The following is a 57,671-nucleotide window of genomic DNA, read 5'->3' as shown; positions in this document are numbered from 1 at the left end:
CAGACCCATCGCCATGTCACCAGCGACGACGAACACACCAGACCCTCTCACAGCCGGGGCGTCGTCACGGGAGAAACAACGATGCGAACGACCTTCACCATTTTCGGCGCCGCGCTGATCGCCGCCATCACCATCCAGGCCGCCGCCGCGAACGACCGCCATCGTGTCCGCAAGGCGCAACCCGCGCCGATCACCCACCCGGTGCGCGACTCCAACGCCGCCATCTGGCCGGCGCAGCCGACCGCGCCGGACTGGTCGCGCTACGCCAACGGCGCCATGTCGGCCCCGGCGGGACACTGATGCTCGCGGCATAGCGCGCAACTGCACGGCTCCGATACAGCCGGGCCGTCGCCCTTCGAGGGATGACGGTGATGGAGGGGATCGCGTCTGGTTCGTGCTCGCGATGGACACGCCTTCGCCTTCTCGCGGCGCGTTTCGCCCGAGCTTTGCTTCGTCGCTTCACCCTCTTCAATCAAGGGCGCAGGGAAGACCGGGTGCCGGCCTGGCACCCACGGTCCGCTGCGCGAAAAGCTTGACGGCTTATGCCGTGCTCTCCCGGGAGCCGAGTTCCTTCTGGCCTCCCTCGCCCCCAGCGAAAGTCGCCGACACCGCGCCGGTTGACGCGAATGCCGCCTCCGCAAGAGCTTGACCGTAGCAACGACCGCCAGGACCACACGTCTATATTTTGGTATTCGGTGAAACACGCCGAAACTACAAAAACCCTTTAAAACAAGCTCTTTTCGCCCAGCCTGTTTCGGGATGCTTCGGCGGGTTTCGTCAAATCTAGGGCCCGGCCCTAGGGCGTCCAGTGTCTGCACGACGAACTGAAAGCCCCAAAGCCGAGCCCTTTGGTCCCAAGCCTTTAGGAGCCGAAACCACATGGATACTATCACCACCACCGAACCCGCTGGCAAGCGCGCACGCAAGGGCAGCGTCGTCCTGACCGATCGCCTCTGCGAAAAGAGGGTCGCTAAACGTGTCAAAATCTACGACCGCAAATGCCCGGGCTTCTACGTCAGCATTATCCCGGCCGGCGTCGCGACCTTTTTCTTCAAGTTCACCGACCGGGCCACTGGCAAGCAACGGTCCAAATGGCTTGGCGTCTACAATCCCGAGACCTTCGCCGTCGAGCAGGCCCGCACCGAGGTCTATGCCCTGAAAACCCGGATCGGCAACGGCGAGAATATCGTCGAGAGCCTGCGGCAGCAGAAGGCGCACCGGGCAAAACAGGGCAAGACCGTCGACGAGATCATCGAGGAGCGGATCGAGTGGATGAAGACGCCGGTCAAGAAGCCGGACGGCGAGATGCGGCCCCGGCTGGAGAGTTGGGAGAGCACCGCGAGCCATCTACGGCGCTTCCTCGGCGCGCGCCTCGGCACCAAGCTCGCCTGCGAGGTCACCAAGCACGACATCGCCACGCTGTCGAACGACATCGTCGCCGGGAAGTTCGGCGTCCCGTCGATCAGCAATGCCCGGCACATGAGGAAGGCGGCCTCGGCGCTGTTCCGCTGGTGCGCGGAAGCAGGCCGGGACTATGTCAGCGCCAGCCCCTGCATCAACCTGCCGCCGCTCGACGCCGAGCATCCGCGCACCCGCGTGCTACCGAGGACGAGATCAGGATTTTCTGGCACGGCCTCGATGATGACGAACTGCTGGCGTCATGGGATCGCCGGACGCGGCTGGCGCTGAAGTTCGAGCTTGTGACCATGTTGCGGTCGAGCGAACTGCTCGGCGCGCACCGCGACGAGTTGTTCGATCTCGACGGCCTGATGCCGCGCTTTGACGTGCCGCTGAAGCGGGTCAAGAAGCGGCGCGTCATCAAGCAGCCGCTATCCGATCTCGCGGTCGCGATCATCAAGGAAGCCTTGAGGGGATCAAATAAGCAATTTGTCTTCGCCTCCCCCCTCGGCGACCAGCCCCTGCATCGGAAGGCGATGGCGGACGCGCTGCGCGGCGACAAGCGCAATGGCAAGGTGAGGACGCCCGGCATCTGCCAATCGCTCGGGCTCAAGCCGTTCACGCCGCATGATCTGCGGCGGACGGCGGCGACGCTTGCCGGTGATCTCGGCTTTGACGATGCGTGGATCGCGAAGTGCCTCGATCATGCCGCGAGCAAGAAGCAGGAGCAGGTCGTGCCCACCGTCACCGGCAAGGTCTACAACCACTCCAAGCGGATGAAGGAGAAGCGCGCGGTGCTCGACGGCGTCGCGGCGGAGCTTCGTCGGATTATCGGCGAGCCTGCACCAACCAAGCAACCGGAAAGCGGACTGCGGCTCGTCGCCTGATCTTTCAGCCCGATCGCATCACTGAGGGAGCCGCGCAAAATGGCCGCAGATTGCTCTGCGGCCCACCGGCATGAAGTATTTTTCCGTACTTGAGATTGCCAGCCCCGGTGCGATCCACGTCATAGCGTATATTGGGTTGCGATGTGATCCGGGCGTCTACGGTACGTCGAAGATCGCATGCCTGCGCTGCCCGGTAGTTCGCGCTCCTCGCCGACCGAACGGAAGCAAGGCGGGGCTGGCCTAGCCATCGTCTGCACCGGGTTCGCCCGGACGCCGGAATTTACCAACTCTTCTCGCTAATCGTGCCGATCATTGCGCCGGCTGTGAACGATGGAGGGTTCCTCCCATGCTCAAAGACGGCGCCTATGCAGCGTGGTTCAAGACCCCGCTGGGCAACGGAACTGGTATCGCCCATGTCGCCGACGGGCAAATCTGGGGTTGTGATAGCATCATGACCTACAGCGGCTCTTGCCAAATCGACGGCGATCGGTTCACCGCGATCGTCGCGCTCAAGAGACACACCGAAGGACATGCCACGGTGTTCGGCGCAGATGACCTTACGCTTCGGCTTGAGGGATCGTGCCCCGGCAAGATAGCTCGTTATGTTGGAAGGGCGGATCAGGTGCCGGGAGTGCTGCTTGAGGGAACGCTGATTTACAGCGAACAACAATCGCCTGCGCCAGAGGCGAATGCGCCGATACCAAAATTCGACCCCGCGAAGCTCCCGAAATTGCCGAAGCGCTGCCGCTGATTCCGCCGGCAACAGTCTTGGCCATGACGACGAACCGAACCCACAACATTGCGCGGTCGATTGCGATGCCCGCAAAAATACGGATGCATTAACTTGTCATTAACCATGCAACGATAACGTCCGACACTGGGCAGGGGCAACGGGGGGTTGCCCATGAGTAAACGTTTCCGACGCCGCTCCGGGCTGCCATCGACGGTCTTGGCGAGCGCGCTTCTGATCGCAGTGGCGAACCTAGCGCCGCAACCTGCCCGTGCGGCAACCGCGACGGGTCAGTTCAACGTCACGATCACGATTCAATCGAATTGCGTCGTGCAGTCAGCAACCGACCTTGCCTTCGGTTCGCAGGGCGTCCTCACTGCGAACGTCGATGCCCAAAGCACCATCTCCGTTCAGTGCACGGACACGACGCCCTACACCGTCGGCATCAGTGCCGGAAACGGCGCGGCGGCGACGATTGCGGCGCGCAAGATGACCGGGACCGCGGCAGCGACGGTCACCTATTCGGTCTACCGTGATGCTGCGCGCAGCTTGGTCTGGGGCACCACCATCGGCACGGACACGCTAGCCGGTACCGGAAACGGCAATCCTCAACCGATCACTGTTTACGGTCGCGTCCCGCCCCAAGTGACACCGGCGGCCGGCGGATACAGCGATACGCTGACGGTCACCGTAACCTACTAACGAAAGCAACCTATGCCCACACCGCTTACCCGCTTGTGCGGGATCGCCTTCGCTTGCCTGTGGGCTGCCCCAGTGGAGGCAGCGTCGCTGCGCGTGGCGCCGACAACTCTCGACTTGCCGGCGCCCGACAGCGCGGCGACCCTCAATCTGCGCAACGAGGACAATCGTCCGATCAACGTGCAGATGCGGGTGTTTCGCTGGACTCAGAGCGGCAGTGCAGATCGCCTTGAGTCGACCGCCGACGTCGTGGCCAGCCCGCCAAGCCAGACGCTGGCGCCGAATGCCGATTACGTCGTCCGCGTCGTGCGTGTCGGCAAGCAACCTGTCGTAGACGAGGAGAGCTACCGTGTCGTGATCGACGAGCTTCCCGATCCCGCACGACGGCGACCAGGCGTCGTCAATCTCGCACTGCGCTATTCGGTGCCGGTCTTCTTTCGTGCCCCGGACGTGCGACAGGCGCAGGTGTCCTGGACCATCGGACGAAGTGGCAACGCGCTCGCGGTGACTGCGAGGAATACTGGTCAGCAGCGGCTCAAGATCGCCGACCTCAAGGTGACGGACGGCGCAGGGCAGAGTGTGCCGCTCGGCAAAGGGCTTGTCGGCTATGTGCTGGGCAACGCGACCATGCAATGGTCATTTCCCGCCCATGGCACCAACCTGTCGGGCCGTGCCGTAACTCTCTCCGCTCAGAGCGATGCCGGGCAGATCAATGCGACGGCTGCGGTTCAGGCCGGGCGTTGAGGCGGCCGTTCTGCTGGTTGGATTCTCCGGATCGCTGGCGTGTGCACGGGCGCAAGGACTGATGGATATTCCAAGTCCGACGGACACAAAAGCCGTGACGACGGAACGCAGCCTCCAGCTCAACGTCATGATCAACGAGAGCCCCGTCAATCTCATCGGATCGTTTCAGCTGCGACCCGATGGTTCGCTGGCGGCGACACCTCAAGAGCTGCGTGAAATCGGGCTGATTCCTATCGACAATGCAATTGGCACAGACGGTCTCATTCGCCTCGATCGCTTGCCTGGTGTGAGCTATCGGGTCGATGAAGCAAACCAGATGGTCCGGATCACTGCGCCCGATGCGGCACGGGCTCCGCACATCATCGATGTGCGGCCGCAGACGGGCGGATATGTCGCACCGCAGAGAAGCTATGGTGGAGTGCTGAACTACACGCTCTTTGCCAGCTCCGACGGGGCGTTCTGGCGTTATCTGAGGAGCTTTCAGGGATTGTCCGGAGCCTTCGACGGCCGGGTGTTTAGCCCGTATGGGACCTTCAGCCAGTCCGCGATTGCGAGCACGGCTTCGCCAGAGCTTGGTGGTTTGACTCGCCTCGATTCCAGCTGGGCGTATTCAGATACGGAGAGCCTGATCACATACCGTGGAGGCGATACGATCTCGGGTGGTTTGTCGTGGACGCGGTCGGTGCGGCTGGGCGGCGTGCAAGTGCAGACCAATTTCGCGCTTCGTCCCGATCTCGTGACCCTGCCGATACCGGCCCTGTCCGGCAGCGCGGCGGTACCCTCTACCCTCGACGTCTATACGCAGAATGTGAAGACCTATACCGGCTCGGTGCCGGCGGGCCCGTTCCAAGTCACCAATCTCCCGATTGCCACCGGCGCAGGGACGGCAAGCGTGGTGTTGAACGATGCGCTCGGCCGACAGATCGTCACGACGCTGCCGTTTTACGTATCGAGCCAACTTCTCAAGGAAGGCCTCTATGATTTCTCGGCCGAGCTCGGCTTCGCGCGCCGGTTCTACGGGATCGAGTCGAACAACTACGATGCTCGTCCGGTGGGCTCGGCCAGCCTGCGCTACGGCTTGACCAATTGGCTTACACTCGAAGGCCACGCCGAGGGCGGCGCCGGCCTTAGCAATGGAGGCGTCGGCGCGGCGTTTTCGCTTGGGGCCCTTGGCGCGGCCTCGCTTGCCGTCGCCGGCAGTCAGGTGGGCGACCGGGCTGGTGGTCTGTTCAATGCCTCGCTTGAGATGAGCTTCTGGGGCGCGTCGCTCTATGTCCGCACGCAACGGACGTTTGGAAATTACGACGATATCGCGTCGGTGACCGCGCCGATCCTTGATCCGAAATTCGGTAACTCTTCTTTCTTCAGCGCCCTGGTACCGAAGGCTCTGGACCAAGTCACCTTCAGCATGCCGCTGCCGTTCGAGCGCTCGAATCTCAATCTCAGCTATACGCAGCTCGAAAGCGCCTTGGGAGACCGCAACCGTATCGTTGGACTGTCATTCAGCCGCAACTTCTTTCGCGACAGCACGATCTTTGCCACCGCGTTCAAGGATATCGATGACCACAGGAGTTTCGGCGTTTTCGCCGGAATTTCGGTGCCATTCGGAAATGACGTCACGGTATCGACCGGCGTTCAGAGCGGTCCGACCGGAACTTCGGTGGTGACCGACGCGATGAAGTCCGAGAGGCTTGAAACGGGAAGCTACGGGGCGCGCGTGCGTGACGCCGAGGGCTCTACTCCCAATCGTTCCGCGACGGCGAGCTATCGCGCATCATTCGGGCGCGTCGAAGCCGGCGTGCAGCAATATGGCAGCAATACTCGTGCGACGGCGCAGATCGATGGTTCTATCGCCTTTGCCGGCGGGGGCGTCTTTTTTGGCAACCGCATTGATGATGCGTTTGCGGTGGTGAACGCTGGCGCTCCCAACGTTGCGGTGCAGTACGAGAACCGGCCGGTCGGAGTGACCGACAGCCGTGGTCTGCTCCTGGTCCCCTATTTGAACTCCTACCAGAAGAACAAGATCTCGATCGATCCGAGGAACTTGCCCGTTGATGCCGATGTGCCGCGCACCCGTGAAGTGGTGGTGCCGGCCGACCGAAGCGGAGTGGTGGTCAATTTTGGGATATCGGAAACGCCGAAGGCGGCTCTCGTCACGTTCACCGACGGCAAAGGTAAGCCCCTCGCGGTAGGGGCGCAGGGCCATCTCGAGAGCGGCAAGCAAACGTTCGTCATCGGTTACGACGGGCAAGGTTATGTCCAGGGCTTGACCGATCAGAACATCGCCGCGATTGACCTTCCGGACGGCGGTTCGTGCCGCGCTGCGTTCGGCTACGCGCCGAAGCCCGGTGAACAGGTTGCGATCAAGGATGTGGTTTGCGAATGAGACGAACCGCCCCCCCGCGATGGCTGATTGCTGCATGTCTGGCGGTCGCTCCGTCAGCCGCCAAAGCGCTCACCTGCAGTTACAGCGTATCGAACACAAGCTTCGGCTCGGTCGATACTCTGTCCGGCGCCGCCGTCGATACGACCGCAACGGTCGGCATCAACTGCAGCGGCTTGCCTTTGGAGGTCGTTCGGCTCTGCCCCAACCTAGGAGCCGGCACTGGTGGTGCGACGGCGTCGGCGCGTCAGACGCTAAGCGGTGCAAACAAGCTCAACTATCAGCTTTTTCAGGACTCTGCTCGAACGACGGTGTGGGGTTCAGATTTTTGGTCCTTCTCGTCGCGACCGCCGAGCCTCATCCTGAACTTGAACGCACTTGGAAACGGATCGCTCACGCCCACCGTCTACGCCCGCGCGCTCGGTGGGCAATCGACTGCTCCCACGGGGTCCTACCTGTCATCATTCTCCGGGACGGACGCTCAGTTGCGCTACGCAACCTGTCCTCTTGGAGTCTGTCCTGTCTGCAGCGCATCGTTGGCGGGGTCCACCAATGCAAGCTTCACGACCAATGCAGCCGTGCTGGACAACTGTCTGGTCTCAGCCCAGAACATCAATTTCGGCACAATCGGTGTTTTGAACACGAACGCCGACGCAACAGGCCAACTCGCTGTCACCTGCACGCCGACGACAAGCTACACGATTGCCCTCAACGGCGGCACTACAGGTTCCGCACCCGCGAGCCGGAAGATGTCGAAGGGATCAGAAACGGTGACCTACGGCCTCTACAAGGACGCTGCGCGATCTCAGGTATGGGGGGATTCCGGGACGCCCGGAAGCACCGTTCCGGGGACCGGGACTGGACTCGCACAAAACCTGACAGTGTACGGTCGTGTTCCCCCGCAAGCCACACCGTCTCCCGGCGTTTACTCGGACACTGTGGTCGTGACGGTGACGTACTAGATTTGGATTTGGCGCGATTGCAGGCGGTGCATGTGGCACCTCTCTTGGTTCATCGTGCCGTCGGCCGTTTCATGGATTTGAAAACGGCTTCGATCCGTTCGATGCTCTTCCGCGTATCGGGATGATCGAGGTCGATGCTCCGCAACTCATCCAGCAGTGTGAGTACCAAATCATGGCATTGGCATAATCAGGCGCATCCGCGCGCGCACGACGTGGACAAGCATCGGCGGATCATCGGCGAGCCGGCAGAGACCGAACACGACCGACGAGGAGCGCGACGTCTGGATGCGCGCGCCGTGGGATGAGGCGAAGGCATTGCAGCGACCGTTGTCTGATGAAGCATTGAGGACCGTCGCACGGGGCGAGGATAAGGAAGACAAGGCCGTCGCGTGACCGATAGCAGCTGGCAGCCGCGCTCTCGACGACCCGATCCAGTTACACGACGGCCGAGCGCTGGTCACGTTGCATGACGCGGCAACCTACATCACTGCACTACCGAAAAAGGAGGCCGCAGAGCCGGAATGGTAGGCCGCGATTGCGGCGTTGATGTTGGTGGTCGAACTGAGAGGCCCGACGATGTTTGCCCGGATCGGCGTCATGAAAGCATTGAACCGGGGACACGTTCGGGAGTTAACCTATCTCGCAAGGAACCCCGCTGGGGACGCCGCAAGCCGGCGCGAGATCTATGAAAACGGTCTGGATTTACGTTGATACAAAGAAACAGGTCGGCGACCGTGACCATCTCAGGGTGTTTGCGAACTCGGACCTTGCCGATGAGTAGTTCGTGGTGAACGATCCCGAAGGCGTCGTCTTTGAGTGCGAGGTCATAGGCGTTGCAGACGACGAAACCGGGTCAGGACGTCAACGGCATCGCTAGGGACCGAGCGCTCTGCGAGCCTCTTCATTGCTCGTAACCACGGCCTGTCGTTCGCATATTAGCTGTAGGTGTCGATAGTCCGGAACCGTTCGATAGTCTGGTGCCATTGGGCACAAAAGCATGACCTGGCCGATCGTTCCCTCCCGGATTTCAACTTAGGACACTGAGGGTTAAATACGGACAGTACCCGCCCGCCGGCGTTCACGAGCCCAATTCGGGAATGGGCGCGGCTAGGTACTTTGGGAGGGACAGAGGCCCCCGGGGACGCGCGACCGCGCTATTTTAGGATACTTGCGATTTGCGGTTTCCGATTTTGTTCCGTCGGCTTATCTAAGGAATTCTGCCAAGTAGGCGATGCAATGACCAAGCTGGACCAAGCATGGTGAGCATGGCGGGCGCTTTCGAGGACTGAGAAGGCGCGGTTTCTCGTGCTGTTCCGCGAACACTATGCCCGGCAGCGCGCGGCGGTGCGGAAGAATGGCCATGTCGCTCAAGGCGCAAGGGTGTCGAGCCTCACGGACTTGACGCTGACCTAGGCAGACCTCCAACGGGCTCGGCTGTAAACGGCCGCTGGTGCGTTTGCCGCGCCGGGGCTACTCCGGGCCGGGCCGCTTGCGTAAATCGCGGTAAATCCGGTTTACCGGGCCGGGAAACCGCAAGGACTTCTGCACGAGAGGACGCGGGCGCTCATTACCCCAGCCGATTTTGTTTTCTTGACCCCCGCGTCTCGACGCCACCAGCGCAGCAGTGTCCGGTTTGCCCCCAACAGCCGCCGCGACGACGAAGGCGGAGAGAGTCCGGGTTGGGCACAAAAGCCGCCTGCCGATGTTGCATGGAGCAAACCCGCATAACCGCTCGCAATCTCAGCGAGCCGCCGGAGCATACGTGAGCGAACGAAATCGTGGTGGCGATCGTATCGGTTGAACGAGTGACCCTACAGGTCCTTGATGCGGTCCCGGGTTTCCGGACGGGTGTTCAAGTACGCCACCAAGACAGAACGCCTTTGTCCGGATGACACTATTGTGGCCTAATAGTATCGTGGCCTAATAGTCCCACTGCGCGCCGATGCCGGTTTCCGTGCCGCCGTCGGCGCCGGTCGCGCCCTGGATGCGGATATTCTTGGTGATGTCGACGTCGATCGTGGCCTTGCTGGAGCCCGGCGAGGTTCCCTGTCGCACACCGACGTAAACCCGGTCGTTCAGGCGCTTGGCCGCTCCGACCTGGCCTCCGCGCCCATCCGTGCCCACGTCCAGGCTGTCGACCCCGAGCGAGCGGCGCATATTCTCCGTCGCGCCGGGGCCGCCGCCGGAGAACTGGGCGATCGTCTGGGCCACCTGCACGGCTTGGCCGGCGGAGAGGCTGCCGGCGGATTTGTTGAACATCAGGCGCGCCAGGATCTCGTCCTGCGGCAGTTCCGGCGATGAAGCAAAGCTGATCTGCGGTTGCGAAGCGACCCCGGAAACCAGGATCTTCGTCGTGACATCGGTGCTCTTCGTCTCGGCGACGAAGTCGAGGGTCGGGTCGGTGGTGCCGTTCAATGTCACCTTGCCGCGGGTGAAGTCGAGCCGGCGGCCCAGCACGTCGAAGCGGCCGCGCCGCATCTCGAAGGCGCCCACGGTGACCGGCGCGACGCTCGTGCCTTTGAGCGTCATGTTGCCGCCCAGCTCGGATTCCATCCCCATGCCGCGCACGAACACGTTGTTCGGGGCGCTGATGGCGAGGTCAAGATCGGCCACGATGGCCGCGTTGGCAGCCTTGCGGCGGCCGTCATTCGCAGCAGGCTTGCTCTCGTTGCGCTTGGCGCCGTTCTTGCTTGGTCCGGCATTCATGTGACGCACATCAAGCTTGTCGGCACCGCCGGGCAGCTTGTCCGGAATGTTGATGTCCAAACTCTTCACGTCAAAACGGCCGGTGAGGCGCGGCCGGCTCGCGAAGGCGCCCGACATCGCAAGCTGGCCGTCGGCAACGAGACGCATCAACTCGCTGGAGACCAGCCCGGCGTTCTGCAGCGTGATCTCCATATTGCCCGGAAAGCTGCGGGCAGGATCGATCCCGACATTGCCCTTTACCGCGACGCTGCCACCATTGCGCGTACGGGCGGCGAACGACGCCGTCACCGAACGGCCGGCCGCCGTGATCACGCCTTCTATCCCGTCCAGCGTGACACCATTCGCCGTGTCCTCGAAACGCGCCCCGGAGATGCGCACGGTGCCGTCCGGTTGCGGATCGGCGGGCGTGCCCTTGAGCTGCGCGTCGATGGTCGCGGTGCCGGAGGCGCGGGCGCCGGAGGTAGCGAGCATGGCATTGGCGATGCCGAGCGCGACGCTGCCTTTCACATTCACCTCCATTGCTCCCGCACCCAAGGGCACTGAGCCCGTGAGGGCGACGCCCGACAATGACGGTCCGGAGGCGCGAATATCGAGCCCCACGCGGCCGGAGGCCAGCAACCCCTTGGCCTTTACATCCAGCGGCCCGATGCCGGAGCGCGCCAGATCCGGCATGCCGGCTCGAGAAACGGCGAGGTCGTAATGGCCGCTTGGCGTGCCGACCGGGCCGGAGAGCTTTGCCGTGCCGCTGAGCGTGCCCGATAGATCGAGCCTGGAATCGGCGAACCCGGCGAGAGCGAGCGGCAGGTTGCGCAGGTCCACATCGAGATCAATTGTCTCGCCGGCTTTGCCGCGCACAACGGCGCTCCCGCCGTCGGTGGTGAGGGCGAGACGGTCGACGGCGAGCGCTCCCTCCGCGAGCGTAAAGGTCGCCGGCGCTGACAAGGAAAGTTTGGTGTGGCCCTTGGTGGCGCGGAAGGCGTCGAGCCGCAGCACGCTTGCCTCTGCGCTCGGAGCGAGCCGCGCAGTCGCGGCGAGCACCGTGCCCTGCGCATTGGTTTCGAGCTTCAGGATGGTCCCGCCGTCGCCCGTCCCATTGGCGAGAAGTGTCATCTTGTCGACGCGCAGACGGTCTGCCCGGAGGCCGGAAATTTCCACCTTGCCGTCGAGCGCCGGGGTGCCGGCAGGATCGACGATGGAGAAATTGATGCGGGCGGCATCGAGTGCCGTGCCCGCTGCGAGCGCCTTGTCCGCCATGGCGTCGATGCGGATGTGCTGCCTGCCATCCGCGACCGTGAACGCGAGATTCGCCTTCACGGCGCCACCGAGCTCCGTCAAGGCGACGGCAGAGAGATCGGCGAGATTGCGCGCGGCAACGGCAACCTGCCCATCGAGCAGTCCGGCGGGGCTGATGTTCAGGCCGCCTTTGGCCACCAGGGAGCCGATGGCAAGATCGACATCGCGCAGCGCGCGCGAGCCGTCGGCGCTGGTGACGAGGCTGGCGACGCCGGTTGCAGGCTTGCCGCCAATCCGCCCTTCAAGCCTCGCCTTGACAACAGGATGGCCCGTGAGATCCCGCGCATCGACATGGAGCGCAAGACCCTCGACCGGCTGGCCGGTGGCGCGGCCCTCGGGCACCGCAAAGCGGGCCTTCACCAGGAGCGCGTCGAGGGTGCCGGCGAATGCCGCTTCCGCCTCGGCGCGGCCCTCGAGGCGGCGATCGACCCGCTTGAGGTTAGGCACGACCGCGCGGGCGACAAGGTCGGCGGAGTTGTGGTCGATGCGCCCGTTCACGTTCAGATTCAGTCCAGCGGCGTCCAGCTTCAGGTCATCCACCGCGACCACTCCGTCAGCGTCGCAGGCAACAGCGCCCGCGAGCGTTGCGCCACTACCCAGCAGGCCATCCAGGGCGGGGATGCCGGTGGCGACGTCCTTGGACATGCCGTTGATCCGCACGCGAAGGGCGCGCGGAGCGCCACCCTGGTGGAGATCGGCATCGAGCATCACGGTGCCCTGGAGCGGTCGACCGGCAAGCGGGGACAGAGCGGCGAGGTCGAGCCGGGTCAGCCGCAGTGCGCCCTCAACGGCGTCTGCCGTGGCCCGGCCGTCGAAGCGCAGATCGAGTGGCATGAGCTTCACGCTCGCATTCGCGAGCGATGGCACACCGCCCGCCGGCACGGCGCCGGAAAGGGAGAAGGTGCCTTTTTCGCCGAGCGCCTTGTTCGTCTCGGCATCGCGGCCGCGAAGTCCCTCGGCGTTTCCATCTGCCTTCCAGGCAAGGCCGCCTTTGCGGTCAGGGACGGTTTGGGCGCGAACATCGAGATCGCGCGCGCCGTATCCGGCTGCGCCGAACTCCCTTGCGGCCAAGGTCACGGCCAGGGCGGGAGCGGCAAAGGCGCCGCGGAGCGTGCCTTCGAGATGCAAGCTGCTCCAGGCGGGGTCGCGGAGAAGCGTCGCGAAGCGCGCCGCGTCCCCTCCCGTCACGTTGAAGGCAAGATCGGCCGTGTCAGCCGAACGGTCGACGAAGCCGATGACGCGGGCAGCGAAGCCGGTAGTGCGCGCGGTGAGCGTCTCGATCCCGACCCGCATGTTGTCGTCGATGAGCGCGGTGGCGGTGATCTCGGACACGCCTTCGAAGAGAGGCGCAAGCTTCGCGGGCAGCAGATGCTGCACGTCGGCATTGATGCCAAGCGCTACCCGGTGGCGGCTCTCGTGACGCCGGATGTCGGCCGTCCCGCCGATCTGCGCGACAGCACCGGCGGTAAAGTTGAGCGTGCCGTGCCAGCTATCGAGCGCACCGCTGCCCTTTAACTCGGCCTGAACCGCAGGAAGTCCGTCCAACTTCGCTCGGCCCGCCAGCAAGCCGCCCTCGGGTTCGTGCGCCTCGACGTCGATGTCGAGCGTCTGCGTCTCGGGGACAAAGCCGAGCGTGCCTTTCACGACGCCGTCAGCATCGTGGCGGTCGAGCGCGAAGGAGAGCGAAAAGCCCCGCGCAGGCTCCATGAGTCGAGCCGAGGCGGTGAAGCCGAGTTTCGCCGCCTGTCCAGCCACCGGCTCCGCGATGTTGATCTCGCCCACCGCGAGGCGGTCGAGCACCAGGCGCAGCGGCAGGCCCACACCGCCGCTGCTGCCGCCGGCGCTCTCGGCCACCGGCGCGGGCGGCAGATCCGGCTTGCGTGCGAGGATAACCTTGGCCGCTTCCAGCGTTTCCACCGCCAGCGTGCCGCCGACGAACGCGAAGGGATGCCAGACGAGGTGGACGCCCTCGATCCGCGCGAATTCGCCGTGCGGGTCCGCGAGCATCACAGTGCCAACGCTCATGCTGGTGGGGATGACGCCCTCGATATCCGAGACGGTGACGGTGAGCCCACCTCCGGAGGCGAGAGTGCCGCCAAGGGAAGCCAGCATCCTCTTGCCGGGGCCGGTCTGAATCGCGGCGAAGACGAGGGTAAGCAGACCCATCAGCGCCGCCGCGGTGAAAACGAGCCAGCGCAGACCGCGGCTTTTGCGGCGAGGGGTGCGCATCAGAAAGATTGCCCCAGGCTGACATAGATGCCGTACCTGGAATCCCCCACTCGCGGGTTGAGGGGAACCGCGAAATCGAGACGAATCGGCCCGAGCGCAGTGTAATAGCGAAGGCCGATGCCGGCCGAATAACGCAGGCCGTCGAAGTCCGGAGTCTCGGAGGCAAAGGCCGCGCCCATGTCGAAGAATGGCACGATGCCGATCGTATCGGTGATCTTCAACCGCATCTCGGTCGAGGCCGTGATGAAGCTCATGCCGCCAATGATGTCGCCCCGTGCATTGCGGGGGCTTGCCGACTGATAGCCGAAGCCGCGCAGCGAGCCGCCGCCGCCGACATAGAAGCGGCGCTGGGGCGGGATGTTGAAGAGGTCCGCGCCGACGATGCTGCCCGCCGCCACCTTGCCGGCAAGGATGTAGCGATTGTCCTCGTCGAAAGCATGATAGGCGGAGAAGGAGCCCTTCATCATGACCGGCCCGGCGCCGCTGGTGCCGAGATAGGCGAACGGCTCGACCGTGCCATTGAAGCGGATGCCCCGCGAAGGATCGAGGAGGTTATCGGTGGTATCGTAAGCCACGTCCACCGGGATGCCGGCGACGAAATAGTTGTGGATGCCGCTCCAGTCCTCCACGCGCGACTGTTCGAGATCGAGGCTGATCTGCGCGGTAAGCCGATCATTGAAGCGGTGGCGTACGCCGCCGAGGAAAGTGACGGCGTCGCTCACATAGGCGTTGGTGACCTCGCGCAGCACCGCTGCTTGGGCGACGAGATCGTCGGCCGGAGTAAAGATGCCGGGCTTCACGAAGGTGGCGGCGGCCTTGAAGCCGAACGGATCGGCATCGGGCACTGCGTCCGGCCTATGGCCAAACCAGGAGGCCTGGGCATCGAGCCGCAGCGTTTCGCCGCCACCGAATAGATTGCGGTGGCCCCAATAGCCGTTCACCACCGAGCCGTCGGTGGTGGAATATCTGGCGCCGGCGCCGGCATAGCGCGGGTCGCGCTCGGTCACGTCCACGTCGATCGGCAAGTGCCCATTGGCGTCGAGCTTGTCCGCTTCGCGCAGACGCACGCTCGCGATGCCTTCGTATTCGGTGAGGCGCTTGCGCAGCTTGGCGAGTCGCGCGGGAGAATAGGGTTCGCCGGGGCGGATGCCTATGCGCTCCTCGATGAAGCCGGGCTTCAGCCGCTGCGCGCCGGAGACTGTGAAGGCGCCGAATGTCGCTGAAGGCCCCTCCTCCACCAGGACCGTTACGTCGAGGGTTTTAGTGGCATGATCCGCCACCACATCCTTGGCAACGATTCGGGCGAAGGGTTTGCCGCGGTCGCGCATGGTGTTGACGATGACGCGCTCCGCAACGGCGATGTCGGCGGAGCGGGCCACCTCGCCGGTCACGAGGGACATCTGCTTTGGCCGTGGCGCGCCGGGCAATGGCTGGCGGTGCGCGGCCTCGAGTACTTGTACGTTGCCGAATTTGAACACTGGCCCCGGCTCCACCAGCACCGTGACCGGCACCGGGCCAGCGTGACGCGCAGCGTTCACTGCGTCGAGCGCCGCCGGGTCCTCAGGCGAGCGCCCCGCCACCTTGATCGTCACCGTGGCGGCATAGCGTCCCTCGGCGTAGAGCGCGGCGACGACGCGGTCCCGGTCGGCGAAGGCGCGCCGAATGAGGCCCGCGGCACCGGCCGGCGCCTGGCTCTTCAGATTATCCAGATTGGACGCGCTGGTGATCGCTGAACGGACGGCGCGTTCTTCGCCCGCGATTTCGAAAGTGACGGTGTAGGAAGTTGCGTCGGGAGCGGACGCATCGGTAGGGGTCTTGTTCGGATTGAACCAGGCAGCGGCCTGGTCGAAGAAACTCGGCTCACCTGCATACGCATCGAAGGCAAAGAGTTCACCGGTGACGGCCGCGCAGATGCAAACCCTCCTCAGGGCTCCAAAGGTGACCAGTGATGATAGCTGCGCATGTCGCACTCAGCCTCGTCAGCATTGCTTGTCGATACTGTTACACAAAAGAATAGAGTCGATGGATCACGTCGAAAGTTTGTCGTCGTCGAGAGTTCCACTAATTCCGCCAATCCGATCTCGTTTCGCTATCGGCGTTGTAACCCGCCGGTGGAAAATCAAGGACGGGCCCGCCGCCCGCTTATGCAGCATCGACGATATCGATGGCTGCACAAAACCTGATCAATATGGTCGTGGTCTTTTGCCCGTCTCAGGCACGGTTCTGCTGGGGCCCCTAGCCGCCATGCGTTTTTGAGGCCGGCAGCATGCGCGTAGTGGCGCTAAGGAGCTCCGACGTCCGCTTTTGCGCTGATCATGCATGGCTTCATTGCAACATCTGCGGTGCGAGAACGTGACGGCGTGCTTGCGGTGGTTGGACGGCCCAATACGATAATGCGGCAGTCGAGGATGTGTGATGCTACTTCGTCTTCCACCACTCGCAGCTCATCGCTTCTTCGAAGCGGCCGGCAGGCTTCAGAGTTTCAAACCTGCCGCGATGAACTGAATGTGACGCCGAGCGGTAAGCCACGGGATTGTCGGATTAGAGCATTCCTTTTGTGCCAGTATTTAGGGCCCGCCCGATCCGGGTGGGCCTTTTTGTTGATCGGCCAATATCACGCAAGCCATTGGATTTATTTCGTTTTATCCGTTCTTGGGATCGCGAAAAAAGACCTTGCAGCCAGGACCACACGGTTTTGCCGTACGCACGGCCCGCCATTTCGCCACAGGGTTCTCCGGCGGTGTTCACCAGACCGGACAACTGTTGGCGAGACGAACCTTTCAGCGCCGCTCGTCCGCACGTGGTTTTGGGCTCACAGGGACTACCCGCCCTGCCCGCACCTCTCATGCCGACGCTGCCGCGTCCACCGCAAGCCCGGCTCGCGAAACGTGACGACGTACGATCGCCCCTCAAGGTCGAGCCGGGATGGACCGACACATACGCCGTTTCCGAATTTCGGTAAAGCGGAATATTTTTGATGGGTGACATTGACAAGCGGGGCGAAACAGCGCGGACGTCGGCGTGGCTGTACCCTGAAACGGCAAAGGGCACTGCAAAACATTGCCCCTTTGCGAAATCCGGGGAAGTTTCCGCAGATCTGACCGCTGCCCCGAGCAAGTCGGGCCCGGCGAAAGCGCCGCCTAATACGGCGTATAATAGTAGCGCTGGCCGTAATAGGGACCACCGCCGTAATAGCCCGGGCCACCGTAGTAAGGACGCGGACCGTAATAGTAGTTGTTCTCGTAGTAGTCGCGGCGGCGCTGCTCGGCGATGACCCCCCCGATGATGCCCGCCGCAGCGCCCATAACGGCGAGGCCCGCAGCGTTCGAGCCGCGACGATAGTAGCGGTGGCGACGGGCAGCGCTGAAGTCAGTCACAGAGGATGCATTTGAGCTCCTGGCAACCGGACTTGCCGGCTTAGTCGATGCCGCGCTCGAGGGCGACCCGCAGACCACAACCAAGGCAAGGCTTGCGAACGCGGCCAGCACCGTGCTGCAGGCAACTTTCGAATTCACGGGTCTATCCCTCATCTCAACTCCTCTGTTCTCGCCCAAAAAGAGATATGCAAATGATAGGTAATGCACAAACCATTGAAAAGTTTCATGATCGCGGCAATCTGGCACGTTTAGAACGATTGTGAACCGAGCGGTCAGATCCAGTTTGAACGATGCAATCTGAGCGGTTAATGAACAGGCGCACCGTTCTTTCGGTCGCCGTAAGCGTCTTACGTGAACCAACGCATCAACCGACGCCGTCGGAATCGATGCCATTTTTCCGGGTTCAACGTGACTGACGCGTCCTTTCCTCAAGAGAAATCAGATGATTGCGGTTCGCAAACTACCGGCGCGCTATGCGCCGATCGTGATGCCATTTGTGCTGTCCATCCTCATGACGGCCGTGGTGTCCGTCATTTCGACGCTTCGAAGCCTCGGCGCAACGCCGGCGTTCCTTGCGACATGGCCAGGCGCCTGGGGGTTGTCCTGGGGTTGTCATGGCTCATCGCCTTTCCGACGCTACTCGTGGTGCTGCCGATGGTCCACCGGGTCGTAGCCTGTCTCGTCGCGTCCCCCTCTCAACTAGGCCAATAGCGAGTGCCGACGGCGGTGCCACCACGGCCGCCGCCCTGCTCGGCGCGATGCCGGCGCCGGCGCTCGGCGGCACCATCGCGGCCGCGCTACTCCGGCCTAGGACAACGCTCCGAGCACGCCGCGCGTGGCCTTGTCGATCTCCTCGACATAACGGCGGCGGGCAAAGGTCTCGGTTAGGAAGCCTACAACCTTGCGACTGTCGGTGGAATCGACCACCGCCAGCATCTCGGCTTCCGCCTCGTCGAATACCGCCATCGCCGACTTCACGTTCATCTCCGGAATGAGCACGATGTCGGTGAGGCGCGCAAGCTCGATGACCTGAATCTCGTCGGCGATGGTGTCGAGGTCGCTGGAGAACAGGTCGGGCAGCATGACGAGACCGACATACTCGTCGGCATTGTTGACGATGACGATTCCGGGTCGCGATCCGAGCGCGAATTCGCGGCGGACCGCGGCGATCGTCGTGGTCGAAGGCACCTTGCCGACATCCGAGCGCATCAGCCGTTCGACAGTCAGGCTGCGCAGCCAGCCGACGTCGTTGGCGCTGCGGATGGTCTCGCCGCGCAGATGCAGGCGCCAGGTCGAGAACGAATGGCCGAACATGAAGCGCACGCAGATCGAGGTGACGATGCAGCCGGCCAGCACCACCGCGGTGACGTCGACGTTGCGGGTCATCTCGAGCACGAGGAACGACATGGTCAGCGGGCCGCCGACGATGGCGACGCCGAGCGTCGCCATACCCGTCAGCATCGCGACCAGCGGATCGATCACGAAATCCGGGCTGATGAGCAAAAGCACTGCGGCAAAAAACTTTCCGATCAGGCTGCCGACGAACAACGAGGCAAAGAACAGACCGCCGCGGAAACCCGAGGCGAGCGAGATCAGGCATGCCGTCACCTTCAGAGCGATGATGATTGCGATCAGGCCGACCGTCATGTCGTGAAACAGATCGAGTACCATGGCGCCGTGGCCCGCTGCGAGGACCTGCGGCGTGACGATGGCAAAACCACCGACGATGAGGCCGCCGATCGCCGGGCGCAGCCAGACCGGCAGCCAGGCGAACAGGCGCTCGAACGTCGAAGATGACCGCATCACAGCGATGCCGACGCCGCTGGTGACAAGTGCAAGGCCGATCAGCGCCAGATATTGTTCGACACCGACAGCGCTGACCTTCGGTACTTCGAGGGAGTATGGCGCGCCGCCGAGCCATTGCGCGGTCAGCGCGCCGGCGAGCGAGGCCGCCAGGATCGGCGCCGCGCTGCCGACCGAATAGACGCCGACGATCAGCTCGCAGGCGTAGAAGGCACCGGTGATCGGCGCACCGAACGCGGCTGCGATCGCAGCGGCAGCACCGCAGCCGACGATCAGGCGCAGGTCATTGCGGCGCAGATTGAAGAACCTGCCGAGCAGCGAGGCGATACCCGAGCCGATCTGAGTGTAGCCAGCCTCGAGGCCGACCGAGGCGCCGCAGCCGTTGGAGATCAGCGTCTGGCTCGACACCACCACGCTGTCGCGCATCGACAGATTGCCCCCGCGCAGCGCATTGGCCTCGATCGGGTCGACCGCGCTCGATAGTTTCAATCGCCGCCGCGACCATTCCATGATGCCAAGTGCCAGCCCGCCAAGCGCAGGCGCGATCAGCGCCGCCCAGGGGCTGACGCGGGCGTTGGCGGAGAGGCGGACGTCGACTGGAATGCCGTAGATCATCATATGAGCGATCTGCGCGATCTCGGCCATCAGCGTCACGATGGCGCCGGCCAGCGTACCGATCACGAGCGCGAGCGGGATCAGGTAGAACTCGTTGCTGCGCAGGAGCGCGCGCAGGCGAACCATGAGGCGGTTCGATCGCTTGCGATCGACGATATGTTTGATCCGCACGAACACCGTCTGCCCTACTCGTCCGACATGCCGTAGCCGGCCATGCGCTGGCGGACGCGCTCGATCTCGGCACTCGACAGCAGCGGCGGTTGTCCGATCTGGAGGCAACCGTGATATTGCCGCGCCAGCGTCTCGACCTCGACGGCGAGCCACATCGCCTTGTCCAGCGTCTTGCCGATCGCGATCATGCCGTGGTGGTCGAGCAGACAGGCGAGCCGCCCCTCCAGCGCCCGCACCGCATGCTCGGACAGCTCCACGGTTCCGAAGGTGGCATAGGGGGCGCAGCGAATGCTGTCGCCGCCGGCAGCCGCGATCATGTAGTGCACCGGCGGGATCTCCATCCCCATGATCGCCAGGGTTGTCGAATAGGTCGGATGGGCATGCACGACGGCGTTGACGTCATCGCGCGACTTCAGGATGTCGCGATGAAAACGCCACTCGCTGGACGGCCTCTGGCCGGGGGAATGCGAGCCGTCCATCGCCATGAACACGATCTGGTCGGGCGTCATGGCCTCGCAGGGCACGCTGGTCGGCGTGAGCAGGAGACCATCCTGGTGCCGGACGCTGATATTGCCCGAGGTGCCCTGGTTGATGCCGAGCGCATTCATGCGGAGGCAGGCGTCGATAATGGCCTGTCTCTTGTCGAGCTCGTCCGCTGTCATCGACATCTCGATTTCATTTCGACTTCTTGGCGATGGGCGCTTGTTAGAAGGGGAGTACGTCAAAGCAATATGGCAGCGCAAGAGAAAGCGGCCCGGATCGCACACCATCGCGGCGGCCCGCTCACGGCACCATGAAATGATCATTAAGATCAACGAATTAACAGATTGCCCCAGCCCTATGACAGACTCGCGCGATCACCACCAGGGTCGACGCCGCGATCAGCGGCGCGCTCAGCGCAATGGTCCGTTTGATCGTGTCGGGCATTCCGGCGGTCGCGGCGAGGAGGGCCGGCGCAAGACCGACAGGATCAATCACCAGCAGCAGCGTGATGAAGGCGGACAGGGCGAAGTCGAGCATGTGGATGCGTCTTTTCGCGCGCGGATGCAGCCGCATCCATAACGGCTCATGACGGCCTTCGCGAGGAACATTTGTCCTCGCAGAGTCTTGATCGCGCGAGGATTGAGGAAGGGGACGTCTCCCTTGTCGCCTCAAGAGGAGGATTCATGGCCAAACGAGCGAAGAAACGCACAACCAAGAAATCGTCCGCGCGCCGCCCGCGTCAGGCACCGAAGATGCTGAGCGACCTGTTCCTGGACACGCTGAAGGACATCTATTTCGCCGAGAACAAGATCATCAAGACCCTGCCGAAGATGGCCAAGGCGGCAAACTCAAAGGAGCTCACGGCGGCCTTCAACAAGCATCTGCGCGAGACGCAGGGCCAGGTCAAACGGCTGGACCAGATCTTCAAGATGCTGGGCAAGCCCGCACGCGGCAAGACCTGCGAAGCGATCAACGGCATCACCGACGAGGGCGCCGGGATCATGAAGGGGTTCAAGAACGCCCCGGCCCTCGACGCCGGCCTGCTCGCCGCGGCGCAAGCCGTCGAGCACTACGAGATCTCCCGCTACGGCACGTTGCGCACCTGGGCCGAAGAGCTCGGTATGCAGGACGCCGCAAGGCTGCTCCAGGCAACGCTGGACGAAGAAGAAGCGACCGATCACGCCCTGACCGAGCTCGCCACCTCGGTGATCAACCTCGAAGCGGAACAGGAACACCGCGAAGCAGCCTGAGCCACGGCCCGGCCGACCTGTTACCGATGGCGCCGCGGAACACAGCCGTGGCGCCGAAAGATCTGGACTGCAAGGGCGCCCTCCGACCAGAAGGCCAGCCATGCCCTGAACGAGCGCTGCTGGAATCCCGGGGAACCATCCCCATATGATTTTTCTCCAATCGCAGCGCCTTCCCCGAGTTTGCCATGCAACCCAAAAATCCCCTCGACTGGATGCTGTCCGAAGCCCTGGACTCGCTGACCCGCGCCGACCGGCTGCGCCAGCAATTCGGCCGCCAGGAAGCCTGCTGGGAACCCCCGATCGACGTGCTCGAGACCGAGCAGGAGCTGCTGATCCTGGTTGCCCTTCCCGGCGTCAGTCCCGACAATGTCGAGACGGTGATCCATGACGGCGCGCTCGTCATCTCCGGCCAGCGCACGCTCCCGCCCGAGCTTCGCAACGCCCGCATTCACCGGCTCGAGCTGCCGCAGGGCCGCTTCGAGCGGCGCATCGCGCTTCCCCTCGGCCGCTACGCCATCAGCCGCTTCGTGATGGACGGCTGCGTCGCACTGCGCCTCGCCAAATCCTGAGGTCGATCATGGCCACCGAACAGATGAAGACGACTCAAGACCATTCCGGCATGAAGATCCCCGACGACGCCCTGATCATCATCCCGGTTCGCGACATGGTGCTGTTTCCCGGCGCCATCGCGCCGATCGCGATCGCGCGGCCGAAGTCGATCGCCGCCGCGCAGCAGGCGCTGCGCGAACAGCGGCCGGTCGGCATCGTCCTGCAACGCAGCCGCGAGACCGACGAACCCGGGCCGGACGACCTCTACCGGGTCGCGACCATCGCCAACATCGTGCGCTACATCACCGCGCCCGACGGCAGCCATCACATCGTCAGCCAGGGCGTGCAGCGTGCCCGCATCCTCGACTTCCTGCCGGGCACGCCGTTCCCGGCCGCGCGGATCCAGCAGATTCCGGAGCCCACCACGACCTCGCCGGAGATCGAGGCGCGTGCGCTGAACCTGCAGCGTCAGGCCATCGAGGCGATCGAGCTGTTGCCGCAGGCGCCCCCTGAGCTGGCCGCGATGTTCCAGGGCACCAGCGCGCCCGGCGCGCTGGCGGATCTGGCGACCTCGTTCATGGACATCAAGCCGCAGGACAAGCAGGAGGTGCTGGAGACCATCGACCTTGTCTTGCGCGTCGAGAAGGTCTCGAAGCACCTGGCCGAACGGCTGGAGGTGCTGCGCATCAGCAATGAGATCGGCCAGCAGACCCGTGCCAGCTTTGACGAGCGGCAGCGCGAGGCGATCCTGCGCGAGCAGATGGCGACCATCCAGCGCCAGCTCGGCGAAGGCGACGGCAAGGCGGCCGAGGTCGCCGAGCTGACCGCGGCCATCGCCAAGGCCAATATGCCGCCGGAGGCGGACGCGCAGGCCAAGAAGGAGCTGCGCCGCTACGAGCGCATGCCCGAAGCCGCCGGCGAAGCCGGCATGGTCCGCACCTATCTGGACTGGCTGATCGAACTGCCCTGGGCGCTGCCCGAGGAGAAGCCGATCGACATCAAGGAAGCACGGCGCATCCTCGATGCCGACCATTTCGGCCTGGAGAAGATCAAGAGCCGGATCATCGAATATCTGGCGGTGCGCAAGCTGGCACCGCAAGGCAAGGCGCCGATCCTGTGCTTCGTCGGCCCGCCCGGCGTTGGCAAGACCTCGCTCGGCCAATCCATCGCGCGCGCGATGGATCGCCCCTTCGTGCGCGCCAGCCTGGGCGGCGTGCATGACGAGGCCGAGATCCGCGGCCACCGCCGCACCTATATCGGCGCGCTGCCCGGCAACATCATCCAGAGCATCAAGAAGGCCGGTAGCCGCAACTGCGTGATGATGCTGGACGAGATCGACAAGATGGGACGCGGCGTGCAGGGCGATCCTTCCGCTGCGATGCTGGAAGTGCTCGACCCCGAGCAGAATGGGACGTTCCGGGACAATTACCTGGGCGTGCCCTTCGACCTGTCGCGCGTCGTTTTCATCACGACCGCAAACATGCTGGAGCAGATTCCGGGTCCGCTGCTGGACCGCATGGAGGTGATCAGCCTCGCCGGCTACACCGAGGACGAGAAGCTGGAGATCGCGCGGCGCTATCTGGTGCGGCGGCAGCTCGAGGCCAATGGCCTGACGGCAGACCAGGCCGAGATCGAACCTGAGGCGCTGAAGCTGGTCGTCAAGGGCTATACGCGTGAAGCCGGCGTGCGCAACCTGGAACGCGAGATCGGCAAGCTGTTCCGGCATGCCGCGGTGCAGGTCGCCGAGGGCACGGCTGCGAAGGTCGTGGTCGGCCCGAAGGACATCGCCACCGTGCTCGGCCAGCCGCGCTTTGAGGGCGAGATTGCGCAGCGCACCAGCGTTCCCGGCGTGGCAACGGGCCTGGCCTGGACACCGGTCGGCGGTGACATCCTGTTCATCGAGGCCTCGCGCGTCCCCGGCAAAGGCGGGATGATCCTGACCGGCCAGCTCGGCGACGTGATGCGTGAGAGCGTGCAGGCTGCGATGACGCTGGTGAAGAGCAGAGCCTCGCAGCTTGGCATCGACCCCTCGTTGTTCGAGAAGAGCGACATCCACGTTCACGTTCCCGCGGGGGCGACGCCGAAGGACGGGCCGAGCGCGGGGGTGGCGATGTTCACGGCGCTGACGTCGCTGCTCACCAATCGCACGGTGCGCAGCGATACCGCGATGACCGGCGAGATCTCGCTACGGGGGCTGGTGCTGCCGGTCGGCGGCATCAAGGAGAAGGTGGTGGCGGCCGCGGCCGCAGGAGTGAAGCGGGTGATGCTGCCGGCGCGCAACAAGCGCGATTACGACGACATCCCGCAGAGTGCGCGGGACAACCTCGAATTCATCTGGCTCGAGCGCGTCGACGAGGCCATCGCCGCAGTGCTCGAGCCTGCCGGGGCCAAGGTCGAGGCGGCGGAGTAAAGGCAATGACAAAACTGTTGGAAAGAGCAAAGAAATCCCGGAATGCGCAGCGTCTGCGCCGATTGCTCGACCGCGCGCTCGACCAGGTCCGGGATGCGCTGGCGGCACCCGAGCCGCGGCTTCAGCCGATACCGGTGCGGGTGAAGCGCCGCAAGGGCTGATCCCCTCCGTCTCAGCCCTCGCGGTCACCCAACATAAAAGGCCCCCTCGTGCGAGGGGGCCTTTGCTTGATCAGGACACGGCGTCCTTGGCGGCCTTGACCGGGCGGGCGCGGACGATCTTCCGGGCCGGCTTGGCCTTGAACATCATCTCTTCACCCGTGAACGGGTTGGTGCCCTTGCGCGCCTTGGTCGCGGGCTTCTTGATGACCACGAACTTGGCGAAGCCCGGCACCAGGAAGAGGCCGTTCTTCTTGAGCTCCTTGTGGCCGACATCGGTCAGCGTCTCCATGACGCTCTTGACGTCGCGCTTGGAAAGCTCGGTGGCGGTCGCAATCTTTTCGATCAGCTGCGATTTGGACATTTGGGTTGGCATCGTGTCTCCTCTGATTCGTTGCCGGTTGCATACTAGACCAACCGTTGAAGGCACTAGAGCCTTCTGCACAGTTTTGTCGCGGTTTTACGGGCTTTTCTGGCCCCCTGTGGCAAAAAACCCTGCATTTTAGCCACTTCCTGAGCGGAAGCGACCTGGGGCAGCGATTTTTGCCTTGTTTCAAAGGCCCGCAAGCCGCTTGCTAAAGCTGATTCGATGCTTTCGACAAGCGATGACCGGCCCCTTTGTGCGAGGCGGGTCGCGATTCACCCTGGAAAATAAAGGCTGGATCGCACCTTAGCCGCTTTCCGTCTCCCCGTTCTGAAGGCGGGATGATCGTATATGGGCTGATGTTGTTATGGCCGATCCTTCGAGACGCCCGCCTTGAGGCGGGCCCTCAGGATGAGGATTGAGTCGGCGGTAGCCGTTTCAAAGGGCGCCGATGCCGCTTAGCCTCATCGTGAGGAGACTGCGGAGCGGTCGTCTCGAAGGACGAGGCGCGCGCTGAGGCCGGCCCAAAGGCATATGCGATAGCCCTGGTTCTGACGGGGAGAGGCGAAGAGGAGGTTCGCTAGACCCCCGCCGCGTTCTTCGCGATCACGTTACGGTAGAAGCTGGCGCTGAGTTTTGGGGTGCGGACCTGGGTGTCGAAATTGACGTGATAGAGGCCGAAACGCTTGCCCAGCCCGAACACCCACTCAAAATTGTCCATCAGGCTCCAGAGGAAATAGCCGCGCACCGGCACGCCCTCCTCCGTCGCGCGCTGGAGCTGCGCGAGGTAGTTGCGCAGGTACATGATGCGGTCGGTGTCGTAGATCTTGCCGTCGGGCGTGACGTTGTCCTCACCGGAAGTGCCGTTCTCGCTGATATAGATCGCATCCGTCTTCCAGATCTTTGCAGCCAGCTTCGGCACCCAGTAGAGCGTCTCGGGGCCGACGCGCAGCCAGTCCGAATTCATGTGTGGGAACGATTTGGGGATCGGCAGCGGCATGAAACCCGCGCCCTGGTCGGAGGCCACGACGTAGTTCTGTGGCGCGTAGATGTTGAGGCCGAGGAAATCGACCGGCGAGGAGATGATCTTCAATTCCGCGTCAGTGTATTTCGGCGCATCACGCCCGGCGAATTGCAGGAAGGCGTCGGTATACCGCCCCTCCATGATGACGTTGAGATAGCCGGCGTTCATCTCGCGCAGAGCGATCTCGGCGGCACGGACGTTCTCGGGCGTGTCGATTGCGGGCGCGCAGGCATCGATGTTCTCGGCCGGCCCCACCTTCGTGCCGCGGCGGCCATGGGCGCGCACCGCCTGCACCGCGAGCCCGTGCGCGAGCGCGCTGTTGTGCCTGATCTGGTTGACCTCGGCTCGCGGCAGCGTCAGGCCCGGCGCGTCGATGCCGATGCCATAACCGAAATAGACGAAGCGGCCGCTCTCGTTCAGCGTGAACACGTTCTTGACGCGATCGGTCAGATGTTCGGCGACATAGGCCGCGTAGTCGCCAAAGATCTTGCAGGTCTCGGTCGAGCGCCAGCCGCCAAAGCGGTCCTGGAGCGATTGAGGCAGGTCCCAATGATAGAGCGTCAGCCACGGCTCGATGCCGTTCTTCAGGATCTCGTCGACCAGGCGATTGTAGAAATCGAGCCCCTTCGGATTCGGCTTGCCGTCGCCGTCCGGAAACACCCGCGGCCAGGCGACCGAGAAGCGATAGGCCTTGCAGTCGAGGTCGCGGATGAGCGCGATGTCATCCTTGTAGCGGTGATAATGCTCGTTGGCGCGATCGCCTGTGGTGCCGTCCTCGATCTTGCCGGGAATGCGGACGAACTTGTCCCAGATCGACGCCCCTCGCCCGTCCTCGTTGACCGCACCCTCGATCTGATAGGAGGACGTCGCCGTGCCCCAGACAAAGCCGGTAGGAAAGGCGCTGGCGCTGCGCGGCGCCGCCGCCGGCTTGGCGTCCGCCATTTCGAGGGGGCTGGCTATCCCGGCGGCGGACAATCCCGCGATTTTCGCGAACTGGCGACGCGAGACCTTGTCCGACATTGATGCTGCTCCAATGGGATAGTTGCCGGCACAATGGCGGGTCAGAAGCCGTTTGAAAAGCGGGGTCGTTGGAACTGCGGATGCAGAATTGCAAGTCGCGCTACGCCGCTCTTTCTCTGCCCTTGTGGATGAGGGTGCGGCCCCCGGTCATCTATACTCGGTGCCATATTTGCGAGCGATCTGGTTGACCTGCTCTCGGCTCAGCTGCTTTGGCGGCAGGGCGGGCGGACTGCAGGTTTCGCGGAAAAACGCATCCAGACCGGTGGGCGTGACAATCCAAAGCAGCAGCAGCTCACTGTCCGGGTTCGCGAACCCGTGCCACGAATTCTTTGGGATGAATATCGTCCCACCCTTCTCGAAGGGGTGATGGACGTCGTTCAATATGAACGTTCCGCTTCCATCCAGAACGTAAAAAGCTTCGTCCGTGTCAAAGTGTCTGTGGATCGGAATGCCGGCGCCTGTGGGTACCTGCTGGGTGCCGCAGGCCATTTTGTTGGAACCTTTGACGGGATCAACCTTGATGAAAATATTGCCGGGATTGCGGTAGTGAACGAGATGTTCGCCCTCGGCTGCGCCCAGCACGTATCCTTGCGCTTTGGTCTGAGCTTCCACTTCACTCTCCAGTCATGTGTGAGCAATGCCAACGCTTGCAGCGCCGACCAGAATGGATTGCTGCTTTTCTGGAATGCGAGCCTAGCAATTTTTGAATGTCCGCGCCAAATGTCCGCTTTACGGCGGCACAAGCTGACCTCAGGCGGAAAGCGTTCTCAGGTCAGCAATGCGCTCAGCCTCGCTGGCATCCTGCCGATGATCGCCGCTGCAACGCTGCTGAACTCAATCCGGATCAAACCCAGGTGGCAGCCACGATTGACTTGAAGAGTTGAGGGTCAGAGAGGGCCGAGATTCGACATGAAAGAGGCTGCCAACGAGACAGCCCCCAGCAGCGGCCTTGGTTGCAAAAGCTCCGGCGCCGGTGACCACGTCGATCGCTGCCTAAGCTATGAAATCCCGTCTCGCTCCGCATCCGGACACGTGACTGCACTGCGTGGGCCCACACCCCGGGCCATAGGTGCTCTATTCGATGACTTCATTGGCGCGCGCAAGCAGCGCCGTCGGCACGCTTGCGCCGAGCGTGTTGGCGCTCTTGAGGTTGACAGTGAGTTGAAGTGCCGTGGATTGCATGACCGGCAGATCGGCCGGCTTCTCACCCTTCAGGGCCTGACCGGTGTAGACGCCGGCCTCGCCTCGACCTCCAGAGGACGTGCCATCCCAGCTGCGGATAGCGCTGCGATCTTCGCGAACTGGCGACGCAAGAACTTGTCCAGCATTGGTACTGCTCCAATTCCATCGATTCGGCCGCCGCAATGACGAGTTCCGGTCGATTTGAGAAGCAACATACCTGGCTGTCTCGACTGCAACCGACGCTCACATCTGTCGTCTCCGCCATGGAGCGCCGATAAAGCATTATCGGACCAAACCTTCGTTTAGCTTGAATAGAACCCGGTTCCTGAGGTCTCATCCCGACGGCTTACACCGAAGCGGATCGGACGCCCCCCGTGTGGATACCGGGACTTTTCTGTGTCCAAGGCATGAAACTCGCATGACAAGACACCGGGATATCCGTAACTCTTCGCTTTGAAAGCGCACGGGGGGACAGGGGTGATTCACGCTAGCGTAAGCCCGATGGCGTTGCGTGGTGATCGGCACGGCCAAGATGTCATTGCCGGCCTTACGCCGAGCGTTTCGTTCGCTCTGGTGCGACATGCGCCGCGAGAGATGCTGCGCGTTTTACGGTGCGGCCCTACCCTCACCGTGGAGATCCACTGGCCGTCGGGAGAGGCAGGCCTCTTCCTGCGATGCCGTGTCGAGCTGAGCTCGCGAGACCAGTGGCGTTGGCGGCATCGGCGGCACGTCCATCAGGCTGCGAACCATCAATCATCTCAATTGGCGATCCTTGCCATGACATTGCTGCTCGCCGTCTGCGGCTGGAGCGTCGGCGGAGCCGAGGGCATGCAACGGGCGCTGTTGGGAAGCGCGCCCCGTCCCGACGAAACGGTCATCTCACGCGAGAACGTGTATCGCTGGTTCGGCGCCCGCCTGCTGTCCGTTGCCGAGCTGCCGGAGCTGTTCGCCATTCTGACAAAAGTTTGCAGCCGCGCCGGGCTGGTGCGATTTCCGGATCTCTATTGTCTGCCGGCACCGCGCGATATGAATGCCTATGCACTCGGCGGACCGGAACGCAGTGCCATCGTGTTGACCGAAGGCCTGCTACGCGGCATGACGCGCGACGAAATTGCCGGGATATTGGCCCATGAAGTCGCTCATATCCGCAACAATGACGCCTGGACGATGGGCTGGGCGACGGCGCTGCGACGCGCGATCGATTGGACCTCGCTCGCTGGTCTCGCGCTGCTGCGAACCAGCCATCATCACGGTGGCATGACATCAAGCCGGCCATTGGCGATGCTGCTGAGCGCAGCGCCAACGCTCGGCCAGCTCCTCGGACTTGCTCTGTCGCGCGTTCGCGAACTGGATGCAGATGCAACGGCGCTCGAACTGACCGGCGACTCGCGCGCGCTCATCGCCGCACTCGACAAGCTGGAGCGCCATCACACCGGCTCTGCACCAAGCCGCACGTCCGCATTCGGGCATGATCCGATGCGCTTGCTTCGCAGCCATCCCGCGACCTCCGAGCGCGTCGGCACATTGCTCAACCTCGCTCATTAGCATTTCGCTGAAGCTGACACGGATGCACATCGGAAGGCTCGCTGACCAGGCAAAGAGTGCTGACGAAAATCCGCGCGGCTTGAAGTTTTTGCGAAAGTTGATTGCCGCCAAAATATCGCCGCGCTTTCGCGAAACTATTTCGCCGTTAGTACGTTTTTCGCGTCTCTGCTCATTGCAGAACTGGGGAGACCCGCGTAATTGCCGAGCGTTTGAGCGGACGTAGGACATAAAAAATAAATGGCTGGCCACCATGCCAGCGAGGACAATCCGCTCCCATATCTCTCGACGGCTATCATTTTGCCGCTCTAGAACATTTTACCGTCGGCTTGTCACCTTGAGGGGACGCAACTTGCGCCTTCTAGGCGGGCGACATTGCTTGCGGCTGAGACTTCCGTGCCAAGCATATGAACTTGAAGGTCCAACGCCGTCGCACCGGCGTGACGAAGCGCTATTGCCCGCGAAGGGGGCGCGCATGCGACCGGCCTTGGCAGGATTTTGGGCTGAGGGCACCAACCATCGCAAGGAGGCCAAGCGATGACGTATTATGATACCCTGCAACAGAACCTCGCGCATGGTTCACCATTCGGACAGTTCGGTCCGCAACAATGGGGATCGGGAGCATTCGGTTCGCAAGGCGGCCAACAGTATGGAGGAGGCGGTCTTGGATTGGGCCAGGCGGCCTATGGACAGCAATACGGGCAGTTCGGCGGTCAGCCGACCTTTGGCGCGTCTGGATATGGCCCCGGCTGGGGCGGGCAAATGGGCTGGGGTCAGCAGCCCTGGGGCGGCCAGCAGCGCCAGCTTTCGCCACAGGACGTGAATGAGGTCGTGCGGCAATTGGTACCGGCGCTGCCTCAAATTCTCGCGCAAGCTCAGACTCCGTTCGCAGGAATGGGCTATGCGGCTTACGGCCAAGCGCCGCGGCAGCTAAGTCCGCAAGACGTGAGCGAGGTCGTGCGGCAGATCCTGCCCATCGTGCCGCAGATCGTGGGAATGCTGCAGAGCCAGCCCCAAATGCAGCATTCGGCCATGCACGGCGGTCTCGGTCAGGGTCAATTCGGAGGCCCTGGTCAATTCGGTCTCGGCTATCCCACGCAGACTCAGCCAGCGCAGATGTGGGGTACACAGTTCGGTGCGCCGCAGTTCCAGGCGGCATTCGGCGGTCCGACGGGCTTTGGCCAGCAGCGACAACTTACGCAGCAAGATGTCGCCGACATCACCCGCCAGCTGATCGGCGTCATTCCCCAGGTCATCGGCAACCTTCAGGCCTACGGCCAGCAGCGGATGATCTGACCGCGCGGTAACGCGCGACCGCCGCCCAAAGCGGCGGTCGCGCCTGCCGTTGCGCATGCTTCCTCCGAAGGAGAGCCCTCATGTCGGATTCCAATCCCTCCGCTGCATCCGCGTCACAGCGCCACTTCCCGGACATTCAGCAGCTCGTGGGGCTGCTCAGCAATTTGATGCCGCTGCTCTTGCGCCTGCAGTCGCAAACGTTCGAGCAGCCGTTCCGAACCGTGCCCGGCAACTTCCCGATGCCGAACCCGGTGCTCGAACATCAGGCTGCGGAAAACATGATCGGAGACATGATCGCAGAATCACTGCGCTCGCTCTCTGCCTATCTCGAGGCCAACGCGGCACAGCATGCTGGCCTCGAAAACTGCGTCTCGATCGTCACCCAGGCAGCCAACAAGTTTACCGAGCGGGATTATGCGCAGGCCTTCAACCTGATCTATTTCGCCTACCGCGCGATCGAAGCGGCCCGCGCAGCCGATCCCCGCCTTCCGTTGCTGAGACAGGCTTCGATCGATCGCACGCAATCTTCTATCCACTGAAATCAAAGGAGGCGACGCCATGGCAACGAGTCCAGACGATGCGCGACCGACCTCGAGCGACAATCGACGCAAACCAGTGCGCAGCACTCAATACATGATCGCGCCAGCGGGCGCCGGCATCAGCGCTCAAACGCTGGCCGAACAACTCAACCAGTTCGGCAACATCCTGTGGACCCATGACCAGCGCGGCGTCAGTGGCCCCCCAATTGCGGTCGTGCGCATGCCTGACGAAGCCGCCGCAGCGTTGCGCCGCTCCACGGCCGGCAGCTTGATCATCGAGCCGGACAGCCATCTGCGAGCTGCATCCTTTGCCGGCCCCGCCTCCTCTTTCATCCCGGCGGCCACGACGATGACCGCACTCGGGCCGGACTTCAAGGTGACGATCCGGGTCCTCAGCGAAGCAGGTGCGCCTGTGGAGCAGGCAACCGTGCAGCTCGTTGGCGAGCAGGCGTCGGCTCAAGGACGGACGGACCGTGATGGCAACGTCGATCTGACGCTGCGGGGCGAAGTGCCGGAAACAATCGCCGCCATTTTCGTCAGCGCACGCTCCGGCCATTGGGGCTTGTGGCAACAGCGGCCGAATATCGAGACCGATGCAGTGAACACCTTCACCCTGAAACCGTTGCCGGTACCTGGCGGGCTGGATTGGGGCGCCGAAGCGATGCGCTTCGATCAGATTCCCAACCACTGCCGTGGAGCTGACGTCAAGATCGCGCTCATCGACAGCGGCGTGGCGACCAGCCACAAGCTGTTGGCTGACATCGAGCACGGTATCGATGCCCGACGTGGCGAAGATCGCTCATGGTCGAAGGACGTCACTGGCCACGGCACGCCTTGCGCAAGCATCATCAATGCGGCTGCGCAGGCAGATCACGGCATCCGCGGCTACGCCCCGGACAGCGAGCTGCATGTTTGCAAGCTTCCCCTAGATGCCCGTTGCAGCGACCTGATCGCGGCGCTCGATGATTGCCTGCAAAACGGCATCGACGTGGCGTGCGTCGGCGTCGGTTGCGAGCGCGGCTCCGTGCTGGTTGAGCAGCACATTGCCATGGCCAAGCAGCAAGGCCTCAGCATCGTCGCTGCTGCCGGCAACTCTGGAGAACGCATATTGTTTCCGGCCTGTTCTCCGCATGTCGTGGCGGTCGGTGCGGTCGGACGGATGGGAACCTTCGCGGAAGACAGTCCGCAGGCGGCGCAGGCCGCAGCCGCCACTGCGGCGGCAGGCGGGTTGTTCGTACCGCCGTTTTCCTGCCGCGGGCCCGAACTCGACCTGTGCGCGCCTGGTGTTGCGGTCATTGCCTGCCAGTCGCCGGACGGTTACGCCGTCTGCGACGGCACCTCGCTCGCAGCCGCTCACGTTGCCGCGCTTGCAGCCTTGATCCTCGCCGACCACGCCGACTTCAAGGGCAGTTTCATCGCCAAGGATGCCCACCGGGTCGAACGGCTGTTCCAAATTCTGAAGGAGACGGCGCAGCCCATCGGCCATCCATGGCAGACCGGGGCTGGGTTGCCGGATGCGGCCCGCGCGCTCGGCGTCTGGTCCGATCAGCGGCCCCTTGCCATGCCTCTGAATGCCGGACTGCGCGAGATGCACAGCGCCATTCGGCAGCTCGATCGGATTCCATTCGGCGCTAGCCAGGCGATGATATTCGAGCCGCCACGCGGCCCGGCCAACGTGACCCGGCTTCCGTTGAACCCGGCCCCTCTGGCGTTCCAGGCTGCCGGCGGGGGAACAGCGACGGTGCATGAACTCAGAGCAGCGATGGCGCTCGCGGGTCTAGCGGAAGGACCCTAGAAGATGATTAGGCCCCCGTGCCTAGAATGTCACCCGCATCCCCGGATAGAACGCGCGCGGCCGCGCCGGGCTCAGCGGGTCGCTGAAGTCGGCGCTGCCGTTGGCGAAGTTGGGCAACGCGCTCCTGTCGAAGAACTGCCCATAGGTCGCATAACGCCTGTCGAAGACGTTATCGACGCGGTCATAGAGCTGGACGTTCTTCTTCACCTGATAGGAGGTGTGGAGATCGAAGACGGTGTAGGACGGCGCGGAATCGCGGGGATCTGGTTGCCGGGAGAGACCCATGGATGGTCTCGGCGGCGGATCGGCAAACGGGCTGTTGGAGCCGAGGGTCAATGCATCGAGGAAGCGTGCATCGACGAACGCGTAGCTCGCCTGGAACTGGAGCGTGGGGACTTGATGTTAACCTCGGCCTTGAGGGCGGACTGCAGGTTTCGCGGAAAAACGCGTCCAGGCCGGTGGGCGTGACAATCCAAAGCAGCAGCAGCAGCTCGCTGTCCGGGTTCGCGAACCCGTGCCACGAATTCTTCGGGATGAATATCGTCCCACCCTTCTCGAAGGGATGATGCACATCGTTCAAAATGAACGTTCCGCCTCCATCCAGAACGTAAAAAGCTTCGTCCGTGTCAAAGTGCCTGTGGATCGGAATGCCAGCGCCGCCCGTTGCCATCGAGCGGCTGCTGCATGAAGCTGTCATTCACTCAGCTTCGTTTTGCGCCCACGAACGGATGTTGTTGCAGGCGCGCCCAGTGTTGCCGGGCTCCCCAGCCCCTCCACCAGCGTGCTCAAGGCAGCATCCAGTGGAGCCGATCCTACCTTCTCGGGCACCAAGAGCCCATCGATAGCAAGCATGGTCATGCCGTGGATGAGCCCCCAGCCGGCTGCGGCCTGACCTTCTATCGGCCGCTTGCGAATGCTCCCTGCGGCTTGGCCGCGGCGGAGGACTTCGAGGAGAATATCGAATACCGCCAGCGCCCGCTCGTTGAGATGTATTCCCACTGCTTGCCCCTCCTCCGCGCTATACATCAGGCGGTAGAGAGCCGGGTTGTCCATTCCGAACGCGACGTAGGCACGAGCTATCGCCGTAATTTCGTCGCGCAAGGATTTGGGCGTTGTGGGCTTCGCGGCCGATAGAAACTCTCGCAGCCGGTCGAACCCAATCATGGCGAGTTCTGCAAGCAGCGCGGCTTTGTCCGGAAAGTGCTTGTAGGGTGCCGCGTGGCTTACCCCAGCGCGGCGGGCGACTTCCCGCAGCGTGAACTGCCAGCCCTTCTCCTCCCGAAGCATATCCAACGCCGTCTCGATAACCGCCCGACGGAGATCACCGTGGTGATAGGGCCGGTTGGGTGCGTCCTGCATGGTACCTCAAAGTTTCTTCTGTATACATTGTTGACAGTGACTACTTAGGGGCCTATATCAGGCAGATAAGTTTCTCCTGTCTACATCGGAGTGAACCATGAACGCTACCGTAAAAGTCACCGACGCTGATCGGCTGGGCGGTCTTCTCGCCCGCCAGCGTGCTGCTTTCCTGCGTGAGGGAGCCCCTTCGCTGGCGCAGCGACGCGCTGATCTGTCCAAGTTCAGGGCCGCGATCATCGGGCACCGCAAAGCGATCGAAGATGCCATCAACGCCGATTTCGGGCATCGCTCGAGGCACGAAACGGCGATCATGGAGGTTGGAGGGATCGCCGAGGGCACGAAGTATCTGATCCGCAATCTTCGCAAATTCATGGCGCCGACCCGCCGCCACGTTGCGCTGCACATGCGGATGGGCAACGCCCGCGTCGAATACCAGCCGCTTGGCGTCGTCGGCGTGATGTCGCCGTGGAACTACCCGGTAAACCTGTCGCTGATGCCGGTTGTCACGGCCATCGCCGCCGGAAACCGGGTTATGCTGAAGCCCTCGGAGTTCACGCCCGCCACCAATTCACTGCTCGCGAAGATGTTGGGCGAGATCTTCCCCGAGGATCAGTTCGCGATCGTGACCGGCGATGCGGCTGTAGGGACGGCGTTCTCGGCCTTGCCGTTCGATCACCTCGTCTTTACGGGCAGTACGTCGGTGGGGCGCTCCGTGATGAAGGCAGCCAGCGACAACCTCGTTCCAGTCACCCTTGAACTCGGGGGCAAGTCACCGAGCATCGTTGCCAGCGGCCACGCCCTCGACCAAGCGGCAGCGTCCATCGCTTTCGGTAAGTTGCTCAATGCCGGCCAGACCTGCATCGCCCCCGATTACGCACTCGTCCACGAAAGCGATGTCGATTCGTTCGTGGCGGCCTATGACCGGAAGGTGGCGTCCTTCTATGCGGACGGGCCAACGAGTGAACATTATACGTGCATCATCAACGAGCGGCACCACGCCCGGCTCCAGGGCTTGATCGCGGACGCGAGTGCAAAGGGAGCGCGGATCATCGAGGTCGGCAACCGGCCCGGCGATGCGTCCCGACGCCCCAACACCCTTGCGCCAACCGTGGTGCTCGGCGTCACAGACACCATGCGCATTGCTCATGAAGAGATTTTTGGCCCGATCCTGCCGATCTTTCCGTACCGCGACATCGGCGATGCGATTGCCCATGTGAACGTCCGGCCCCGCCCGCTCGCGCTCTACTATTTCGGTGCCGATGATGACGACCGACGCAGCGTGCTGAGCCGAACAACCTCAGGCAATGTCACCGTCAACGGGACGATCATGCACATCGCCCAGGATGACTTGCCGTTCGGCGGCGTCGGGCCTAGCGGCATGGGCGCTTACCATGGCGTCGAGGGCTTCCGTACTTTCAGCCACGCCAAGGGGATCTATGAGCAGGGGCGCTGGAATCTCGCCAACCTGCTCCACGCGCCGTTCAGACAGCCGATCGATGCCATCCTCAACATGATGCTTCGGTGATCAAACTACGTTTCCCAATGCAACCGAGGAGCATCAGCACATGACCACCGACACATCGTTGCCGCTAAGCGGCTCCTGCGAATGCGGCGCTTGCTCGTTCGAAGTGCATACGCCGCCCAAAGCCAGGTTCCGGTGCCACTGTCTTATCTGTCAGGCGTTCAACGGCAAACCGTTCGCGGATGTGGTCGGCGTTCGCGCCAAGGACGTCGTGCTGAAAAACGCCGGCAATATCTCCTTCAGGAAATACCGTCCGCCGCCGAACTTCAATCGCGGGGTCTGCCGGACTTGCGGCAAGCCCGTTGTGGAGGTTGCGGGCGCCTGGCCGTTCAAGGTGATGTTCATCCCGGTCAGCACTTTCGAGCCCGAGGCCCGGCTGCCGCCGGTTCGGATGGATATATTCTATCACCGTCGTGTGCTGGACATGCCCGGCAGCTTGCCCAAATACAGCGGCTATTTCCCAAGCCTGTTGGCGGTCGGGAAAATGATCATGAGCGGCTTGTGAAATGGCGAGTCGATCTATCTGGCGAAACGTAAACCGAAGATATCGATAGCGAACAGACTGGTCTTTCGGGCCCCGAGCACGTCGCAGGATACGTTGTGCGGTCGTAGAGCCAATGAACACTAGAGAACGTACGATCGCACGGCCGCCATTGAGGACGTGATGATGCTTAATACCGCCGCCTGAACTCAAGAACGATTTCAGGAGCGCGCGGCCAGCATCGGCATCAGCTTTCCGTTCAACCTACTGCCATTGCAGCGAGCGGACTGGGCGCGGTCAGCACGCAATGGTTTTTATGCAACTAGTTGCAAAAGGAAAATTTCCGCGCTATCTTGTTTTGCAACTGGTTGCAATATCAGACTCTTGAAGTTTGGCTATCCCGAATTGTTGGCCGCTCGAATCCGGCTTCGGCGCGCCGAAACCGAGTTCAACCAAGCGAACAAAATCGGCGCAGCGGAGGATCGCATCATGTTCAGCGACGGGCTTCTCACGGGCCGCAATATCCTGGTGACCGGCGGCGGCACCGGGCTCGGCAAGGCCATGGCAGCGAAATTTCTCAGCCTCGGCGCAGACATTCACATTTGCGGACGCCGCAAAGGCGTTTGCGAGGAGACCGCCGCCGAGTTGATGAAACTTCATGGCGGAAAAGTCACCGCCCACGGCGTGGACATCCGCGACGTCGCGGCGGTCGAGGCCATGGTCGTGTCCGCTTTCAAGGACCGTCCCCTCACCGATCTCATCAACAACGCGGCTGGCAATTTCATTTCCCGCACGCAGGATCTCTCGCCGCGCGGATTCGATGCCATCGCCAATATCGTGATGCACGGCACGTTCTACGTGACCCAGGCTGTCGGCAAACGCTGGATCGCCGGCGGACATCGCGGCAACGTCGTCTCCATTACCGTGACATGGGTACGTAATGGCGGCCCGTATGTGGTGCCGTCGACCATGAGCAAATCCGCGATTCACGCCATGACCATGTCGCTGGCCACGGAATGGGGCCGGTACGGCATCCGCCTCAACACCATCGCGCCAGGAGAAATTCCGACCGAAGGCATGAGCAAGCGTATCAAGCCCGGCGACGAGGCGGGTGCGAGGACTGTCGCTGCGAATCCGATGGGCCGCCTCGGGGAAATGAGCGAGCTGCAAAATCTCGCGACGTTTCTGATCTCCGGCGGCTGCGACTGGATCAACGGCGAGACCATCGTGATGGACGGTGCCCAGGCGCTGGCGATGGGCGGTAACTTCTACGAAGTGCGGGACTGGAAGGATTCAGATTGGGCCGCAGCGCGCGACGCCATCATGGCTCAGAACGAGAAGGACAAGGCGAAGCGTGGTTAGCCAAGCGCGCCATTAGTCAGGGAACACGGCTTGCCGCATCCCTCTGAGCACGCGACCCGGAATTCCAAAGGCGAGGAAATCACAATGACTGGACTGCCCCATCTTCATCCGGCCGCCGCAGCATCTCTGGAGAAGTGGCACGCCATGATCGCAAGGAAAAATCTTGGTGACCTTCCCTCGATCACTCATCCGGACGTGGTCTTCCGCTTGCCGACCGCATTCAATCCCTACCACGGCATCGAAGCGTTGGTTCTCACCATGAGCAACGTGGTTCAGATTTTCGAGGACTTCAGCTACCATCGCCAGGCCGCCACCGCCGATGGCAGGAATGTCGTTCTCGAATTCAGCGCCAAGCTTGCCGGCAAGATGGCCAAGGGAATCGATTTCATTCGCTTTGACGACGACGGCAGGATCGTCGAGCTCGAAGTGATGATGCGGCCGCTCAGTGGCGCGCAGGCGCTTGCCACGGAAATGGCGAAGCGTCTCTCCCGCGCGCTCCCTGCTTCAAGTGAGGTGAGATGAGATGCGCGTTCATCTGGTCCATGCGCACCCCGAGCCGAACTCCTTTGTGAGCGCGATGCGTGATGTCGTCATCGATGAACTGAAGGCCGCAGGTGCGATTGTCACCGTTTGCGATCTCTACCAAGACCGTTTCAACCCTGTTCTCTCCGGGAACGATTTCACTTCGAGAAGCCGACCCGATTACCTCGTATACACACTCGAACAACGCCACGGCTACACGACTTCGACGCTGGCTTCCGATGTCGCCTGCGAAGCGGAGAATGTGCTCACGGCGGACCTCATCGTCTTCACCTTTCCAATATTCTGGTTCAGCGTTCCGGCAATTCTTAAGGGCTGGATCGACCGTGTCTTGCTGTGCGGCCCGATGCATAGCGGCAACCGTGGATTTTACGATCTCGGTGGTCTCAGGGGTAAGAGAACTTTTACGGCAATGGCTCTCGGCGGGCGTAGAAATATGTTCGGACCAGACGCCCTCCACGGAGAGCTCGAGACTGGGATGATGCGTCATTTCTTTCAGGGGACGTTGGGCTATGTCGGACTGACCGTGCACCAGCCATTTGTCGCCTATCATGTTCCATATATTACGGACCACGAGAGGCAGGCACAGCTGCAGGATCTGCGAGTTTGTCTGCGTGACCTCGACCGCCAACCCACCCTCAAATTTCCCGAGCTTGGAGATTTCGGCGATGTGCTTAAGCGCGACCGTGCTCGTTAGCGGGTATTCGGGCCGGTCGAGGCTCAGGATGCTTTCAGGATTGAAATTGCCTGCTCGCAAAAGGCGATACGCTGGGTCTCGAAGTCGATACCGGCCTTGAGCACAAGACGACGAAGGTTTTCATCCCGCGTCATTTTCTTTCGCGAGAAATCCCTGGCCTCGATTTCCCGGTAGACCTTGAGCTTTTCGCGGTGTTGTCCGGCAAGTCTTTCCAGCTCTTCGATGATACGTGTGGGGCCGATGACGGCTTCCGCTCGAAGCCGAACCATCAACTCATCGCGAATCGGAGATGGGGCCTGCCTTTCCGTAAGCCAGCGTCGCAGTTCCTTGAGTCCGGCGGGCAGCACAAGATAGGTCTTCTTGCCGCCTCGCGCGCCGTCGACGAGAGAGCCTTGAACGAAGCCGGCGGCTTCGAGGCGGGCAAGCTCCCGGTAAATCTGCTGATGAGTCGCCTGCCAAAAATAGCCGATGGAACGGTCGAAGCGTTCGGCCAGTTCGGATCCGGAACAGGGCCGTTCAATCAATGCGGTCAACAATGCGTGGGGCAAGGACATCGACGATAAAGGCTCAATATGGAAGTAGAGCTTGTCGCATCAGCTATGGACGAACTCAATGGCGAAGTGGCCGCACTTCTCGGCCGCGATTGGCTTCAAATCGAGGCCATCTGATAGGAGGTGTGGAGATTGAACACGGTTTAGGACGGCAGCTCGCATATTGATTGGAATCGTCGCCGACCAGATATTGACTGGAAACGAAGATCGCGGTGCCGCCGACCTTCCAGACGTCGGTGACGGCAAAGTCGATGCCGAGCTTGACGGCGGATTACCATCCCGCGAAAGAGCAGTCCGATCGAGCGAGTTGCGAGATTTGTCGCAGAATCGGACAAGGCATGTCCGTTTTGGGAAAGAAGCTTGGATTGGCATGCGCCACAAACGAACCCCATCGTTCGAACCCAGGATTCCGTCCTGCCCCCGTCCCCGAGCAGCGCCGCCACGCCAGCATCCATCGTCGATGCGCTGAAGGCGGTTGGCGGTCTTCCGCCAAAGGCACGCGCGAGCTTCGCCGGGGGCCGATGCGTTCGCGGCACCTACGCTCCTTCGGATCAGGCAAAGGAAATCACCAAATCCCGGAGCTTCACCAAGCCATCCCGGGTACTTGCGCGGTTCTCGGCGGACGTGGGCAACCCGAACGCGGTGGGCGCCGAGAGGCGCCTGCTGCGCGGCTTCAGCTTCCGGCTCGGCAGCGACGGCGAACGCTCGGAGATCTTGACCCAGAGTGCTCCCGTTCATTTTGCCAGAACGCTCGACCAGATGCTGGCTTTCCTGCAGGCGCGCATGCCGGGCGCGGACGGCAAGCCGGACATGGCACAGGTCGAGGCATTCTCTGCCGCCAATCCTGAAACGCTGCGTCAGGCAAGCTACCTGGCCGCGCATCCGCTGCCCGCAAGCCGTGCCTGCACGATCTATTGGGGCGTGCATGCCTTTCCCGCAACGAATGCAATGGGCGAGACACGGTTCATCAAGTTCAAACTCGCGCCCGTCGGCGAGGAAGGCAGGCCGACCGAAGACGTGGCCACGGCAAAGTCCACCGACTTGCTCCAGGACGACCTCGAATCCCGGATCGCCGCCCGTGATGTCAGGTTCAGCGTGATGGCGCTGCTGGACCGTCCCGGCGACCCCGTCATGGACGTGACCATCCGCTGGCCCGACGAGGATGGACGCGAAGCAGTACGCCTCGGAACGATCGTGATAACGGGCACTGAGCCAAATGAGGCGTGCGACGGGCTCGTGTTCAATCCGGCGCATCTTGCCGAAGGCATCGGCCATCCGCCGGACGAGATGTTTGCGGCGCGGCGCGCCGCCTATGCCATCTCACAGAAACTGCGCCGCTGAGCGAGAGCGCGTCTTGCCGGGATCACGTTTCGTTTTCCGGCGCGTCCCGCCCCTCACGGCGCCACATTCCCGGGCTGGTGCCGACCACCGAGGAAAACACCCGCGTGAAGTGGCTCTGATTGGCGAACCCTGCAGATATCGCCACCTCCGAGAGCGAAAGGCCGCGCACCCCCATCAATTGCTTGGCCGTATTCACGCGCTGGCGAAGCAGCCACTGGTGTGGCGGCAAGCCGGTGGAGACGCGAAATGCCCGCGAAAAATGACTGACGGAGAGATCGAACTCGGCTGCGATCTTTGCCAGCGAAAGCTTTCCGCGGAGGTCGGATTCCAGTCTTTCGCAGGCGCGCTTGACCTGCCATGGCGCAAGGCCGCCGCGGATTGATTCGGTGACGCTCTGCAGTCCGCCATAGGCCTGGGCGACGTGTGCGGTGAGCGCGAGCATCATGTGATCGATGAAAAGCTGGTTGGTCTCGTCCGGCCGACGCAGCCCTTCTTGCAGCGACGCGCCGATATGACGGATGACCGCGTCGTCATGGCCGACGCCGATTTCACAGGCAAGCTGACCGACGCGCGGCACGCCGGACTGCTCGGTGAGGCCATCGAGCGCCGAGCGCGGCAAATAGAAAAACAGGGAGTGGAACGGCTTGTCGATCACATAGCGCGGATCACGCTTGAGATCGTACAGATATGTTGCGCCCGCCGGGACATCCGCCTTCATCACGCACTTGCCGTTTTCCCAGAGTTCGCAGTCCGGGTAGTCGTGCAGCTTCAGGCTGACGACAAAGGCATCCTCAGGGGCAAACGAACCGGAGATACCCGGCACGGGATTGTCATCCCGGGTTTCGGTGACCGCGAGCTCCACGCCGCGCAGTGAACGCGTGATCAGCGAGGGCGGCGCATCCCTCAAGTGCAGGAACTGCCGGAGACTCCGGCCGAAAGCGCTCGCCTGTGTCATGGGAGTAGATCTCGTTTTGTGAGGCGCGACTGGCGCGTGGGACGCAACCGCCAAGCCACGGCCAATTATCCGACATCGGCAAGCAACGGTCCACAGTCCCGCCTTGTAACGACAGCCCTGTGACCGCCTGCCGCACCTATTGTCACAAAGCGATTTTCGCAAGCGATTCAACGGATTGTGATGCCCCTCGCGCGACCCCGGTTCAATACCTCGACAACTCATCGCTCGCCCATCGTGCGTTTGTGAAAGCGCGCGCCGGCTTGGAGCAGGATCGGACAAAACATAGCCGTTTCAGGAAATACGCTGAGCCTTTGCAGCGCATAGAACACGCGCGAACCCGTACAAATACGGCAACTCATCGGAAGCTTCAGGTGATCAGGAGGAGGCACGCAATGATTGCGAGCACCGCACCCATGCGCAATTCCGCGCACGAAGATTTGCCCCCCGCGGCGGGTGCACAGCCGGACGATAGCGCGACGGCCGAGCGTCGCGCCGCGGATGCGGAGATGGCGCGCGTTCTCGGGACCGAGCCGCTCCGCATGGCACTGGATTCCTCCGGTGCCGGGATCGCCCACTGGAAACATGATCCATTGCACGACGTGGTCGAGCCGATGAGCCACCACGTGATCATGGCCTACAACGGCGTGATGCAGCGCATGGAGCGACGGTCAGGAAAATCGGTGGCGATCGGTACGTTTCGCCGCGGGGTCCTGATCATCATTCCGGAAGGATCGAGCTCCCGATGGGATATCCCGAAGCCTGTTGATGTGGTTCAACTCTATCTTCCCGATGCAAGGTTGAAGCGCGTTGCTGACGAAGCCGGGATCGCCACACCGACCGACCTGCTCGAGCGAACGGCGCATCCTGACCCCGTTACGTCCCGACTGATTTTGAGCGCGTCGGATGCAACCGAGGGCAATGGAGCCCTGGATACGTTGTTTCGGCATCAGCTGACAGATCTTCTCGCCACGCGCCTGCTGGCTGCGCACACCGGTTCGCCAACGATGTTCCAGCCGACCGTGGGTGGGCTGTCGCCGAAAGTTCTGCTCCGTGCGATCGAGCGGTTGCGCTCGGACAGCGATGCGGACGTTTCCCTCGATGCGCTGGCTTCCGATGCCGGTCTATCGCGCTTTCACTTCTGCCGCGCCTTCAAGGAAAGCACCGGGCTTTCCCCGCATTCCTGGCTGCGCCAGCACCGGATCGAGCAGGCAATGAACATGCTGCGGGAGCCCGACGAATCGGTCGTCTCGATCGCCGCGGCGCTTGGCTATTCCTCGCAGACCGCATTTGCCGCGGCGTTCAGGAAGCTGACTGGCGAAACACCGAGCGAGTGGCGCAGGCGGCACACGCCCTAGCAACAAGCGCTTCTGAGCAACGAGGTCCTTTTCGATGGCGAGGACACGTCTATGAGCTGCAAGCCTATCCGGCACCAGCCTCCTCAGGATCGGCCCGACACTCCGCAAACCCATGCGCGCGATCTGCAACCGGGCGAACACCCTCATGCGGATGCGGAAATGATGCGCGTGCTCAAGACGCGGCCCGTGAGCGTAGCGTCGGATCCATCCAGCGGTGCGATCACTTTTTGGAGGCATGATCCGCTGCACGACATCGTTGGTCCCATGGCCGATCACGTGATCATGGCTTTCCCCGAAGGGCCAGCGCGGTTCGAGCGGCGCTCCGGGAAAGAATTTGTGACTGGAACGGCGCGAGGTGGGACCGTGACGGTCATTCCGGCCGGCTCGAGCTCACGATGGGACATTTACCAGCCTCTGAATGTCGTTCAGCTCTACCTTCCGCAGTCAACGCTCGTGCGCGTCGCCGCTGAAGCGGGCACGACCGCGCCGGGCGACCTTGTGGAGCGGACTGCGCATCCCGACCCCGTTACATCTCGATTGCTGCTGAGTGCGGCCGACGCACTGGAAGGCAGCGCGGCGCTGGACTCGCTGTTCAGGCATCAACTGACGGATCTTCTCGCCACGCGTCTTCTCTCGTCGTACGCCGGCTCGCCTCCAAAATCCAGGCCGGTCATCGGCGGACTGTCGCCCAGGATACTTGCTCGCGCCATCGAACGCCTGCGCTCGGATGCTGACGCGGATATCTCACTCTCGGCGCTGGCATCGGATGCCGCTTTGTCGCGTTTCCACTTCTGCCGCGCCTTCAAGGAGAGTACCGGGCTCTCGCCGCATGCCTGGCTGCGACAGCACCGACTTGAGCAGGCCATGAAGATGCTGCGTGACACCGACGATTCGATCCTCTTAATCGCCGCCGCGCTTGGCTACTCCTCCCAGACCGCCTTCGCTGCGGCATTCAGGAAGCTGACCGGCGAGACCCCGAGCGATTGGCGAAGGCGCATGCGTTAGCAGCAATCACTCTATAGCGACGGCAATCGCTCTGGCGCAAAGGCAGCTTGGATCAGTTAGACCATCATCATGTCCAATCCAACCGACGGAGACACAGGATGTTTGGAAAGAACTTCGTCAGCCGGCTGGCAATCACGTTACCCCGAAGGGGCCTCGCGACCGCCGTCGTGTATGGGCTTTCGCTGGCGGTCCGATTCACTTCGGCCGCGGGGGAAGAGGTAGAAATTCCGCCGCAATCCGCGCAACGCGCGCACTCGCTGATTTCAGTCGTGGCCAGGGATAGCGCGCGCCTGCCCTATCAGGACTGGGGCCAGCAGTCCCTGCAGCCGATCCTCCTTCGCAAGGGGTGGCCGCCAAGCTCACCGCCAGCCGGCTGCATCGTCCCTTAAGAGCCGGCGATTTCGTTTCACCCCTTCGCGTCGTTGCCGATCGCAACAAGGCTTGCCGCAGCTCGGATGCGGCAGCGGCAACGCGCCTGTGCCCGAGAAGACCAACCAGAGGAGAACATCAATGCGACTAGTCATCATCGGCGCCGGCTTCGCCGGCATGTACGCCGCCCTTTCCGCAGCACGCCTGCGCGACATCAAGGGCGTTTCGCCCGAAGAGCTCGAGATCGCGCTGGTTGCGCCCGAGCCGACGCTGGTGGTTCGCCCGCGGCTCTACGAGCCGAAACCCGAAACCCTGACCGCGCCCCTTCTCGATGTCCTCAACTCCATCGATGTCGTCTACGTGCAAGGCAGCGCCGAGACGGTGGATACCAAGTCTCGGATGGTGCAGATCGCCACCAACAAAGGCACGCGAAAGACCCTCTCCTACGATCGCCTTGTGGTGGCCACCGGCAGCCGGCTGTTCCGTCCCAGCATTCCCGGCCTAGCCGAACACGGTTTCAGCGTCGACTCGCTCGATGATGCGGTTGCCCTCGACAAGCATTTGCATGGCCTGGCCAAGCGGCCGCCCGCGAACGGCCGCGACACCGTCGTCGTCGCAGGCGGCGGCTTCACCGGAATCGAGGCGGCGACTGAAATGCCCACGCGGCTGCGCGCGATCCTCGGCAAGAACGCCAAGCCGCGCGTCATCATCGTCGAACGCAACCCGGCGATCGCCCCCGATATGGGCGAAGGCCCGCGCCCCGTCATCGAGGAAGCCCTGCGGAAGGTGGGCGTGGAAACCCGGGTCGGCGCCGGCGTCGCCTCGCTGGACAAGTCCGGCGTCACGCTTTCAAACGGCGAGCACATCGAAGCGGAGACCGTGATCTGGGCGGCCGGCATTCGTGCAGCCCCCCTGACCGCGCAAATCTCAGCCGAGCGCGACAATTTCGGCCGTCTGCTGGTCGATCGCTGTTTGCGCGTGCAGGGCGTCCAGGGCGTCTTCGCCACCGGCGATGCAGCCCGTGCCGCCTGCGACGACGAGGGCAACTACGCGCTGATGTCGTGCCAGCACGCCACGCGGATGGGCGCCTTTGCCGGCAACAACGCCGCGGCCGAGCTGCTGGGCGTGCCGACCAGGCCCTACCACCAGAAGGCCTATGTCACCTGCCTCGACCTCGGCGAAGCCGGCGCAGTGTTCACGCGCGGCTGGGAGCGCAAGGTGGAGATGGTCGGCGACGTCGCCAAGAAGACGAAGCAGGAGATCAACAGGGTCTGGATCTATCCACCCAAGCCCGAGCGTGCCGCCGCGCTCGCCTCGGCCGATCCGGAGCAAGTCACCAAACTGTAGCGCCTGACGCGATCCGGGCCGCGCTTTTCACGCAGAAATGGCGGCCCGCTCACCATCCATCAAATCTGGAGCTCGACCCCGATGAAACACGCGACTGTGCGCGCAAACGCGTTCGCCATGCCGCTGACGAACCCAGCCTTCCCGTCTGGGCCCTATCGATTCGTCAACCGCGAATACTTCATTATCCAGTACCGGACCGATCCCGATGCGCTGCGCCGGATCGTGCCGGAGCCCCTGGAGCTGACCGAGCCTGTGGTGAACTACGAGTTCATCCGCATGCCCGACTCCACCGGCTTCGGCGATTACACCGAAAGCGGCCAGGTCATCCCGGTGTCCTTCCGCGGCCAGGTCGGCAGTTTCGTTCATCAGATGTATCTCAATGATCATCCGCCGATCGCAGGCGGTCGCGAACTGTGGGGCTTTCCGAAGAAGCTGGCGCAGCCGAAACTCGCCGTCGAGACCGACACGCTGGTCGGAACGCTTGACTACGGTTCCGTGCGCATCGCGACGGGCACCATGGGCTACAAGCACCGCGCCCTCGACGCTTCGGGCGAAGCGCAAAAGCTCGCCGCGCCGAACTTCCTGCTCAAGATCATCCCGCATGTCGACGGCACGGCGCGCATCTGCGAACTGGTGCGCTTCCATCTCGAAGATATCACCGTGAAGGGTGCATGGACCGGGCCGGCTGCACTCGACCTCTACTCGCATGCACTCGCTCCCGTCGCCGAGCTGCCGGTGCTTCAAGTGCTCTCGGCCAAGCACGTCGTTGCGGACCTCACGCTCGGACTCGGCACCGTCGTGCACGACTATCTGGAGCGGCCTGCAGTAGCGCGACGGCGCGGGGCCGAACCTGAAATGCAGATCGAAACACACGCCGGTTGACCGGATCGGCCGCCATGCAAGGAGTATTGGCCATGTTGAACGTGACGCGCGAATACGTCGATTCTGCGCAACGGACGAATCCGCTTCCCTACGATGTCGTTGCGCTGGTGCTCCAGGGCGGTGGCGCGCTCGGCGCCTACCAGGCCGGAGTCTATGAAGGTCTCCACGAGGCCGGCATCCGGCCGAACTGGCTGGCGGGCATTTCGATTGGCGCCCTCAACGCCGCCATCATTGCCGGCTCGCCGGAGGACGAGCGCGTCGCGCGCCTGCGCGAGTTCTGGGAGACGATCTGCGCGACGCCAGTGGAATGGCCCGTCGGCGAGGGATTGGCAAATGCGCTACCCTTCGCGTTCGACTTCAACTCGCTGCACAACACGCTTGCGGCGATGCGAGCCCTGTATCAGGGGCAACCCGGCTTCTTCAAGCCGCGTTTCCCGTCGCCACTATGGTCGCCCTTCACGGGTGACGCTGCGACCAGCTTCTACGATACCGCGCCGTTGCACCGGACCTTGGAACGGCTCGTCGACTTTGACCGGCTGAACTCAGGTGAAGTGCGAGTCAGCGTCGGCGCGGTCAACGTCCGCACCGGCAACCTCACCTATTTCGACACCGCCGAGCGCCGGTTGGGTCCGAAACATTTCATGGCTTCGGGCGCACTGCCGCCCGGGTTCCCCGCCGTCGAAATCGACTCCGAGCATTATTGGGATGGCGGCGTGGTCTCCAATACGCCCCTCTCCCGCGTGCTGTCCGGTGACGGGCAGGACACCCTGACGTTTCAGGTCGACCTCTGGTCAGCCAAGGGCCGCGTCCCCTACGACATGATGGAAGTGTCGAGCCGGCAAAAGGACATTCAATATTCCAGCCGCACGCGTGCTGTCACGGACCAGGCGCTACGCATGCAGAAGATGCGGCAGGCGCTGCAGCGGACGATGGACAAATTGCCCGAAGCCGCGAGGAACGATCCGGAGATGCGCGCCATCGCCGATCTTGCCCGCCACCGCTCCCACAACATCATCCACCTGATCTACCAGTCCAAGCTCTACGAGGGTCACTCCAAGGACTACGAGTTCGGACGGAAGGCGATGCGCGCGCATTGGCAGAGCGGACTGGACGACATCCGCCGCACGCTTGCCGATGGCCGGCGCCTGGAGCCGCCACCGCCCGAACTCGGCATCGTCACCCACGACGTCCACCGCCGCGATTGACTTCGTCTCCAACCATCATCGAAAGGAATTTGTCATGTTGAAAGGCAAGGTGGCGATCGTCACCGGATCGACCAGCGGCATCGGCCTTGGGATCGCCCGAGAGCTGGCCAAGCTCGGCGCCAATATCGTCCTGAACGGCTTTGGCGACTCGAGCGAGATCGAGAAAATCCGAAGCGGCATCGATGGCGAGAACGGTGTGCGCGTCGAATATGACGGCGCCGACGTGTCGGATGGAGACGCCGTGCGCAGAATGATCGAGGCGACGATCGGACGATTCGGACGGCTCGACATCCTCGTCAATAATGCCGGCATCCAGTTCACCGCACCAGTCGAGGAGTTCCCGCCCGCCAAGTGGAAGGCCATTCTCGACATCAATCTCTCTGCCGCATTTCACGGCATCGCTTCCGCCGTGCCCCAGATGAAGAAGCAGCGCTGGGGTCGCATCATCAATATCGCCTCCGCGCATGGGCTCGTCGCATCCACCCACAAGGCAGCCTATGTCGCGGCCAAGCACGGCCTCGTCGGCCTCACCAAGGTGGTGGGCCTCGAAACCGCCGGGAGCGGCATCACCTGCAACGCGGTCTGTCCCGGCTGGGTGCGCACGCCGCTTGTGGAGAAGCAGATCGACGACATCGCGGCGGAGAAGGGCATTAGCCGGAAGGAGGCGACCGGGGAGCTTCTCGCGGAGAAACAGCCATCGCTGGACTTCGCCTCTCCGGAGCAGCTCGGTGGCACTGTTGCGTTCTTGTGCTCGGCCGTTGCCGACCAGATCACCGGCACGACAATCTCAGTCGATGGCGGCTGGACCGCGCAATAGGCAAGAGCGTATTTCTCACATTGGCGACATCACGCTTAGGCTCCGCCTGGAACATCCCCCGAGGGTCGTCCGCACGTGTCGGCGCGATCGCGGGTGATGTTTCACATCGTGACGTCACGTGAGGCCGCGGCCTGCTGCCGCGCCGCGGACCGGTTCGGGCGGGCCCGCTTGCAATGTCGCGCGCCTCTCTACGACGGCGTGATTGAACAGGTCGAGCACCAGACCAAAGGCCGCCAGCTCCTCTTCCTCGATGGCGCCGTCATCATAACATTCGAGCGTTTCACTTATGATCGCGTCGACCTCGCGTTGCATTGCCAGGAGTTGCTGGTTGGATTCCGCGGTCCGTACCCCGGAAACCATGGCCTGGATTCTGTTGCGATGACCGGTGTTTTCATCCCTTTCATCCCGATTCAAATAGTGACGCAGCCAGGCCGCGACCGAACCAACCCCGGAGAGAAGCAGCAGAGCAAACCAGAAGTAATCGCCGTACCTGTCGAGAAAGGTACGCTCGGTGCCGTCGATGACGGCTGCCGCTCCGCGATGCACCGGCAATTCGGCGTCCTTGTCGGTGTCCGGCTTGGTGATGTGCGCAACGCCGGGCACCCGCCGGACAATCACCTGACGGACGGCGAGCAGTTGCCGGAAAAATGCCGCTACCGTCGTTTCAGACAGGGTCTTTTGCGCCATGATCAGGTGGCTGACGCTGACCGTCTCGACCTTGTCGTCCGGCCAAGCCGGATTCGTATTGAAGACGCTGGGCGGGATTTCTTCGGATTCATAACGGGGGTGTTTCAGGGCGATCGCTTCTGACGCGTCTATCGCAAGAAACTTGGGATCGCCTCGCGCCCGGGCCGTTGCTGCGATGGCGTCAGAGGTGATCTTGCTGTCGAGCGGACCGACCGCGATGAATGCATCGAGGGTGGGGTCGCGCGCTAGTTGCTCGATCTGGTCCGTGCCAAATTGCGTAATCGCGACCTTGTCCGCCTCCACTCCGCAGGCGCTCAGGATGACCCGCAGCAACGCAGCGTTCGCCGGCGTCCGGCCGATCACGCCGACCCTGTGCCCTGCTAGATCGGCGATCTCCTTGATTTTCGCTGCCGGCTTTCTTTTGGAGTTCTTGCCCGCAAGTCCGGAAGGTGACCACAGCACAACGAAGTTCTTGCGCACGATGGCGACGGTCTGCGCGTCGGCCGGCATTTCGAGATCGCCACGACCGACCGCAAGGTGGGCTTTCCCGGCACCAAGCAGGCCGAGAGCTTCGACCGCACCGTCGGTCGTGATCAGAGAGAGCCTGAGTGTCCGGCTTTCGCTGGCGAAGGCCTCGGCCGCCGCTTGAATAACTTTGTGATCGTCACTTCCCGGCGGTCCGACCGCAATCCGGAGAGTGACCGGCCCCAACACGTAATACAGTGCGCCCGCCGCGGCACCAAAAATGAAGAATCCAACTGCCAGGATCAGCAGTAAGGTGTTGCTCCTTCTCCGCTGTCGGCGGGCTGCGTCACTGGTTGCACCTGTACCATCGGACGAGGACATATCCGCTGCCGGTCGGAGAGCAAAAGCCTGCTTCCTTGTAGGACTACCACATTTCCGGATAACGTCCCAGCGGCGGCCTTGGTTGCAGAAGCTCCGGCGCGGGTGACCGCATCGATGACCGCCTGAGGCTAGGGCCTCCCGCCTCGCTCCGTACCCGGACAAGTGGTTGCACTGCGCGAATCCACACACCAGCCCACGAGCGGTGTATTCGATGACTTCATTCTCGATTCAACAAAGCTTCATCCCGCTTCAGAACGTCACCCGCATCCCCGCGTAGAACGCGCGGGGCCGCGCCGGGCTCAGCGAGCGCGGGTCGCTGAAGTCGACGCCGCCGTTGGCGAAGTTGGGCAACGCGCCCCTGTCGAAGAACTGCCCATAGGTCGCATAACGCCTGTCGAAGACGTTGTCGACGCGGCCGTAGAGCTGAAAGTTCTTGGTGACCTGATAGGAGGTGTGGAGATTGAACACGGTGTAGGACGGCAGCTTCGTGTATTGGTTGGACTCGTCGCCGACCAGATACTGGCTGGAAACGAAGATCGCGTTGCCGCCGACCTTCCAGACGTCGGTTACGGCATAGTCGATGCCGAGCTTGACGCGATGGCGCGGGATCGCGGGGATCTGGTCGCCGGGCAGTACCTGAATGGTCTCGGTGACGGGATTCCTGAACGGGCTTTCAGAGCCGAGCTCGAACGCATCGAGGTAGCGTGCGTCGACGAACGCATAGCTCGCCTGGAACTGAAGTGTGGGCGACTTGAGGTTGACCTCGGCCTCGAGCCCCTGACGCCGCGTTCTGCCGACGTTCGTGAAGTAGCCGAAGCCGGTGCGTCCGACCGCGGGAACGGCGGCAATGTCGTCGTAATTGGTGGCGCGGAACGCGCCGACCTTCCATCCGAGGGAGCCGATGTTGAGCTCCTTGGTGCCGCGGAAGCCGGCCTCGACGGTCTTTGACACGACTTGATTCAGCGGCGGGTCCGAGACTAGGAACGCCGCGAGGAGGCAGGGCCTGACGGGATCGGCGCAGCCGAGCTCGAGCGGCGTCGGCACGCGGTTGGCCTCGGAATAGCCGGCATAGGCCGTCAGCTCCGGCGTGATCTTGTAGGTGCCGCCGATCACCGGATTGAAGCGGGTGAAGCTGTGATCGCCGTTGAGCGCGGTGCCGAGCTGATCCTGCAGCGAGATGCGCGCCACGTTGAAACGGCCGCCGCCCGTCACGGCGAAGGCATCCGTGACGTTGAACGTGTCCATCGCATACAGGCCATTATATTGGTTGACGGTGCGCAGCGAGACGGGGCCGGCAACGGGGACCGGCGTGCCAGTCGGACCTAAGAAGACGCCGCTGCCGCTGACGACGTAGTTTTCTGCGATGGAGCCGATTTCGGCCGTCGCGTCATAGCGCGTGATGCTGGCGTCATAGGTTGAGCCCATCACGAAGCGGTTGTCGTGGCTGAGCAATTGACCGGTGTTGGTGGCCTGTCCTGATACGCCGAAGGTGGTCGAACGTATCGAGCTCCGGTCGATCTCCCCGAGGATGGTCCCCGACGCGAAAGGATTGGCAAGCTGCATGCCGTTCGTGCCATTGGCCGGCGTCGTATCGTCGCCGAAGCACAAGAGCCCGGCAATGGCGCATTCCTGCACGTTTGTCGGATTGCCATCGACGAGCTTCTGCTCGTAGCGGCGCAGATGCGCCGTGCCTTCGAGCGTCCAGGTCGGCGTCGCATCGGCCTTGCCAGTGAGGTTGAGATAACCGACGCGGTTGGAGGTGGTCTGCGGCGTCGTGTAGGTCGCGCCCCAATATTTATCGAGCAACTCGGCGGGAACGGTGGCATTGGCGCCGAAATCGTTCTTGGCAGCGCCCATGTTGACATGGAATTCGCTGTCGCCGGCCTTGTAGCCGACATCGCCGTAGAAGCGCCGCACGTCCGATTGCGAGAAATTGCGGAAGCCGTTGTCGTGCAGGCCTTCGAGTGCGGCGTAGACGCCGTAGTTCTTGTCGACCTGCTTGCCCCACTGCGCCGAGCCCTGGATACGGCCGAACGAGCCGCCCATCATGTCGATCTCGGCGCCCTGGTATGTGAAGCCGTCCTTCATTTGTAGATTGATCGCGCCGCCCAGCGCATTGAGGCCGAAGGCTGGATTGTTGGTCACGAGCGTCACCGACCTGATCGCGGCGGTCGGGATCAGGTCCCAGTTGACGGCGTCGGAGAAGGCTTCATTGATGCGGACGCCGTTCTGGTAGATGGCAAGGCCCTGCGGCGCGCCCGTCACGGGCGAGGCGACAAAGCCGCGGAATTCGATATCCGGCTGAAACGGATTGCCGGTGACCTCACTGATGTTGATTCCGGCGATGTTGTCGCGCAGCGCGTCGGTGACGTTGAGCGAGCCCGTGCGCTTGATCTGATTGGCATCGACGGCGTTGATCGCCGAGGGAACCTTGTCGACCTCGATGCCTCTGCCGGTGCCTGGCGATGTCGGGTAGACGTACAGCCTGTTGCTGGGCTTTGCGGTGCTCGCAGAGCGTACCGGCGCTCGCGATGGCGCACGCCTCGGGGCCTGCCGTGGCGCCACCACTTCGATTGCCGGCAGGTTTTGAACGTTGGTCTCTTCGTCCTGCGCGGCCCGCGCCTCCGTCCCGAGCACAATTCCAGACGCCAGCCCCGTCGATACCGAGACAATCAACAGCCTTCGCGCGCCCATCCCTGCAGTCCCATCCGCAACCACGTTCGTCTGTTTTTTGCGGCCACTTTGCCGTTTGCTTGGGACGAGTGTAGTCGGCCACCGTGCATGCGCCAGCCGTAAAAGGTCGGGCGATCTCGGCGCCCGTTTTCCCGACAAAATCGGGAATTCTTCCCGCTTCCCTTCCGCGCGGGTCAGGCCGATGCCGTCGGAACCAGGGCTTCCACGGTCAACCCGCCCTCGCTGGAGGCGACGCTGAGCGAACCGCCCAGCGCCAGAATCCGCTCGCGCATGCCGACGAGGCCGAAGCCGAGCGTCTGGCCCAGGTCCATGCCGCGGCCATTATCGCTGACCCGCACCCGGGCGCAGCTGCGGCCGTCGCGCCCGGGCTGTTCGACCGGTTCGATCACGACGTTGACCGAGGTCGCGCCGGCGTGGCGGAACACGTTGGTGAGCGCTTCCTGCACGGTGCGGTAGATGGTGAGGTCGGCGGTTTCCCCGGTTGGCCCGAGCGCGGGCGAGATCGATGTCTCGATCGCGACATCGGGATGCGACTCGCGCCACAGCCGCGACAGCGATTCCAGCGCCTGGCGCAGGCCGAGCTCGGCGAGGCCGACCGGCCGCAGCCGCTCCAGCACGCGGCGGTTGAACTGCTGCAGCGCGTTGATCTGCTCCAGCATGGCGCTGCCGTGTTTTCGCACCGCGTCCGCACTTGGGACGCGCCCGTCCGCCTGCTTGGCCAGCGCGCTGGCATGCGCGCGCAGCGAGAACAGATACGGCCCGAACTCGTCGTGGAGCTCGCGGGCGATCTCCTTGCGCTCCAGGTCCTGGAGCGACACGTTACGCTCGGCAAGGCGCCGCTTGTCCTCGATCGCTTCCCCCAGCGTCGCCGCCAGATGATTGAGCCTGGTGCAAATCGCTGAAAGCTCGGGTGCGCCGCCCGGCACGACCCGCGCCTCATAGCGCCCGCCTTCGAGCTCGGCCATCACCTCCGCCAAGGACTGGAGCGGCCCGAGCGCACGGCCGACCACCGTCATCATCACCAGGAACAGCGCGATCGCGATCACTGATCCGACCTCGAGCTGGGTCACGATGCCGTCCCAGATCTCGGCGATCTCGTCATTGGGGTGCGAGGTGATGACGAGCGAGCCGGGCTTGCCGTGGATCGAGAGCGGCACGCTGACCGCGGTCTGCTCGGGATGAACCAGGCTGACGAACCAGGGCGGCGGCGCACGGGCAGCGTCATCTTCCTCGGCCCGCGGCGGCGTGAGCGGATTACCGCTGGCATCCCTGAGCGCGATGCTGACATGGCGCAGACGGCTGAGATCGCGCGCGATCTGGTTCAGCCTGGCATCGGGATCGGGCGCCTCGTTGAGATCGGCAACGATCATCTCAATGAACTCGCGCGCGAGCCGGATCACGCTCTGGTCCTCGGCCTGCACGCGCGGGCCCGCCTCCGCGACCTGGCGGCCGATATTGACGGCGAGCCCCAGCGCCAGCAGCAGCGCCAGCAGCAGGTTGATGCGCCCGCGCAAGGATAGATTTTGCCACATTGGAATTGCCCGTGCCCCGCGAAGGATTTGCTCGAGTCTTTGCGATGGCGTTGACAGACCCGAAGCGCTCGATATCTAATCGAAACCGTACAGCAATCCCGGCCGGGTTGCATGGCCCGACATGAGACACGATATCCGCGCATCGATCTCGTCCGGCATCATGCGGCGCGAAACAGGCCGGGATGTTGTTGCGGGGAACGCCTATGCGCATTCTGATCGTCGATGACCATCCCATCGTCGCCTCCGGCTGCCGCGCCGTGCTGGCCGACGAAGGCGCGATCGAGATCCTGGAGGCCGCCGACGCCGAGGACGGCGAATGCGTCTTCATCGTCGAGCGACCCGACCTCTGCGTGATCGACATCAACCTGCCGACCGTTTCCGGCTTCGAGCTGGCGCGGCGCATCCTCGATCGCGCGCCCGAGGCCCGCATCATCATGTTCAGCATGAACGACGATCCTGCTTTCGCCGCGCGCGCGATCGAATGCGGAGCCAAGGGTTATGTCTCGAAGACCGGCGATCCCGACGATCTCGTCGAGGCGATCCGCACCGTCGGCGGCGGCGGCACTTATCTGCCGAGCGCGATCGCCCGCAGCATCGCCTTCGCCGGACCGACACTGGCACAAAATCCGCTATCGAAGCTGAGCGCGCGCGAGATGGAGATCCTGCGGCTGCTCAGCGCGGGGAAGAGCCTGTCCGAGATCGCGTGGCTGGTGCAATCGTCCTACAAGACGGTCGCCAACACCTCCTCGCTCATGCGCCAGAAGCTCGGGGTCAAGACCTCGGTCGAGCTGGTGCGGCTGGCGATCGACAGCGGCGTTGCCTGACCTTACACCAGGCTTGGCGCGCCGGCACAAATTCGGTCACACAAGCGTTGCAATGTTGATGTGGTTAGATGCCATGGAGCCCAAGGCATGACGATCCAGACTGTCTCGACCAATACATCCTATGGCGGCGTGCAGGGCGTGTATCGCCATGCGAGCCAGGCGACCGGAACCGACATGGTGTTCTCGGTCTATGTTCCGCCGCATGCGCAGGCCGCCAAGCTGCCTGTGGTCTGGTATCTCTCCGGGCTCACCTGCACCCATGCCAACGTCACCGAGAAGGGCGAATTCCGCCGCGCCTGCGCTGAGCTTGGCCTGATCTTCGTCGCGCCCGACACCAGCCCGCGCGGACCCGACGTGCCCGGCGATGCCAACAACGCCTATGATTTCGGCCTGGGGGCCGGCTTCTATGTTGATGCGACGCAGGCGCCGTTTGCGCGCAACTACCGCATGTGGAGCTACGTCACTGACGAATTGCCAAAACTCGTGGCAGAAAATTTTCCCGTCGATGCCAGGCGCCAATCGGTGATGGGCCATTCGATGGGCGGCCACGGCGCGCTGACGGTGGCGCTGCGCAATCCGCACCGCTATCGCGCCGCCAGTGCGTTTGCTCCGATCGTCGCGCCGTCGCTTGTGCCTTGGGGCATCAAGGCGCTGACTGGCTATCTCGGGCCCAACAAGGAGACATGGCGCACCCATGACACGGTGGCGCTGATCGAGGACGGTGCGAAGTTTCCCGGCTTTCTCGTCGATGTAGGCGAGGCCGATAATTTCCTGAAGGAGCAGTTGCGGCCGGAGCTGCTGGAAGCCGCCTGCACCAAGGCCGGCATCCCGCTGACGCTGCGGCGCCAGGCGGGCTACGACCACAGCTATTATTTCATCTCGACCTTCATGAGCGACCATCTGCACTGGCATGCGGAGCGGTTGAAGGGGTGATCGCTTCTTCCTTCTCCCCTTGTGGGAGAAGGTGGCGCAAAAAAGTGATATAGAAGTCAGACGGTTAGCTGGTCAGTGTCCCTATAGTGTCCCTATCAGCTTTTGCGGGATTCGCGCTCGACAGCCTCAAGCATCAGACTTCTTATGCTCCAGTTGTTTGGGCGCATCTCGCTTGTGGCCGTTTCCGACAACTGGGTAGTCAGAACGGCAGCATCACGTCCAAACCGATGCCTTCAACCGGCGAATCCGGACAACTCGCATTTCCGAGTTGCCCCCCAACCGGAGGTGTCGCGGACATGCCAAGATCGACGCGAATGCCCCGGAACAGACCTCGTCTCCGCACACGTACGGGGTGCGAAATTCAAGAACCCGAGCTGACTCAGAATTTACTTTCGAACCTAGGCAGCCCGTATGGTGGTGAAGAAGCCTTCAACTTGGGAGCGCAGCGTATCCGACTGCTGCGAGAGTTCGTTGGCGGCTGCCAAGAGCTGGGCTGCGGTTTGACCGGTCTCGCTCGCGGATTGGCTTACGCCGCCGATGTTGCTTGAAACTTCCTGCGTGCCGCGCGCGGCCTCTTGTACGTTTCGCGCGATTTCGCCCGTCGCCGACCCTTGTTCTTCTACGGCCGCCGCGACGGTGGTGGTGATCTCGTTGACCGAGGCGATCGTCGCACCGATCTCTCGGATCGATTCGACAGATTCCTTGGTCGCTGCCTGAATGGCAAGGATCTGCTGACCGATTTCTCCGGTCGCCTTTGC

General features: G+C 63.0%; 47 protein-coding genes and 5 pseudogenes. 33 read left to right on the top strand and 19 right to left on the bottom strand.

The window, feature by feature from the left end; all coding sequences use genetic code 11:
- The first annotated feature begins 81 nt into the window (after positions 1–81).
- The 8 genes from FXV83_RS08030 to FXV83_RS07995 all read left to right on the top strand — a co-directional run bounded on the left by FXV83_RS08030 (position 82) and on the right by FXV83_RS07995 (position 7,803).
- On the top strand, positions 82–300 hold the full coding sequence (locus tag FXV83_RS08030; RefSeq protein ID WP_148738637.1) for a hypothetical protein: 219 nt from the start codon (positions 82–84) through the stop codon (positions 298–300).
- Positions 301–879: 579 nt separating this feature from the next.
- Positions 880–1,689, top strand: a complete 810-nt coding sequence (locus FXV83_RS43935) for a site-specific integrase family protein (RefSeq protein ID WP_235939348.1) — start codon at positions 880–882, stop codon at positions 1,687–1,689.
- A gap of 17 nt (positions 1,690–1,706) precedes the next feature.
- Positions 1,707–2,285: a tyrosine-type recombinase/integrase gene (locus tag FXV83_RS43930; protein WP_430648927.1), complete on the top strand. Its 579-nt coding sequence runs from the start codon at positions 1,707–1,709 to the stop codon at positions 2,283–2,285.
- A 346-nt stretch (positions 2,286–2,631) separates the two neighbouring features.
- Positions 2,632–3,036, top strand: a complete 405-nt coding sequence (locus tag FXV83_RS08015) for a hypothetical protein (RefSeq protein WP_148738636.1) — start codon at positions 2,632–2,634, stop codon at positions 3,034–3,036.
- 153 nt (positions 3,037–3,189) lie between these two features.
- The gene (locus tag FXV83_RS08010) at positions 3,190–3,717 is read left to right on the top strand and encodes a Csu type fimbrial protein (RefSeq protein ID WP_235939346.1); all 528 of its coding nucleotides are present in this window, start codon (positions 3,190–3,192) and stop codon (positions 3,715–3,717) included.
- A gap of 12 nt (positions 3,718–3,729) precedes the next feature.
- On the top strand, positions 3,730–4,458 hold the full coding sequence (locus FXV83_RS08005; protein ID WP_187435744.1) for a fimbrial biogenesis chaperone: 729 nt from the start codon (positions 3,730–3,732) through the stop codon (positions 4,456–4,458).
- Positions 4,459–4,552: 94 nt separating this feature from the next.
- On the top strand, positions 4,553–6,844 hold the full coding sequence (locus tag FXV83_RS08000; RefSeq protein ID WP_235939345.1) for a fimbria/pilus outer membrane usher protein: 2,292 nt from the start codon (positions 4,553–4,555) through the stop codon (positions 6,842–6,844).
- Positions 6,841–7,803 carry a Csu type fimbrial protein gene (locus FXV83_RS07995; RefSeq protein WP_148738634.1) on the top strand — a complete coding sequence of 321 codons (963 nt, stop codon included), beginning with the start codon at positions 6,841–6,843 and terminating at the stop codon, positions 7,801–7,803. Before FXV83_RS08000 ends, FXV83_RS07995 begins: the two co-directional genes overlap by 4 nt.
- A 1,920-nt stretch (positions 7,804–9,723) precedes the next feature.
- Here the strand turns inward: FXV83_RS07995 and FXV83_RS07985 are convergent.
- From FXV83_RS07985 to FXV83_RS07975, 3 genes are all read right to left on the bottom strand, one after another.
- Positions 9,724–14,031, bottom strand: coding sequence for a translocation/assembly module TamB domain-containing protein (locus tag FXV83_RS07985; protein ID WP_235939344.1), 4,308 nt, complete (start codon positions 14,029–14,031; stop codon positions 9,724–9,726).
- The gene (locus FXV83_RS07980) at positions 14,031–16,001 is read right to left on the bottom strand and encodes an autotransporter assembly complex protein TamA (protein WP_235939343.1); all 1,971 of its coding nucleotides are present in this window, start codon (positions 15,999–16,001) and stop codon (positions 14,031–14,033) included. Before FXV83_RS07980 ends, FXV83_RS07985 begins: the two co-directional genes overlap by 1 nt.
- 1,170 nt (positions 16,002–17,171) lie before the next feature.
- Positions 17,172–17,561 (bottom strand): hypothetical protein, encoded by a 390-nt coding sequence (locus FXV83_RS07975; RefSeq protein WP_148738633.1) that lies wholly within the window; start codon positions 17,559–17,561, stop codon positions 17,172–17,174.
- Between the two features lie 289 nt (positions 17,562–17,850).
- Between FXV83_RS07975 and FXV83_RS07970 the strand changes: the two are divergent.
- Positions 17,851–18,119 (top strand): annotated as a pseudogene (locus FXV83_RS07970) (DUF2798 domain-containing protein).
- A gap of 96 nt (positions 18,120–18,215) precedes the next feature.
- Here FXV83_RS07970 and FXV83_RS07965 read toward each other — a convergent pair.
- From FXV83_RS07965 to FXV83_RS07955, 3 genes and pseudogenes are all read right to left on the bottom strand, one after another.
- Complete coding sequence (locus FXV83_RS07965; protein WP_148738632.1) at positions 18,216–20,003, bottom strand: chloride channel protein; 1,788 nt, start codon at positions 20,001–20,003, stop codon at positions 18,216–18,218.
- A gap of 8 nt (positions 20,004–20,011) precedes the next feature.
- Positions 20,012–20,665: an L-fuculose-phosphate aldolase gene (locus FXV83_RS07960; protein ID WP_187435743.1), complete on the bottom strand. Its 654-nt coding sequence runs from the start codon at positions 20,663–20,665 to the stop codon at positions 20,012–20,014.
- 178 nt (positions 20,666–20,843) lie between these two features.
- A pseudogene (locus tag FXV83_RS07955) lies at positions 20,844–21,017 on the bottom strand (MarC family protein); the annotation flags it as partial.
- Positions 21,018–21,163: 146 nt separating this feature from the next.
- Here FXV83_RS07955 and FXV83_RS07950 point away from each other — a divergent pair.
- From FXV83_RS07950 to FXV83_RS42535, 4 genes are all read left to right on the top strand, one after another.
- On the top strand, positions 21,164–21,730 hold the full coding sequence (locus FXV83_RS07950; RefSeq protein WP_148738631.1) for a YciE/YciF ferroxidase family protein: 567 nt from the start codon (positions 21,164–21,166) through the stop codon (positions 21,728–21,730).
- A 185-nt stretch (positions 21,731–21,915) separates the two neighbouring features.
- On the top strand, positions 21,916–22,299 hold the full coding sequence (locus FXV83_RS07945) for an Hsp20/alpha crystallin family protein (RefSeq protein ID WP_148738630.1): 384 nt from the start codon (positions 21,916–21,918) through the stop codon (positions 22,297–22,299).
- An 8-nt stretch (positions 22,300–22,307) separates the two neighbouring features.
- Entirely contained in the window at positions 22,308–24,689 is a 2,382-nt protein-coding gene (lon, locus tag FXV83_RS07940) for an endopeptidase La (RefSeq protein WP_148738629.1), read from the top strand.
- Between the two features lie 5 nt (positions 24,690–24,694).
- On the top strand, positions 24,695–24,850 hold the full coding sequence (locus FXV83_RS42535; RefSeq protein WP_187435742.1) for a hypothetical protein: 156 nt from the start codon (positions 24,695–24,697) through the stop codon (positions 24,848–24,850).
- A 70-nt stretch (positions 24,851–24,920) separates the two neighbouring features.
- Here the strand turns inward: FXV83_RS42535 and FXV83_RS07935 are convergent, their stop codons facing one another.
- The 3 genes from FXV83_RS07935 to FXV83_RS07925 form a co-directional block, all read right to left on the bottom strand.
- Positions 24,921–25,223 carry an HU family DNA-binding protein gene (locus FXV83_RS07935; RefSeq protein ID WP_148738628.1) on the bottom strand — a complete coding sequence of 101 codons (303 nt, stop codon included), beginning with the start codon at positions 25,221–25,223 and terminating at the stop codon, positions 24,921–24,923.
- 568 nt (positions 25,224–25,791) lie between these two features.
- The gene (locus FXV83_RS07930; RefSeq protein WP_148738627.1) at positions 25,792–27,255 is read right to left on the bottom strand and encodes a GH1 family beta-glucosidase; all 1,464 of its coding nucleotides are present in this window, start codon (positions 27,253–27,255) and stop codon (positions 25,792–25,794) included.
- Positions 27,256–27,402: 147 nt separating this feature from the next.
- Complete coding sequence (locus FXV83_RS07925) at positions 27,403–27,867, bottom strand: cupin domain-containing protein (RefSeq protein WP_210250726.1); 465 nt, start codon at positions 27,865–27,867, stop codon at positions 27,403–27,405.
- An 18-nt stretch (positions 27,868–27,885) separates the two neighbouring features.
- Here FXV83_RS07925 and FXV83_RS07920 point away from each other — a divergent pair, with 18 nt between their 5' ends.
- A complete protein-coding gene (locus FXV83_RS07920; protein ID WP_148738626.1) occupies positions 27,886–28,131 on the top strand; it encodes a hypothetical protein in 246 nt (81 codons plus the stop codon).
- A gap of 198 nt (positions 28,132–28,329) precedes the next feature.
- Here FXV83_RS07920 and FXV83_RS44885 read toward each other — a convergent pair whose 3' ends face one another.
- A complete protein-coding gene (locus FXV83_RS44885; protein ID WP_187435741.1) occupies positions 28,330–28,620 on the bottom strand; it encodes an ABC transporter substrate binding protein in 291 nt (96 codons plus the stop codon).
- A gap of 594 nt (positions 28,621–29,214) precedes the next feature.
- Between FXV83_RS44885 and FXV83_RS07910 the strand changes: the two genes are divergently transcribed.
- The 4 genes from FXV83_RS07910 (at position 29,215) to FXV83_RS07895 (ending at position 33,609) form a co-directional block, all read left to right on the top strand.
- Complete coding sequence (locus tag FXV83_RS07910; protein WP_187435740.1) at positions 29,215–29,982, top strand: zinc metalloprotease HtpX; 768 nt, start codon at positions 29,215–29,217, stop codon at positions 29,980–29,982.
- A gap of 666 nt (positions 29,983–30,648) precedes the next feature.
- On the top strand, positions 30,649–31,275 hold the full coding sequence (locus FXV83_RS07905) for a hypothetical protein (RefSeq protein WP_148738623.1): 627 nt from the start codon (positions 30,649–30,651) through the stop codon (positions 31,273–31,275).
- An 80-nt stretch (positions 31,276–31,355) separates the two neighbouring features.
- Entirely contained in the window at positions 31,356–31,814 is a 459-nt protein-coding gene (locus tag FXV83_RS07900) for a hypothetical protein (RefSeq protein WP_148738622.1), read from the top strand.
- Between the two features lie 19 nt (positions 31,815–31,833).
- The gene (locus FXV83_RS07895; RefSeq protein ID WP_148738621.1) at positions 31,834–33,609 is read left to right on the top strand and encodes a S8 family serine peptidase; all 1,776 of its coding nucleotides are present in this window, start codon (positions 31,834–31,836) and stop codon (positions 33,607–33,609) included.
- A 21-nt stretch (positions 33,610–33,630) separates the two neighbouring features.
- Here FXV83_RS07895 and FXV83_RS07890 read toward each other — a convergent pair.
- From FXV83_RS07890 to FXV83_RS07880, 3 genes and pseudogenes are all read right to left on the bottom strand, one after another.
- Positions 33,631–34,028, bottom strand: a pseudogene (locus FXV83_RS07890) (hypothetical protein); the annotation flags it as partial.
- A gap of 59 nt (positions 34,029–34,087) precedes the next feature.
- Positions 34,088–34,279 (bottom strand): annotated as a pseudogene (locus FXV83_RS45375) (cupin domain-containing protein); the annotation flags it as partial.
- A gap of 23 nt (positions 34,280–34,302) precedes the next feature.
- Positions 34,303–34,968, bottom strand: a complete 666-nt coding sequence (locus FXV83_RS07880; RefSeq protein WP_148738619.1) for a TetR/AcrR family transcriptional regulator — start codon at positions 34,966–34,968, stop codon at positions 34,303–34,305.
- Positions 34,969–35,065: 97 nt separating this feature from the next.
- Between FXV83_RS07880 and FXV83_RS07875 the strand changes: the two genes are divergently transcribed.
- The 5 genes from FXV83_RS07875 to FXV83_RS07855 all read left to right on the top strand — a co-directional run bounded on the left by FXV83_RS07875 (position 35,066) and on the right by FXV83_RS07855 (position 39,570).
- Complete coding sequence (locus tag FXV83_RS07875; RefSeq protein ID WP_148738618.1) at positions 35,066–36,493, top strand: coniferyl aldehyde dehydrogenase; 1,428 nt, start codon at positions 35,066–35,068, stop codon at positions 36,491–36,493.
- 40 nt (positions 36,494–36,533) lie between these two features.
- Complete coding sequence (locus FXV83_RS07870; protein WP_148738617.1) at positions 36,534–36,995, top strand: GFA family protein; 462 nt, start codon at positions 36,534–36,536, stop codon at positions 36,993–36,995.
- Between the two features lie 465 nt (positions 36,996–37,460).
- Positions 37,461–38,333 carry an SDR family oxidoreductase gene (locus FXV83_RS07865; protein WP_148738702.1) on the top strand — a complete coding sequence of 291 codons (873 nt, stop codon included), beginning with the start codon at positions 37,461–37,463 and terminating at the stop codon, positions 38,331–38,333.
- An 84-nt stretch (positions 38,334–38,417) separates the two neighbouring features.
- A complete protein-coding gene (locus FXV83_RS07860) occupies positions 38,418–38,855 on the top strand; it encodes a nuclear transport factor 2 family protein (protein ID WP_148738616.1) in 438 nt (145 codons plus the stop codon).
- Position 38,856: 1 nt separating this feature from the next.
- Complete coding sequence (locus tag FXV83_RS07855; protein ID WP_148738615.1) at positions 38,857–39,570, top strand: NAD(P)H-dependent oxidoreductase; 714 nt, start codon at positions 38,857–38,859, stop codon at positions 39,568–39,570.
- A 23-nt stretch (positions 39,571–39,593) separates the two neighbouring features.
- Here FXV83_RS07855 and FXV83_RS07850 read toward each other — a convergent pair whose 3' ends face one another.
- The gene (locus FXV83_RS07850; RefSeq protein WP_148738614.1) at positions 39,594–40,124 is read right to left on the bottom strand and encodes a PadR family transcriptional regulator; all 531 of its coding nucleotides are present in this window, start codon (positions 40,122–40,124) and stop codon (positions 39,594–39,596) included.
- 411 nt (positions 40,125–40,535) lie between these two features.
- Between FXV83_RS07850 and FXV83_RS07845 the strand changes: the two genes are divergently transcribed.
- A complete protein-coding gene (locus FXV83_RS07845; RefSeq protein WP_148738701.1) occupies positions 40,536–41,462 on the top strand; it encodes a catalase in 927 nt (308 codons plus the stop codon).
- Between the two features lie 22 nt (positions 41,463–41,484).
- Here FXV83_RS07845 and FXV83_RS07840 read toward each other — a convergent pair whose 3' ends face one another.
- The gene (locus FXV83_RS07840; RefSeq protein ID WP_148738613.1) at positions 41,485–42,417 is read right to left on the bottom strand and encodes a helix-turn-helix domain-containing protein; all 933 of its coding nucleotides are present in this window, start codon (positions 42,415–42,417) and stop codon (positions 41,485–41,487) included.
- A 413-nt stretch (positions 42,418–42,830) separates the two neighbouring features.
- Here FXV83_RS07840 and FXV83_RS07835 point away from each other — a divergent pair, with 413 nt between their 5' ends.
- From FXV83_RS07835 to FXV83_RS07805, 7 genes are all read left to right on the top strand, one after another.
- Positions 42,831–43,772 carry a helix-turn-helix transcriptional regulator gene (locus tag FXV83_RS07835; protein WP_148738612.1) on the top strand — a complete coding sequence of 314 codons (942 nt, stop codon included), beginning with the start codon at positions 42,831–42,833 and terminating at the stop codon, positions 43,770–43,772.
- Positions 43,773–43,823: 51 nt separating this feature from the next.
- Complete coding sequence (locus tag FXV83_RS07830; protein ID WP_148738611.1) at positions 43,824–44,777, top strand: helix-turn-helix transcriptional regulator; 954 nt, start codon at positions 43,824–43,826, stop codon at positions 44,775–44,777.
- A 98-nt stretch (positions 44,778–44,875) separates the two neighbouring features.
- Positions 44,876–45,166 carry a hypothetical protein gene (locus tag FXV83_RS07825; protein WP_148738610.1) on the top strand — a complete coding sequence of 97 codons (291 nt, stop codon included), beginning with the start codon at positions 44,876–44,878 and terminating at the stop codon, positions 45,164–45,166.
- A gap of 121 nt (positions 45,167–45,287) precedes the next feature.
- Positions 45,288–46,493, top strand: coding sequence for an NAD(P)/FAD-dependent oxidoreductase (locus tag FXV83_RS07820; protein ID WP_148738609.1), 1,206 nt, complete (start codon positions 45,288–45,290; stop codon positions 46,491–46,493).
- 81 nt (positions 46,494–46,574) lie between these two features.
- Positions 46,575–47,375, top strand: a complete 801-nt coding sequence (locus FXV83_RS07815; protein WP_148738608.1) for an acetoacetate decarboxylase — start codon at positions 46,575–46,577, stop codon at positions 47,373–47,375.
- Positions 47,376–47,407: 32 nt separating this feature from the next.
- Positions 47,408–48,580: a DUF3734 domain-containing protein gene (locus FXV83_RS07810; RefSeq protein WP_148738607.1), complete on the top strand. Its 1,173-nt coding sequence runs from the start codon at positions 47,408–47,410 to the stop codon at positions 48,578–48,580.
- Between the two features lie 34 nt (positions 48,581–48,614).
- On the top strand, positions 48,615–49,397 hold the full coding sequence (locus FXV83_RS07805; protein WP_148738606.1) for a 3-hydroxybutyrate dehydrogenase: 783 nt from the start codon (positions 48,615–48,617) through the stop codon (positions 49,395–49,397).
- Between the two features lie 114 nt (positions 49,398–49,511).
- Here the strand turns inward: FXV83_RS07805 and FXV83_RS07800 are convergent, their stop codons facing one another.
- The 3 genes from FXV83_RS07800 to FXV83_RS07790 all read right to left on the bottom strand — a co-directional run bounded on the left by FXV83_RS07800 (position 49,512) and on the right by FXV83_RS07790 (position 55,156).
- Entirely contained in the window at positions 49,512–50,930 is a 1,419-nt protein-coding gene (locus FXV83_RS07800) for a TAXI family TRAP transporter solute-binding subunit (RefSeq protein ID WP_148738605.1), read from the bottom strand.
- Between the two features lie 249 nt (positions 50,931–51,179).
- A complete protein-coding gene (locus tag FXV83_RS07795; protein ID WP_148738604.1) occupies positions 51,180–53,624 on the bottom strand; it encodes a TonB-dependent receptor in 2,445 nt (814 codons plus the stop codon).
- Between the two features lie 173 nt (positions 53,625–53,797).
- Positions 53,798–55,156, bottom strand: coding sequence for a histidine kinase (locus FXV83_RS07790; RefSeq protein WP_148738603.1), 1,359 nt, complete (start codon positions 55,154–55,156; stop codon positions 53,798–53,800).
- A 203-nt stretch (positions 55,157–55,359) separates the two neighbouring features.
- On the opposite strand from FXV83_RS07790, the gene FXV83_RS07785 reads away from it, so the two are divergent.
- Positions 55,360–55,980 carry a response regulator gene (locus tag FXV83_RS07785; protein ID WP_187435739.1) on the top strand — a complete coding sequence of 207 codons (621 nt, stop codon included), beginning with the start codon at positions 55,360–55,362 and terminating at the stop codon, positions 55,978–55,980.
- Positions 55,981–56,067: 87 nt separating this feature from the next.
- Positions 56,068–56,913, top strand: a complete 846-nt coding sequence (gene fghA / locus FXV83_RS07780) for an S-formylglutathione hydrolase (protein ID WP_148738601.1) — start codon at positions 56,068–56,070, stop codon at positions 56,911–56,913.
- Positions 56,914–57,311: 398 nt separating this feature from the next.
- Here the strand turns inward: fghA and FXV83_RS42530 are convergent.
- Positions 57,312–57,671: pseudogene (locus tag FXV83_RS42530) on the bottom strand (methyl-accepting chemotaxis protein); the annotation flags it as partial.

This window comes from Bradyrhizobium hipponense, from assembly GCF_008123965.1.
GTDB classification, from domain to species: domain Bacteria; phylum Pseudomonadota; class Alphaproteobacteria; order Rhizobiales; family Xanthobacteraceae; genus Bradyrhizobium; species Bradyrhizobium hipponense.
This window is presented reverse-complemented; position numbering and strand designations above follow the sequence as displayed.

Bases quoted from the DNA above. Each gene is read 5' to 3' on its own strand.
- FXV83_RS08030 (WP_148738637.1), top strand. From the start codon at position 82: ATGCGAACGACCTTCACCATTTTCGGCGCCGCGCTGATCGCCGCCATC.
- FXV83_RS43935 (WP_235939348.1), top strand. From the start codon at position 880: ATGGATACTATCACCACCACCGAACCCGCTGGCAAGCGCGCACGCAAG.
- FXV83_RS43930 (WP_430648927.1), top strand. From the start codon at position 1,707: ATGTTGCGGTCGAGCGAACTGCTCGGCGCGCACCGCGACGAGTTGTTC.
- FXV83_RS08015 (WP_148738636.1), top strand. From the start codon at position 2,632: ATGCTCAAAGACGGCGCCTATGCAGCGTGGTTCAAGACCCCGCTGGGC.
- FXV83_RS08010 (WP_235939346.1), top strand. From the start codon at position 3,190: ATGAGTAAACGTTTCCGACGCCGCTCCGGGCTGCCATCGACGGTCTTG.
- FXV83_RS08005 (WP_187435744.1), top strand. From the start codon at position 3,730: ATGCCCACACCGCTTACCCGCTTGTGCGGGATCGCCTTCGCTTGCCTG.
- FXV83_RS07995 (WP_148738634.1), top strand. From the start codon at position 6,841: ATGAGACGAACCGCCCCCCCGCGATGGCTGATTGCTGCATGTCTGGCG.
- FXV83_RS07985 (WP_235939344.1), bottom strand. From the start codon at position 14,031: ATGCGCACCCCTCGCCGCAAAAGCCGCGGTCTGCGCTGGCTCGTTTTC.
- FXV83_RS07975 (WP_148738633.1), bottom strand. From the start codon at position 17,561: ATGAGGGATAGACCCGTGAATTCGAAAGTTGCCTGCAGCACGGTGCTG.
- FXV83_RS07960 (WP_187435743.1), bottom strand. From the start codon at position 20,665: ATGTCGATGACAGCGGACGAGCTCGACAAGAGACAGGCCATTATCGAC.
- FXV83_RS07950 (WP_148738631.1), top strand. From the start codon at position 21,164: ATGGCCAAACGAGCGAAGAAACGCACAACCAAGAAATCGTCCGCGCGC.
- FXV83_RS07945 (WP_148738630.1), top strand. From the start codon at position 21,916: ATGCAACCCAAAAATCCCCTCGACTGGATGCTGTCCGAAGCCCTGGAC.
- lon (WP_148738629.1), top strand. From the start codon at position 22,308: ATGGCCACCGAACAGATGAAGACGACTCAAGACCATTCCGGCATGAAG.
- FXV83_RS42535 (WP_187435742.1), top strand. From the start codon at position 24,695: ATGACAAAACTGTTGGAAAGAGCAAAGAAATCCCGGAATGCGCAGCGT.
- FXV83_RS07935 (WP_148738628.1), bottom strand. From the start codon at position 25,223: ATGCCAACCCAAATGTCCAAATCGCAGCTGATCGAAAAGATTGCGACC.
- FXV83_RS07930 (WP_148738627.1), bottom strand. From the start codon at position 27,255: ATGTCGGACAAGGTCTCGCGTCGCCAGTTCGCGAAAATCGCGGGATTG.
- FXV83_RS07910 (WP_187435740.1), top strand. From the start codon at position 29,215: ATGACATTGCTGCTCGCCGTCTGCGGCTGGAGCGTCGGCGGAGCCGAG.
- FXV83_RS07900 (WP_148738622.1), top strand. From the start codon at position 31,356: ATGTCGGATTCCAATCCCTCCGCTGCATCCGCGTCACAGCGCCACTTC.
- FXV83_RS07895 (WP_148738621.1), top strand. From the start codon at position 31,834: ATGGCAACGAGTCCAGACGATGCGCGACCGACCTCGAGCGACAATCGA.
- FXV83_RS07880 (WP_148738619.1), bottom strand. From the start codon at position 34,968: ATGCAGGACGCACCCAACCGGCCCTATCACCACGGTGATCTCCGTCGG.
- FXV83_RS07875 (WP_148738618.1), top strand. From the start codon at position 35,066: ATGAACGCTACCGTAAAAGTCACCGACGCTGATCGGCTGGGCGGTCTT.
- FXV83_RS07870 (WP_148738617.1), top strand. From the start codon at position 36,534: ATGACCACCGACACATCGTTGCCGCTAAGCGGCTCCTGCGAATGCGGC.
- FXV83_RS07865 (WP_148738702.1), top strand. From the start codon at position 37,461: ATGTTCAGCGACGGGCTTCTCACGGGCCGCAATATCCTGGTGACCGGC.
- FXV83_RS07860 (WP_148738616.1), top strand. From the start codon at position 38,418: ATGACTGGACTGCCCCATCTTCATCCGGCCGCCGCAGCATCTCTGGAG.
- FXV83_RS07855 (WP_148738615.1), top strand. From the start codon at position 38,857: ATGCGCGTTCATCTGGTCCATGCGCACCCCGAGCCGAACTCCTTTGTG.
- FXV83_RS07850 (WP_148738614.1), bottom strand. From the start codon at position 40,124: ATGTCCTTGCCCCACGCATTGTTGACCGCATTGATTGAACGGCCCTGT.
- FXV83_RS07840 (WP_148738613.1), bottom strand. From the start codon at position 42,417: ATGACACAGGCGAGCGCTTTCGGCCGGAGTCTCCGGCAGTTCCTGCAC.
- FXV83_RS07835 (WP_148738612.1), top strand. From the start codon at position 42,831: ATGCGCAATTCCGCGCACGAAGATTTGCCCCCCGCGGCGGGTGCACAG.
- FXV83_RS07830 (WP_148738611.1), top strand. From the start codon at position 43,824: ATGAGCTGCAAGCCTATCCGGCACCAGCCTCCTCAGGATCGGCCCGAC.
- FXV83_RS07825 (WP_148738610.1), top strand. From the start codon at position 44,876: ATGTTTGGAAAGAACTTCGTCAGCCGGCTGGCAATCACGTTACCCCGA.
- FXV83_RS07820 (WP_148738609.1), top strand. From the start codon at position 45,288: ATGCGACTAGTCATCATCGGCGCCGGCTTCGCCGGCATGTACGCCGCC.
- FXV83_RS07815 (WP_148738608.1), top strand. From the start codon at position 46,575: ATGAAACACGCGACTGTGCGCGCAAACGCGTTCGCCATGCCGCTGACG.
- FXV83_RS07810 (WP_148738607.1), top strand. From the start codon at position 47,408: ATGTTGAACGTGACGCGCGAATACGTCGATTCTGCGCAACGGACGAAT.
- FXV83_RS07805 (WP_148738606.1), top strand. From the start codon at position 48,615: ATGTTGAAAGGCAAGGTGGCGATCGTCACCGGATCGACCAGCGGCATC.
- FXV83_RS07800 (WP_148738605.1), bottom strand. From the start codon at position 50,930: ATGTCCTCGTCCGATGGTACAGGTGCAACCAGTGACGCAGCCCGCCGA.
- FXV83_RS07795 (WP_148738604.1), bottom strand. From the start codon at position 53,624: ATGGGCGCGCGAAGGCTGTTGATTGTCTCGGTATCGACGGGGCTGGCG.
- FXV83_RS07790 (WP_148738603.1), bottom strand. From the start codon at position 55,156: ATGTGGCAAAATCTATCCTTGCGCGGGCGCATCAACCTGCTGCTGGCG.
- FXV83_RS07785 (WP_187435739.1), top strand. From the start codon at position 55,360: ATGCGCATTCTGATCGTCGATGACCATCCCATCGTCGCCTCCGGCTGC.
- fghA (WP_148738601.1), top strand. From the start codon at position 56,068: ATGACGATCCAGACTGTCTCGACCAATACATCCTATGGCGGCGTGCAG.